Here is a 56927-nt window from a genome sequence, read left to right as displayed (position 1 = left end):
GCCCGCAAAAAAAGGGGGTTTCCCGGGATTGTAGGAAACAGCATTTTGCTGCACTGCACTTGAAAGATCTACAGAACTGTCTAAACTGTAGGCATGACGCTTGACTGCACAAGAATTGTGCGCAAGATAGGTCATGGCAGGCGCGATGAGGCCCTGTGCAGTCAACGAGACCCCTGTGACCGGCTCGGCAGTATCCGGCTCTAAGCCGTTGAAAATAGGCGATATTGACGTCGCCACCCCGGTCTTCCTGGCGCCGATGTCGGGTGTGACTGACTCGCCCGTCCGCCGGCTGGCCGCCGAGCTTGGGGCCGGTCTCGTCGTGTCCGAGATGACCGCGAGCGATGAGCTCGCCAACGGCCACCGGATGTCCCGGTTGCGCTGCGAAGCCACCGGCATCGGCCCTCATGTGGTCCAGCTCGCCGGCTGCGAGACGCACTGGATGGCCGAAGGCGCCCGGATCGCCGAAGCCGAAGGCGCCGATATCATCGACATCAACATGGGCTGTCCCGCCCGCCACGTCACCGGCGGCCAGTCCGGCTCGGCCTTGATGCGCGACCTCGACCATGCCGTCAGCCTGATCGATGCGACGATCGCGGCGGTGAAGGTGCCGGTGACGCTGAAGATGCGGCTCGGCTGGGACGATCGCACACGCAACGCGCCGGAGCTGGCGCGGCGCGCGGAGGTCGCCGGGGTCAAGCTCGTCACCGTTCACGGTCGCACCCGCTGCCAGTTCTACAAGGGCGAGGCCGATTGGGATGCGATCCGCGCCGTGCGCGAGGCCATCGCCATTCCGCTCGTCGTCAACGGCGACATCACGTCCTACGAAAAGGCGCTCGCGGCATTGGAAGCCTCAGGCGCCGACGCAGTGATGATCGGCCGCGGCGCGCAGGGCCAGCCTTGGCTGCCCGGCCAGATCGGCCGCCGCTTGCAGGGCGGGGCTGACGAAGCTGTGCCCTCGCTGGAAACGCAGCTGCATTATGTCCGCACGCTCTATGATGGCGTTTGCGCACTCTATGGTCTGCGCGTCGGACTAAAGCATGCCCGCAAGCATCTGGGCTGGGCGCTTGATGTCGCAGCGCAGGCGAGCCGTGCGCCGGCCGAGAAGCTGAGATCCTGGCGCCAAAAGATACTGGTCTCGGAGGATCCGCGCCTCGTTCACAATTCACTGCAAGACGCCTTCGACGACTTCGCATGGAGCGCTGCTGCATGAGCTCAGCTGCTGAACATCGTCGGCCGCTTCAGTCCGACAGCGACGCGATCCTGGACGCACTTCCCAACCCCGTGCTCATGATCGGGCCGGACGGCAAGATCGTCGCCGCCAATATCGCGACCGAAGCCTTCTTCGAGATCTCGACGCAATTCTTGAAGCGGCAGTCGTTGAAGGAGCTGGTGCCGTTCGGCAGCCCCTTGCTGGCGCTGATCGACCAGGTGCGGTCGTCGAACTCGCCGGTCAACGAATACAAGGTCGATTTGGGCACGCCGCGCATGGGCGGCGACCGCCAGGTCGATCTGCACGTGGCCCCGCTCACGGAGCGCCCCGGCCACATCGTGGTGATGCTGCAGGAGCGCACCATCGCCGACAAGATGGACCGCCAGCTCACCCATCGCAGCGCTGCGCGCTCGGTGATAGCGCTAGCAGCGATGCTCGCGCATGAAATCAAGAATCCGCTTTCGGGCATTCGCGGCGCGGCGCAGCTCTTGGAGCAGCAGGCCTCGTCCGAGGACCGCATGCTGACCCGGCTGATCTGCGACGAGGCCGACCGCATCGTGACGCTGGTCGACCGCATGGAGGTGTTCGGCGACGAGCGTCCCGTGGTGCGCGGCCCTGTCAACATCCACTCCGTGCTCGATCACGTGAAGCGGCTGGCGCAGTCGGGCTTTGCCCGCAACATTCGCTTCATCGAGGATTACGATCCCTCGCTGCCTCCGGTGCTGGCGAACCAGGACCAGCTCATCCAGGTCTTCCTCAACCTCGTGAAGAATGCCGCCGAAGCCCTGATCGACGTGCCCGACGCCGAGATCCAGCTCACTACCGCGTTCCGCCCCGGCGTGCGCCTGTCAGTCCCCGGTCAAAAATCCCGGGTATCCCTGCCGCTCGAATTCTGCGTGAGGGACAACGGACCTGGCGTGCCCGACGATCTCCTGCCCAACCTGTTCGACCCCTTCGTGACCACCAAGCAGACCGGCTCGGGTCTCGGTCTGGCGCTGGTCGCCAAGATCGTCGGCGATCACGGGGGCATCATCGAATGCGAATCTCAGCCGCGCAAGACCACCTTCCGCGTGCTGATGCCGATGTATTCCACATCGGTGAAACATGCCGATCAAAGCAGTCGCGACGGCTCTGCCGGGAAGTCGTCGCCTGCGTCACAGGGGGCAAAATGAGGATCAACGATGCCCGCAGGTAGCATTCTCGTAGCCGATGACGATACCGCCATCCGCACCGTTCTCAATCAGGCTCTGTCCCGCGCCGGTTACGAAGTGCGGCTGACCGGCAATGCCGCAACGCTGTGGCGCTGGGTCAGCCAGGGCGAGGGCGATCTCGTCATCACCGACGTGGTGATGCCGGACGAAAACGCCTTCGACCTGTTGCCGCGGATCAAGAAGATGCGGCCGAATCTGCCCGTCATCGTCATGAGCGCGCAGAACACGTTCATGACGGCGATCCGGGCTTCCGAGCGCGGGGCCTACGAATATCTGCCAAAGCCCTTCGACCTCAAGGAGCTGATCGCCATCGTCGGCCGCGCGCTCGCCGAGCCGAAGGAGCGGACCTCGACGCCGGACGAGGACGCCGAGATGGAGGCGATCCCGCTGGTCGGCCGCTCGCCGGCGATGCAGGAAATCTACCGCGTGCTGGCGCGCCTGATGCAGACCGACCTCACCGTGATGATCACGGGCGAGTCCGGCACCGGCAAGGAGCTCGTGGCGCGCGCGCTGCACGATTACGGCAAGCGTCGCAACGGTCCGTTCGTCGCGGTCAACATGGCGGCGATCCCGCGCGATCTCATCGAGTCCGAATTGTTCGGCCACGAGCGCGGTGCCTTCACCGGTGCCAACACGCGCGCCTCCGGCCGGTTCGAGCAGGCCGAAGGCGGCACGCTGTTCCTGGATGAGATCGGCGACATGCCGATGGAGGCGCAGACCCGCCTGCTGCGCGTCCTTCAGCAGGGCGAATACACCACGGTCGGCGGCCGCACCCCGATCAAGACCGACGTGCGCATCGTCGCGGCCTCGAACAAGGACCTGCGCGTCCTGATCCAGCAGGGCCTGTTCCGCGAAGACCTGTTCTTCCGCCTCAACGTCGTCCCGCTGCGGCTGCCGCCCTTGCGCGAGCGCATCGAGGACCTGCCGGATCTCGTGCGGCACTTCTTCACGCTGGCCGAGAAGGACGGCCTGCCGCCAAAGAAGCTCGACGCGCTGGCGCTGGAGCGGCTGAAGCAGCACCGCTGGCCCGGCAACGTGCGCGAGCTGGAAAATCTCGCCCGGCGCCTCGCCGCGCTTTATCCGCAGGACGTGATCACGTCCTCGGTGATCGACGGCGAGCTTGCGCCACCCTCGGTCAGCCCGGGCGCGGCGGTCCAGCAGGGCGTCGACAATCTCGGCGGCGCCGTGGAAGCGTATCTGTCCTCGCACTTCCAGGGCTTTCCGAACGGCGTGCCGCCGCCCGGCCTCTATCACCGCATCCTCAAGGAGATCGAGGTGCCGCTGCTCACGGCCGCGCTCGCCGCCACCCGCGGCAACCAGATCCGCGCCGCCGACCTGCTCGGTCTCAACCGCAACACGCTGCGGAAGAAGATCCGGGACCTCGACATCCAGGTGTATCGGAGCGGGGGATAATCTCTCGAAGCGGACGGTGGCTCAGCTCCCCCTACCAAGGCAGAGCTGAGCCTGTCCGGATCGCGCTGGCCGTTGTGGCTGACGCGGTGAGCAGAAGTCCTGATAGGACCCAAATGTTCCGCTCGCACATTCAAATTGGTCGTTCGGCCGCAACGCGCGGCATCACATTTATCTGACCAGTCGGCCGGATGCCGGCACCACGCTGGCGAGATTCACCGGGGCCTGCTGAAGAGCGAGGCCGTTGACCAGCAGGTCGGCGGCCACGATCAGCAGAAGAACGGCTGAAACCATCGTCGCGAGAAAGATCCTATCCATGCTGGATCAAGCGGGATGGCGGGAATCCGTTCCCGTCTCACCGGCATGTGCCTGTGGATTGTGCCGCTCCGCCGCGGGCGGCGCGCCGCGGAATTGTCGCAATTCGGCAACAATGTGGTATGAATACATCAGTATCCGCCGTCGCGGACCCGTTTTCAGCACCACCATTGCCGGAATGACCAGCGCAGACACCTCGGCCGCACACTTTGACACGGCCCCAGCGGAAGAGCCCCGGCGTTGGTCGGTGCGGCGCTGGCTGGCACCCTTTGCCGTGGCGCTGGCGCTGCTGTCGGCCTTCCTGACCTTCCTGGTCCTGACTGGTCTCACAAGGATCGAGCCGACGCCTGAGGTGGTCCGCTCGTTCTACCTGATCAACGCGGCCACGATCCTGCTGCTGGTCGGCATCATCGTCCGCGAACTCTGGCAGCTGATCCTGGCGCGGCGGCGGGGCAGGGCGGCGGCGCGTCTCCATGTCCAGATCGTCAGCCTGTTCTCGATCGTGGCGGTGCTGCCGGCGGTGCTGGTCGCCGTCGTCGCCAACGTCACCATCGAGCGCGGCCTCGACCGGCTCTTCTCCGGGCCGACCAAGGAGGTGATCCAGAACTCGCTGACCATCGCGCGAGCCTATATGCAGGACCACGCGCAGCTGATCCGTGGCGACATTATCGGCATGGCCAACGACATCGCCCATGCGCGGCCGCTCTACGACCAGGACCGCCGCTCGTTCCGCGAGATGCTGACGGCGAGCGCCGCGTCCCGCAACCTGCCGGGCGCGATGATCATCGACAAGAACACCAACATCCTGGAGTCGGCCGACACTGGCATGCGGCTCGCTTATTCGCCGCCTGCGCCGGACTTTCTCAGCAACGTCAACGAGAACGAGCCCGAGATCGCGGTGCTGCCCGATGCGAGCTTCGTCGCCGCGGTGATCCGCCTGCGCGCCTTCAACGACACCTTCCTCTATGTCGCCCGTCCGCTCGACCCGAATGTCGTCAATCAGCTCAAGCAGACCGAAGTCAGCGTCGCCGAATACGCCCAGATCGAGTCACGCCGGCTCGGCATCCAGGTCGCCTTCGCGCTGATGTTCGCGGTGATCGCGCTGACCATCTTGATGGCCTCGGTGCTGATCGGCCTCAACTTCGCCAATTCGCTGGTCTCGCCGATCCGGCGGCTGATGAACGCGGCGCACACGGTCTCGACCGGTGACCTCCATGTCCAGGTGCCCGTGCATCAGTCGGAAGGCGATCTCGCCCAGTTGGGCCAGACTTTCAACAAGATGACGCAGGAATTGCGCAGCCAGCGCGACGAGCTCGTCAACGCCAGCGATCTCATCGACAGCCGCCGCCGCTTCATCGAAGCTGTGCTGTCCTCGGCGAGCGCCGGCATCATCGGCGTCGATGCGTCCGGCAGCGTCGGCATCCTGAACCGCTCCGCCGAGAAGCTGATCGGGCACTCCGAAGCAGAGACGCTCGGCCATCCGCTCTCCGACGTGCTGCCCGAACTCGACGAGATGATGAAGGCGGCGCGGGAAGGAACCCAGCGCCTGGTGCAGGGCCAGATCACGATCACCCGCGACGGCACCGAGCGCAATCTGTCGGTCCGCGTCAGCGCCGAGAAGAACCAGCCGCACGACAGCTACATCATCACGCTCGACGACATCACCGAGCTGGTCTCGGCGCAGCGCACCTCGGCCTGGGGCGACGTCGCGCGCCGCATCGCGCACGAGATCAAGAACCCACTGACGCCGATCCAGCTCTCGGCCGAGCGCATCCGCCGCAAGTTCGGCAAAACCATCACCGAGGACAAGGACAAGCAGATCTTCGACCAGTGCACCGACACGATCGTGCGCCAGGTCGATGACATCAGGCGCATGGTCGACGAGTTCTCGCGCTTTGCGCGGATGCCCAAGCCTGTGATGGAAGGCGAGGACGTCGCCGACACCGTGCGGCAGGCGGTGTTCCTGATGAAGGTCGCCCATCCCGAGATAGATATCGAGGCCGAGTTCAAACAGGATCCGCTGCGCGCCCAGTTCGACCGGCGGCTGATCTCGCAGGCGGTCACGAATATCGTCAAGAACGCCACCGAGGCGATCGAGCAGGTCCCGCGGGAGGAGCTCGGCAAAGGCCGTATCGACGTCGTGGTGTCGCGCGAGGGCGACGACGTGCTGATCGACGTCATCGACAACGGCATCGGCCTGCCCAAGGTCGCACGCTCGCGCCTGCTCGAGCCGTACGTGACCACGCGCGCCAAGGGCACCGGGCTGGGCCTGGCTATCGTCGGCCGCGTGCTGGAAGACCATGGCGGGCGGATCGAACTGAAGGACGCCTCCGACTTCCGTGAGGGCCAGCGCGGTGCCTGGATGCGGATGCGCTTTGCCATCTCAGGGCAACCCGCGAAGTCCGAGACGACCGAGCCAACATCCAAGCCCGAGCTCACGCAAACGGATGCGGAATCCGTCAAGAAGCAGGAAACAAAAGAGCCGGTTGCCGGAACCAAAGAGCCGGCTGAAAAGACCAATGATTCAACCAAAATCGAAGCCTCAACAGGCAGCTGACAAGGCAGGCGCGATCCATGGCAAGTGAAATTCTGATTGTCGATGATGAGGCCGATATTCGGGATCTCGTTGCGGGCATTCTCGAGGACGAGGGCTTCGTGACCCGGACCGCACGCGACAGCGATACGGCGCTCGCCGAGATTGCCAATCGGCGGCCGCATCTGGTGTTTCTCGACATCTGGCTGCAGGGCTCCAAGCTCGACGGCCTGCAGCTCCTGGAGCAGGTCAAGAAGGACAATGCCGATCTGCCCGTCGTGATGATCTCCGGCCACGGCAATATCGAGACCGCGGTCGCCGCGATCAAACGCGGCGCCTACGACTTCATCGAGAAGCCGTTCAAGGCCGACCGCCTGATCCTGGTCGCAACCCGAGCGCTGGAAAATTCGCGGCTCAAGCGCGAGGTCAAGGAGCTGAAGCAGCTCGCGCCGAGCGCCAGCCAGCTCGTCGGCCGCTCGCCCAGCATGAACCAGCTGCGCCAAACCATCGAGCGCGCGGCGAAGGCGAACAGCCGCATCCTGATCGTCGGCCCCGCCGGTGCCGGCAAGGAGCTGACCGCACGCACGCTGCATACGGCCTCGGGCCGGGCCGACGGTCCCTTCGTGGTGATCAATGCCGCCGCGATCACTCCCGAACGCATGGAGCACGAACTGTTCGGCGTCGAGCAGTCCAATGGCGAGCAGCCGCGCAAGCCTGGTGCGCTCGAGGAAGCCCATGGCGGCACGCTGTTCATCGACGAGATCGCGGACATGCCGCGCGAGACTCAGAACAAGATCTTGCGCGTGCTGGTGGAGCAGTCCTTCCAGCGCGTCGGCGGCACCGGCAAGGTGCAGGTCGATGTGCGCATCATCTCGTCGACCGCGCGCAACCTGGAAGAGGAGATCGCGGCCGGCCATTTCCGCGAGGACCTCTACCACCGGCTCTCGGTGGTGCCGATCCGCGTGCCCGCGCTCTCGGAGCGGCGCGAGGACATCCCGGAATTGATCGACTATTTCATGGAGCAGATCTCGGCCGGAAGCGGCCTTCCCAAGCGCCAGATCGGGCAGGACGCGATGGCGGTGCTGCAATCGCATGTCTGGCCCGGTAATGTGCGCCAGCTCCGCAATAACGTTGAAAGAGTCATGATTCTGGCGGCCGGCGGGCCAGAGGTGATCATCACCGCCGACATGTTGCCGCAGGACGTCGGCTCGATGGTGCCGGCCATGCCGACCAGCAACAACGGCGAGCACATCATGGGCCTGCCGCTGCGCGAAGCGCGCGAAGTGTTCGAGCGCGACTATTTGATTGCACAGATCAGCCGTTTCTCAGGAAATATTTCTCGTACGGCTGAGTTCGTTGGCATGGAACGGTCGGCACTGCACCGGAAGCTGAAGGCGCTTGGCGTCGGCTGACGCCGCAACGCTGAAGCGGCATCTCGGGAATAGGCGAGGAAAATCATCGATTTCCGTAGTTTTTCGGGGCACTAGGGCGTGGGCTGCCGCGTGAAGCGGCTTGCCTAATAACCCGACCTGTCCTCTAATCGAACCGCTGTTCCTTCCGAGGGGGATCTCATGAGGGACGGCAACCGGAGGAGGCCCCGAACTCGACAAAGAGGGCCGCATCCGGCGCAATAAAAAGAAACTCAAAGCGAGAAAAAAACAATGGCGGCAGACCGCGCACAAAACCTACAGGACACCTTCCTTAATCACGTTCGCAAAACCAAGACGCCACTGACGATCTTTCTGGTCAACGGAGTGAAGCTCCAGGGCATCGTGACCTGGTTCGACAATTTCTGTTTGCTGCTGCGGCGCGACGGTCACTCGCAGCTTGTCTACAAGCATGCGATCTCGACCATCATGCCGGGCGCTCCGATTCAGCTGTTCGAAGGCGGCGAGGACCAGCCGGCTTGAGAGTGATCTGATTGGAACCCCGGAATTTCGACGGGGATGCCGACCGTCCGCGGTCGGCAGGGGCTAAGCAGACGGGGCGGGTGCTTGTCATCGGCCCCTATTTGCGAGCGCGCGCGGGAAGTGCCGACGCGCAATCGGAAGGTCATGTCCAACGTGACGCTGAGGCCCGGCTCGATGAGGCCGCCGGCCTTGCGCGCGCGATCGACCTCGTCATTGCCGATGCGATCATCGCGCCGATCAGCCAGATCCGGCCCGCCACCTACATCGGCAAGGGCAAGGTCGAGGAGATGGCCGCGCTGGCCAAGAGCCTCGACGTCGAGCTCGTGGTGATGGATTGCGCGCTGGCGCCGATCCAGCAGCGCAATCTCGAGAAGGAATTGCACGCCAAGGTGCTCGACCGCACCGGTCTCATCCTGGAAATCTTCGGCCGCCGCGCCAAGACCAGGGAAGGCTCGCTCCAAGTCGAACTCGCGCATCTCAACTACCAGCGCTCGCGCCTGGTTCGTTCGTGGACCCATTTGGAACGCCAGCGCGGCGGTTTCGGTTTCATGGGCGGGCCAGGCGAAACGCAGATCGAGGCCGACCGCCGGCTGATCCAGGAGCGCATCACCAAGCTCGAGAGCGAGCTCAAGAAGGTGCAGGCGACGCGGCGGCTGCATCGCGCCGGCCGCCAGCGCGTGCCGTATCGCGTGGTCGCGCTGGTCGGCTACACCAATGCCGGCAAGTCGACGCTGTTCAACCGCCTGACCCGCGCCGACGTGCAGGCGGCCGACATGCTGTTTGCGACGCTCGATCCGACTCTGCGCGCACTCAACCTGCCGCACGGCGGCAAGGCGATGCTGTCCGACACCGTGGGCTTCATCTCCAACCTGCCGACGCAACTCGTCGCCGCCTTCCGCGCCACGCTGGAGGAGGTGCTGGAAGCCGACGTCATCCTGCACGTGCGCGACATCTCGCATGAGGATGCCGAGGCGCAGCAGAGCGACGTCGACGCCGTGCTGCGCCAGCTCGGCATCAACCCCGATGATTCCGGCCGCATCATCGAGGTCTGGAACAAGATCGACCGTTTCGACCCCGAGCAGCGCGAAGAGCTTCTGAACATCGCCGCACGCCGGCCGGAGGATCATCCAGCGATGCTGGTCTCAGCGGTTTCGGGTGAGGGCATCGACGCACTGCTCACCGCGATCGAGCAGCGCCTGGCCGCCAAGCGCACCACGCTCGATCTCTCCATCGACGCCGCCGATGGTGCCGGCATCTCCTGGCTGCACCGCAATGCCGAGGTGCTGGCCAAGGAGCTGCACGACGGCCGCTTCGACATGACGGTGCGGGTGGATGAGACCAAGCGGGACATCGTGGTGTCGCGGTTTGATGCGGTGCCGCGTCTTCCTGCGTAACAGCTGTCATCTCGGACAAACGCAGCCCTCGTAGGGTGGGCAAAGGCGCGTGAGCGCCGTGCCCACCATTTGCCCGTTGTTGAAAGGCGTGGGCACCGCGCGCGAAGTGCGCACCTTTGCCCACCCTACGAATTGTCCTTCGCCAGGACGACAGCAGAATTAGCGGCTCGCTTCCTTGCGCCGTTCCTGCGCCGATTGCTCATCGCCCTTGGCCGCGTTCCACAGCGCATCCATCTCCTCAAGCGACGCCTGCTCCAGCGTCCGGCCCTGCGCCTCCAGCGCGCGCTCGATGAACGCAAAGCGCCGCTCGAATTTTGTATTCGTCGCACGCAGTGCGGCTTCCGGATCGGCATCGACGTGGCGGGCGAGGTTGACGAGGGCGAACATCAGGTCGCCAGTTTCTTCCGCAATCTCCTGCTTGTCGTTGCGGTCCAATGCCGCCTCGATCTCGTCGATCTCCTCGCGGATCTTTTGCAGGACCGCGCGCGGATCGTTCCAGTCGAAGCCGACGGTGGAGGCCTTGCGCTGCAGCGCCATGGCGCGCGTCAGCGCGGGCTGGCCGGCCTTCACGCCCGACAGCAGCGAAGTGTGCGACGGCGTCTCCTCCGGCGGCCGGCGTGCGGCGCGTTCGGCTTTCTCCTCGGCCTTGATCCGGTCCCAGACCTCCTTGACGTGGGAGGAGGCGAGATTGCCGTCCTTGTCGGCGAAGACATGGGGATGACGCCGGATCATTTTTCGCGTGATGGCCTCGACCACGTCCCCAAAATCGAACGCGTTCTGCTCCGAGGCCATCTGGGCATGGAACACGACCTGGAGCAGGAGGTCGCCGAGCTCCTCTCTGAGATCGTCGAGATCGCCGCGGGTGATGGCGTCGACCACCTCATGGGCTTCCTCGATCGTGTAGGGCGCGATGGTCGCAAAATCCTGCTCGAGGTCCCAGGGGCAGCCGGTCACCGGCGTGCGCAGCGCCGCCATGATCTCGATCAGGCGGGAAATGTCTCGGGAAGGGGTCATCGCGGGGCAGTCTCCTGGGTCCAAAGCCTTATGCCAAAAGCGGGCGGCCGTTCCCAGCGGGGCGCTGCGGAACAGGCCGATTTCCACCGATTGGCGGGCTCGTTCCGCAGTGCTAAAGCGCGGGGCCATGAGTGACGCATTTTCCTCCGAAACCGCGCTGGTGCTGTTTTCCGGCGGCCAGGATTCCACCACCTGCCTCGCCTGGGCACTCAGCCGCTTCGCGCGGGTGGAGACGCTGGGCTTCGACTACGGTCAGCGCCACGCCATCGAGCTTGCCTGCCGCGACCGCCTGTTCGACGGCATCAAGAGCCTGCGCGCCGATTGGGCGGCAAAGCTCGGCGAGAGCCATACGCTGTCGATCCCGACGCTGGCCGCGGTATCCGAGACCGCGCTGACGCGTGACGTCGCGATCGCGATGGGCGCCGATGGCCTGCCGAACACCTTCGTGCCCGGCCGCAACCTGGTGTTCCTGACTTTTGCGGCGGCGCTGGCCTACCGGCGCGGCATCACCCACATCGTCGGCGGCATGTGCGAGACCGACTATTCCGGCTATCCCGATTGCCGCGATGAGACCATCCGCGCGATGCAGGCCGCGCTCTCGCTCGGCATGGCCAAGAAGTTCGAGCTGTATACACCCTTGATGTGGATCGATAAGGCCGCGACCTGGAAGCTGGCGCATGATCTCGGCGGCGAGGATCTGGTCGACCTCATCCGCGAGCAGTCGCATACCTGCTATCTCGGCGAACGCGGCGCGCAGCACGATTGGGGCTATGGCTGCGGCGAGTGCCCGGCATGCAGCCTGCGGGCAAAGGGGTGGCGGGAGTTTGTAGCGGGGAGGTAGCGCGCCTCTCTCCGTCGTCATTGCGAGGAGCTCTTGCGACGAAGCAATCCAGACTGTCGCCGCGGAAAGATTCTGGATTGCTTCGCTACGCTCGCAATGACGAGAGGCAACAGCTACCGAAAATCCTCGTCCCGCAGCTCGATCGGCTTGCCGTGCGGCGTGCGATCCGCGGCTTGGTCCCATGCGTCGCGGTAGCGGTGCAGCGTCTCCATCGAGGCGACGCCCTTTTGCGCGACAAGACCTTCCAGCGTGGCGAGCCAATGCAGATAGTAGGTCTCGCCGGTGTCAGGATCGCCGGCGGCCTGCGCGCGCTTGATCTCGTCGGCGAGGGCTGCGGCCCATTCGGGCCAGGTGAATACACCGCGCTCGTGCAGGGTCAGTGCCATCGCAAACGCATGTGCCTCCCAGGGTGCGCGGAACACCGGGCCGTCTTCATCGCGCGGAATGCTCGGGATCGCCGCCGTTGCTGCGGCAGCGGCGCTGCCACTCATCACACCGGCTCCAGATAGGGCTCGAACGCGTCGATCGAGACCTTCAGGGTGGGATCACCGTCCTCACCCCAGAGATCGCGGCCCTCGAACACCACGGTGTAGAGCCATTGCGGATTCTCGCCGCGCTCCATCGCTGCCGAATCCGGAAACACGTGGCAGCCATGGTTCAGCTCGACGACGCCGACATGGCCGCGCACGTATCGCGGCAGCCGCGTGTGCGTGGCAGGATGAATATTCTTGGCGCGGACGCGATCGCCGATCTTGAATTTCGCCGGAGCCGGGGCAGGGCGGGCGAATTTGCCGCGCACCATGATGCGTTCGACGGAGTCGACATCGAACTTGCCGCGCTTGAGCGCCTTTGCGGGCTGCATCGCATGGCCGGCGGCGACTTCCTCCCGGGTGAGGTAACCCTTGTCGATCAGCATCTCCTCGAGCCCCAGAAACCATTTCTTGTAATAGGAGCTCGAGAGATAGACATGCGGCGGCAAGGTCTCGCGATAGAAGCGCGAGGTGTCGATGTTGAAAGCGCCGGCCGCGCCCATCGCCCGCACCATGGCCAGGACACGCGATTCCCAATCGGCGTGAAACATCGGCTCGTTCGGCTCAGGCTCGACCTTGCCGAATCCGTCCATGCCGCCCATGTCGTGCACGCCGTTCATGACGGCGCTCCCGGCGCTTTCGGGAAACCGGTGCCGATCATGGAATCGCGCGTGACAAGCTCGGCGAGCTGCTCCTCGCTCCAGCCTTCGGTGCCCTGGGGACGCATCGGCAACACCAGGAAGCGCGTCTCGGCCGTGGAATCCCAGACACGGATCTCGATATCCTTGGGCAGCGCGACACCGAAATCGGCGAGCACGCCGCGCGGATCCTTCACCGCGCGCGAGCGGTAGGGCGCGGCCTTGTACCAGACCGGCGGCAGCCCGAGCATTTCCCAAGGGTAGCAGGAGCACAGCGTGCATACGACCATGTTGTGGCGCTCTGGCGTGTTCTCGATCACGACGAGATGATCGCCGACGCGGCTGACATGGCCGAGCGTGCCGATCGCCTTGCTGCCGTCCTCCAGCAGCGCCTTCTTGAAGGCCGGATCGGTCCAGGCCTTGGCGACGACGCGCGCGCCATTGTGCGGGCCGATCTTGGTCTCATAGGCCTGGATGATGGCGTCGAGCGCGGCCGGCTCGACATAGCCTTTTTCAGTCAGGATCGTCTCGAGCGCGCGCACGCGCAGCTCGGTCTCTGACAATTCCGAGTGATCGTGGTGATGGTCGTGATCGTGGCTCATGGCGGCAAAGATAGGCGCAATGGCCCGGGCCTGTCGAGGGTTCGTTGCAGCGCGATCCGGGCACGTATGCGTGACGGCATTTGTGCGCTAGCATCGCCGCAAACCGCGTGGAGATGATGGTGACGAACTACGTGAAGATCGAGAAGGGCCTTGGGCCTGAGGGCCGGATTGCGGTGGTGCGATTCGACCGCGGCGACGGCATCAACGCGCTCTCGCCGGAGGCACTGCGCCAGCTCACGGCGGCGGCGCGCAGCTTCGAGGACGATGCTGCGACCTCCGTCGTGGTGCTGACCGGCAGCACAAGCACGTTCAGCGCCGGCTTCGACCTCAAGGATGCCGAAGGACGTTCGCGCAAGGAGATGGATCTCGGCACGCTGCGGCGTCATCTCAAGCTCGGGCCGCGCCTGACGCACGCCTGGCAGGAGATGGAGCAGATCACGATCGCGGCGATCGAGGGCTTTTGCGTCGGCGGCGGCGTGGCCCTCGCCGTGGCGCTCGACTTCCGTATCATGGGGCGCGATGCGCATCTGCGCGTGCCGGAGATCGGACTCGGCATGAACATGAGCTGGCAAAGCATCCCGCGCATGCTGCATCTGATCGGGCCGGCCCGCACCAAGCAGGCGGTCATTCTGGCCGACCAGCGCATCAGCGCAGACGAGGCCTATGAATGGGGCCTGGTGGAGCAGGTGACCGATCCCGGCCACGCGTTCGATGCCGCCATGGAGCTTGCCCGCAAGGTCGCCGCGCAGCCGCCGCTTTCGGTCGCAATGACCAAGCTGACCGTCAACCGGCTCGCGCACGCGCTGGACGATCTTGCGAGTCACATGGATGTCGATCAGTTCGCGCTCGCGAGCTTCACCGAGGACCACAAGGAGGGTATCGAGGCATTCCTGGCCCGCCGCAAGCCGCGGTTCCGGGGGCGGTAGCCTACGGCGCTGTCGGATATCCTGCAGATGAATTTTCTTAGCCTGGGGGCGATCGGGAAAACTTCGTCCAAGTCTTCGCAAATATCTGAAATTGCAAGAAAGACTGGAAAAGCCGATGCTACGTGCTGCGGTGCAGCGCGTTCCCCAAGGCGGTTTGCTGCTGCTTCAATCCCAGTCGCTGATGCGACCCGACTCTCGTTTGCCCTGTCGGGCTGGCGAGTGAACTATCGTGCATGAAGGCTTGCTCTATGAATGCTCACCAATCGCTTGCCGTCGGACAGCCGATTGCGCCGCCTGAAGCGATTTCCCCTGCCGCAACCGAGCCGGATGCGATGGTCCGCTTCGCCGGCATCTCGAAGACCTATCCCGCCTATCGCGGCAAGCCCGGCGTCAACGCGCTGCAAAACATCGACTTTGCGATTCCGCGCGGTTCCATCACCGGCGTGATCGGCCGCTCCGGCGCTGGCAAGTCGAGCCTGGTGCGGCTGATCAACGGGCTGGAGAAGCCGACCACAGGCCGCGTGGTCGTAGACAACAGAGACATCTCGGCCCTGACTGGCCGCGAGCTGCGGCTGGCGCAGCGCTCGATCGGCATGATCTTCCAGCACTTCAACCTGCTGTCGTCGCGCACGGCGGCCGACAATATTGCGCTGCCGCTGGAAATCGCCGGCTGGACCAAGGCCGACATCAAGGCCCGCGTCACCGAGCTGCTCGCGCTGGTCGGCATCGCCGACAAGCACGACCGCTACCCTTCCGAACTCTCCGGCGGCCAGAAGCAGCGCGTCGGCATCGCGCGGGCGTTGGCGACGCGGCCGAGCGTGCTGCTGTCGGACGAAGCGACCTCGGCGCTCGATCCGCAGACCACGCGCGCGATCCTCGACCTGCTCGCGAACATCAACCGCGAGTTAGGGGTGACCATCGTGCTGATCACCCACGAAATGTCCGTGGTGCGCCAGCTCGCCAAAGAAGTCGTGGTGCTCGATGCCGGCCGCGTCATCGAGCGTGGCCACGTCGCCGACATCTTCACGCATCCAAAACATCCGATCACGCAGTCCTTCCTGGCCGAGGTGATCGGCGACAGCCTGCCGGTGTCGCTGGCGAGCCGGATCGTTTCGGAGCGGCCTGCTGGCGGGCAAGCCGTGATCCGGGTCCAGGTGCGCGGGGCAGGGGCCGGCGACACCGTGGTGGCGCGGCTCGCCCGCGAGCTCGCCCTCGACGTCGCGCTGTTGTCGGCCCGCATCGACGAGATCGGCGGCCAGCACGTGGGCTCGCTGACGCTCGGAATTCCAGGCGGCGAGGACGCGGTGCCGCGGACGCTCGCCTGGATCTCTCAATATCAATTCTCGGCGGAGCGTCTCGGCTATGTCGCCTGAACTCATCAATCTGATCATCCAGGCCACCGGCGAGAGCCTGTACATGGTCGGCATTGCGGCGCTGCTCGGCACCGCCTTCGGCCTGCCGCTCGGCGTCTTCCTCGCCACCAGCCGCAAGGGCGAGCTGTTCGCATCACCCCTCGTCAATCGCGTGCTCGGCATCGTCGTCAATGCGACGCGGTCGACGCCCTTCATCATCCTGGTCGTCGCCATCATCCCGTTCACGCGCCTCGTCGCGGGCACCTCGATCGGCTCGACCGCCGCCATCGTGCCGCTGACCATCGCATCGACGCCGTTCATCGCGCGTCTGGTCGAAGCTGCGATTCGCGAGGTCGACGGCGGGCTGATCGAGACCGCGTCCTCGTTTGGCGCTTCGCCGCTTCAGATCGTGTTCAAGGTCCTGATCCCCGAGGCGCTGCCCGGCCTGCTGCTGGCGCTGACGCTCGCGGTGGTCAGCCTGCTCGGCTACTCCGCCATGGTCGGTGCCGTCGGCGGCGGCGGCCTTGGCGACCTCGGCATCCGCTACGGCTATCAGCGCTTCATGCCGGAGATGATGCTGGCCGTCGTGGTCGTGCTGATCGCGCTGGTGCAGCTCGTGCAGAGCGCCGGCGATTATCTGGCGCGCCGGGTCAACCGACGGCTGCGGCATCGCTGAACCGTTTCCAGATGTTGCGAACAGGCGGATTCTGAATTCTGCCTGTCTGGAAACATTCCAAACTCCGAAGCACGCCTGAGCGCATTCGCCGCAGGTGCTGCGCGCACGTCTGGAGAGATTCTAACGGCGTTCCTATCGCACTCGAAAACCGCTTGAGTTAGGGCGGGGCATCAAAAACGATACCGGCGAAGCCGGCAGTGCGTGGGGCCTCGAAAGACGTGACCGACTTCCAACTTTCTTCGCGTGGCGACACGCGTCGTCGACAGATTCAGGTGCTTTTCCTCGGGGCGGTCAGCACATTCTCCCTCGTCGTTCCCTTCCGTTCCGTGGAGGCGCAGACGCAAATTCCCGCAGTCACCGTCGAAGCGCCGGCGCAGCGCGCCCGTCCGGCGGCGATTGCTTCGTCGCGAAGGGCGGTGGCGACACGCACCGCACGCGCCAATCGTCGCGCTCCGGCGCAGCAGGCTGCGCCAACCCGGTCGGCATCATCGAATGGTGCCACGGGCGAACGCGCCAATGGTCCGGTGCGCGGTTTCGTCGCGACGCGGAGCGGCACCGCCACCAAGACCGATACGCCGCTGATCGAGACGCCGCAGTCGGTGTCCGTCATCACCACCGATCAGATCAGGAACCAGGGCGCGGTCTCGATCGGCGAGGCCCTGCGCTACACCGCCGGGGTCAGCGGCGACGTCAATGGCGGCTCGGACACCCGCTTCGGCGGCCTCCAGATCCGCGGCTTCGACATGACCATGCCGGGTCTCTACGTCGACGGCTTGCGGATTCCGTCCAGCAACTACGTGCATTTCAACGGCCTCGATCCCTATGGTGCCGAGCGCATCGAGGTTCTCAAGGGGCCGTCCTCCGCGATGTATGGCGGCAGCGGCACCGGCGGCATCCTCAACTACGTGACCAAGCTGCCGACGGCGCAGCAGTTCGGCGAGGTGTCGATCTCCGGCGGCAGTTTCAACCGCTATCAGGGCCAGTTCGACATGGGCGGCCCCGCCAACAAGGAAGGCACGGTGCTGTGGCGCCTGACCGGCGTCGTGCGTGACGGCCAGACTCAGGTCGACTTCACCAAGGACAACCGCGTCTTCATCGCGCCCGCCGTCACCTTCAAGCCGAACGAGGACACCACCATCACCTTGCTCGCCAATTATCAGCGCGATCGGGCAGGGTGGGGCCTCCAGTTCCTGCCGGCCTCGGGCACGGTGTGGCCGAACAACGGCCGCACCATTCCGGTCTCGTTCTTCGCCGGCGTGCCGAGCTTCAACGCGTTCAACACCGAGATCGCGACCGCCGGCTACCAGCTCTCGCACAACTTCACTGACAACATCACGTTCCGGCAGAACCTGCGCTACGCCTATCAGCACAACGAGGAAAAAGTGTTCTACGGCGGCGGCTATACTGACGAAGCCGCTGGGCAGCTCGCGCGCTATGGCAGCTACAGCAACTCCTACATCAACTCCTTCGCCGTGGACAATCAGCTCCAGGGCAAGTTCAACACCGGCATCCTCAGCCACACCACGCTGGTTGGCGTCGACTACCGCAACACGTCCTTCCGTGACATCGCCTTCGGCGTCACGACGTCGGCGCCCGAGATCAACGTCTTCAATCCAGTCTACAGCTACGACTGGACCATCGGCGCCATGAGCGACAACACCGGCGTCAAGCAGTCGCAGGTGGGTCTCTATGCGCAGGATCAGATCAAGCTCGGCCGGCTCTCGTTCCAGCTCGGCGGCCGTCAGGATTTCGTGACGACGCAGGTCGACAACGGTATCGCCAACACGACGGTCGCGAAGGACGCTTCGGCCTTCACCGGCCGAGCCGCCGTCATGTACAATTTCGACAACGGCATCGCGCCCTATTTCAGCTACTCGGAATCGTTCCTGCCGGTGCTCGCGACCGGTTTTGGCGGACAGATGCTCAATCCCGAGACCGGCGTCCAGTACGAGGTCGGCGTCAAGTACCAGCCGCTCGGCTGGAACGCGCTGTTCACCTTCGCCGCGTTCGACCTGACGCGCGACAACGTCGTCACCTACGTGCCTGCAGCCACCTATGCCGAACAGACCGGGCAGGTGAAGTCGCGCGGCATCGAGCTCGAAGGCACGATGTCGCTCGCCGACGGCTGGAACCTGCGCGCGGCCTATGCCTATGTCGACGCCATGGTCACGCAGGATCCGGTCAATGTCGGCAAGGCGCCGGTCACCGTGCCGCTCAACCGCGCCTCGCTGTGGAGCGACTATACGCTGCAGAACGGGCCGCTCGCGGGCCTGCAGTTCGGCGGCGGCATCCGCTATGTCGGCGCGACCTGGGGCGATGACGCCAACACCTTCAAGGTGGGCGCCTCGACCGTGCTGGATGCGCTTTTGGCCTACACCCATGACAATTGGCGGCTGTCGCTGAACGTGACAAACCTTGCCGACACGCGCTATGTCGCTGCGTGCTACAGCCTGGCGGGCTGCTTCTATGCCGAGGGACGCAAGGCGATCGGCAAGCTGACCTATCGCTGGTGAGTTCGATGTGAAGATGGTCCGGCGCTGGGGGGCTGGACCCGCTGGATGAGAGTGGAAGACGATGAGAGCGATATTCGGCAGGCTGCATCGCTGGGCGGGACTGCTCACGGCGGGATTCCTGTTCTTCTCCGGCGTCACCGGCGCGATCATCTCCTGGGACCACGAGATCGACGACGTCCTGAACAGCCATCTGTTCGACGTCAGCAGCAAAGGCCCGGCGATTCCCTCGATCGAGCTCGCCAAGATGATCGAGCAGCGCGATCCCCGCGCGCGCGTCGTTTATCTCTTCATGACGCCGGAGCAGGGCCACTCGCTCTGGTTCTTCGTCATGCCGCGGATCGATCCCGCAACCGGCAAGCGTTACCCGCTCGACTACAATCAGGTTTTCCTCGATCCCAATACCGGTGCGGAGCTCGGCCGGCGCTATTGGGGCGCGGTGTGGCCCGTCACGCGCGAGAACTTCGTCTCGTTTCTCTACAAGCTGCACTACACGATGCACATCCCGGAGTTCTGGGGCAGCGACCGCTGGGGCATGCGCGTGCTCGGCATCATCGCCATCATCTGGACCATCGATTGCTTCGTCGGGTTCTATCTGACGCTGCCCTCGCGCCGGCGCGCCAAGGCCGCGCGGGCGCCTGAAGTCGCACGCCAGCTCGAGCGTGGCTTCTGGGCGCGCTGGGCGCCGGCCTGGACCATCAAGACCTCGGGCAGCGCCTACCGGATCAATTTCGACATTCACCGCGCCTTCAGCCTCTGGACCTGGGGCGTGCTGTTCATCATCGCCTTCACGGCGTTCTCGCTGAACCTCTATTTCGAGGTGTTCTCACCGCTGATGAAGATGGTGTCGAATTACACGCCGACGCCCTATGAGCAGCGGCCGTATCGGGATCTCGACGATCCCATCGAGCCCAAGGTGACGTTCGCCGACATCGCGACGCGCGCCGCCGCCGATGGCAAGGCGCGCGGGTGGACCACCCCGGTCGGTTCGATCAATTACGGCCCGGCCCATGGCGTCTATGCCGCCGCCTTCTTCCATCCCGGCGACGACCACGGCGCCGGCGGCGTCGGCCCGGCGCAGCTCTATTACGACAGCGAGGACGGCCGCCCGATCGGCGAGCGGCTGCCCTGGGTCGGCACCGCTGCCGACATCTTCGTGCAGGCGCAATTCCCGCTGCATTCGGGCCGTATCGTCGGACTGTTCGGGCGCATCCTGATCTCGGTGATGGGCCTCGTAGTCGCCGCGCTCTCGGTGACCGGCGTCGTGATCTGGTGGCGCAAGCGCCGCGCCCGTGTTCGCGTGCGCGAGACCGCCGCGATGCGCCTGACCCGGCAGCAACTCACGCCGGCAGAGTAGGGCGCTCGTCCGGTCTTCGGATGAACCTTGCCGCGAAAGCGAGCCTCGGTGTGAATCCGCGGCGCGCGTCCGGAGTCACGCGCCGCGCTGCGATTGCGGTCCCCTGAGGAAATTTAGGAACCAAGAACATTCCGGGACGGTTTTGTGAGTTGCAGGGAAATCCCACTTGCCGAAGGCGGTACCGCCAGGAGGCAACTGATGAGTGATCAATCCAAGCCGGTAAGTGCAAGCGCTTCCTCTCGCAACAAGCCCGATAAAGGTCTATCTCGTCGCGGCTTCATCGCAAAATCGCTCTGCGGCGCAGCGCTTGCGGGCGCGGCTGCGGCTCCGGCGTGGGCCCACGGCACGGCAGGATCCGCCACGGGTGCCTATGCGCGCGCACGCAGGCCTATCCCGAAAGAGGTCGCGCAGTATCAGTATCAACCAAACGGAGCCCAGCGCTGCGGGGTTTGTGCGCATTTCCGGCCCCCCGGCAGCTGCGAGATCGTTGCCGGACCTATCAGCCCGGACGGGTGGTGCCGTTACTTCCGCGGCGCGCGAGGTTCGCGCGGCTCGTCTGGCCCGGGCAGAAGCTATTGAGTGGTACTGCGATTGCTCGCCGTGCGTCGCGCGCGAAGGGCACAGTCTCGTCTCGCCCTGCCACGACACACGGCCTGCGCATGACCCCTTGAGATTGCCCAACGCCATCGCCGCCGGAGTCCAACGACAGCAGCTCGCCTTGCTGCCAGTGCTGCGCCGCGCCTCGGCGGCAGCAGCTCACGCCGGCAGAGTAGGGTGCGGCATCGCAGGCCCTGCACGACGTAATGTAATGGTGCAACGGCTCCCAACGACCGGCCGTCGACCGCCAGCACCGCAGCCCTTACGGAGCGGAAAGAAGGAGCAATTGGTTCCCAGGGCGGGCGCGAGAACGTCGCGCCGAAAGTCGTCTCGGAACGGGTCGGAGGCTCGGCTGTTTCCTCGGAAGGCAGGTAAACGAATGGATCCGCGCAGCGTGATCTCTTTCAAGCTTGGCGCCCTTTGCGGAAAAACCGGCAGTCGGCGTCAAGCTTCGCAAGAGAAAACGCGGAGCTGAGGAGTTTAGTGATGCAAAGCAAGATCGTGAAAAGCAGGTTTCTTCTGACCACGGCTGTGCTGTTGGCCGGCGTTAGCCTGGCTTCCGCCCAAGGCATGCGGGAAGGCGGCGGCGCGGGCGGAGGTGCCGGCCTCGGGGCCGGAACTGGTGGCGGCGAACACGGAATGTCGTCCGGCCCGTCGGCAGGACGCTCCGGCGGCGAAATGCACGGAAGTCCTTCGGGCGCCGGACGCAGTGAAGTGCTGACCGAAGGCCGTGGCCAAGGGCTGCGAGACGGCGGTCGGGCTGAAGGTCAGAGCGAGCGGCAGATGGGGCGTGGCGAAGCCCAGCGCGGACAGAATCTGCAAGGGCAAACGACAGGGCAGGCCCGAGAGAGCGGGCGCGCCGAAGAGCGGAGCGAACGGCAATCCCAGCGCGGTCAGGCCGAGCGAAATCAGACGGTGGGCCAGAGCCCGAGCCGGCAGGAGCGCACAGGCCGCTCTGATAGCCTAAGCAAGCAAGGCCAGCAGGCGCCGCAGAACCGCGCCGGCGCTACAAACCAGACGCAGGGCACCACCACCGGACAGGCCAAGGGGCCGCACGCAACAACCGGCCAGAACACCAAGGCGGGTCAAGGTACCACAGGCACCTCGGCCCAGCAGCAGCCTGGAACAACGCAGGGTCAGTCGACGCAAGGCCAGGCTACTCAGGGCCAACCGATTCAGAGCCAGGCCCAGCAGACTGGTGCAGCCGCTCAAGATCAGCAGAATGCCGCGGTCCAGACTGAGGCCGGGCGCACCGTGACGGCGCAGCAGCAGAGCACGATTCAGCAATCGGTGCTGTCGGCGAACAATGTGCCGCGTGTGAACGTCAACAGCATCAACTTCTCTGTCAGTCCGGGCGTGATCGTGCCGACCGGCGTCGGCTTCGTTTCGGTGTCCGCCTATCCCGCGCTGATCGACGTGTTCCCGTACTATCGCGACGACAGCTTCTTCGTGGTCGACGACGAGATCGTGTTCCTCGATCGCAGCCGCCGCGTGGTCGACATCGTGCCGGTCGGGCCGCGGACGCACTTCGCGCGTCGCTCCAGCAGCAACAGCTTCGCGGCAATGGACCTGAGCCCGCAAGAGATCCGAGAGGTACAGCAGGTGCTGATCGATCGGGGCTTGCTGGTTGGCGCGGCTGACGGCGTGCTGGGGTCCCGTACCCGAGAAGCGCTGATTACGTTCCAGCGTCAGCAAGGCTTCCAGACCAGCGGTAGCATTGATACGCGCACCGTAGCGGCTCTGGGCCTGTCGAACAGAATCGGGCAGGGTGCTGCGCAAGGCTCCACCGTCGGCCAGTCAGGCACGCAGCCTTCGCAGCAGGGCACAACCGGGCAAACGACGGGGCAGACGAACCCGTCGCAGAACCAATCGACAACCGGCCAGACTGATACGCAGCAGCCGTCTGCCCAGCAGCAAACCCCTGCTCAGCAGAACACGACGGGCCAGGCTGCTCCGCAGAACCAGTCCACCGTCGGCCAGAGCAACAGCCAACCGAACGCGACGCAGAACGCGCCGTCCAGTCAGCCGAGCCAGAGTAACAACGCACCATCCTCAAGCTCGGGGCAGGGCGCGCAGACCCCGGCGCAGAATTCCGGTCAGGGTCCGACCACCAAGTAGCACGCGCAGGATGAGCCCCGCTGCAGAGCGGGGCTCATCCTCGTCGGTGGTAGGTTGCTCGCGTGACGCGATCGGGCCAGTTCTTTACGTGGATCGCACCGAATGCTCGTGCACTAAGTTCCGCTTATAAAAATGACTGCAAGCCGTCGCAGCGCGAAACCACAATTCGGATAGTGCCAACCGTCTGGTGCGCCGGATTGCCAAATTATCCCAAATTGGAACTGGCGGCCCGTATGGGTGTTGTTCGCGTTCGACATCGTGATTGTGGAGGCTTCGAGCTACAAGATCGTGGCCGTCCCGCCGTATTCGGGCCGTTAGACTGCGTCAGCGCCATTGCGTACCGAACAGCGCAAGACGACCTTCAGTGACGCGACCGCGAGGTGATCCGCAAGCATGCGAGGGCGCGCCCGGTCGAACGCGAGCAGCGCACCACCGGGAGCACAGTCCGCAGGAGATCCGGACTGGCGAACGGAAGGCGTGGAGATCGACGCATTCCCAGAGGACGTCTATCGGGAGGCGCCGGGTCTGCGGGAGTACCGGTACATCAACCCGGACAGCCGTACCGACATTGTCGAACCGCATGAGCGGCGCATCATAGAATCATCACAGAGGAGGAGAGACAAGATGAAAACTATGGCATTGGGACTTCTGGCAGCCACCGTTGCCGGCTCGGCGGCCCTTGCAGCTCCGATCAGTCCTACAGCCGTCGGCTCGATCGAGGCTTCCGGCATCGAGGAGGTGCGACTGGTTTGTAACGAGTACGGTCGTTGTTTCCGAACCCGCGGTCCCCGCTACGTCCAGCGCTATTACGGCGGCGACGATGGCTATGTGGTGCGTCGCAGCTACGGATACTATGGCGGTCCGCGGTACTATGATCGCGGCTACGGCTACTACGGCGGCGGTCCGAGCATCGGCTTCAGCTTCGGCACCCGGAGCTGGTAAGCGAGAAAAAAGGGCCGCTCTCGAGGCGGCCCTTTCGAAACGATTGGGATCGTGAGATGTCCGCCGTTGCGAAGCTACTCGGCGAGAGGCGACAGCTCCTGGTACGGCTCGAGGCCAATCCAGGGCCGAACGAACGCGCCGAGATCCAGGCGCTGCTCGCCAAGATCGATACCGCGTTGAAGCTGCTCGAGCCCGAGACCTCTTCTGGGCCGAACGACGAATAATCGGCGCAAGCTGGAAGCATGTCTAATCACCAGATCATACGGCGGATTGCGGGGTAGGAATATGATGCGAGCAGTCGCCGGCCTGACGGCAGGCATTCTCGTTCTCGTTGCAGGCCCTGCCTACGTGGAGGCCCGCGCCTATCCGATGCGGGCCTTTGACGGCGCATGGCATTTGACGTTTCAGACCCGGGCAGGTTCATGCGATCCGAACTATGAGTTCGATGTGAATATCTTGAACGGCAACATTACTCATCCGAATCTGGTGAGATTCCATGGAAGGGTTTCGCCGAGCGGCGCAGTACGTGCATCGGTCACGGTACAGGACAAGCACGCCACGGGTAGGGGGCGATTGCAGCCGACGCACGGAGTGGGATCATGGAGCGGCTATTCTGGCTCGGCCAGGTGCAGCGGAACATGGAGCGCCCGCAAAGTTTAACGGACGCTTCTACGGGGTATGCGGAGGGTCCTGCAGCGGCTATCGATTTGTGCTCCCGGACCGGAGCCCCAGCTCGAACGTTGGGAGCCGCGCTGGGCGCGCGCCTGATTGGCGTTCCGTGTAGGAAACGCAATCTGCAAATCCAACGAGGCAACGAAGGTTCTGGTCAGCCCAAGATCCGTGCGAATTCAAAGTTCGCAATCGGAAAACTGACAAATACATTGACTCGTGAGCGAAGCAGGCGGGACGGGATCTTTTGGTACGCGTCTCGCGCCTACGACTGCCATGTCCATGCCCTCGAAACGCGGCAGTGACATCGTTGCTACGGCCGCAGGCGTGCAGCCGATGAACCTTGCGTCGAGGCGCGGACACAAAACCGAGATTACCTCAAGTCTACGGAAATCGCATGAAATCCCGTGCCTTGCTCTGCCTGCTCGTCTTCGGGTCCTGCGCACATGCGGCCACGCCCGAGCAGCACTATCTCGACCTGCGCGACCGCTACATCGTCAAATTCTCGAAGGCCAAGGAGAGCGAAGAGACCTCGAAGCAGCATGACGCGGCGCTCAGGGAGCTCGCCGTCGCGCTGCGCACGCTGGTGGGCCCGGTCGCGATCAAGGGGCTTCCTGCCGACGGCAAGTCGAATGTCGACACGCTGTTCATGGGAGACATCGGCTTCGGTCATCTCGACGGGCTCAGCTTCGCGTCGGAAGGCTACAAGACGCAAGTCGTGGTGACCACGACCGGGCTGTTCAAGCACTGGCTTGCCGAGCACCGCGAGGACGGCATGCCACAGGAGATCGGCGCGGCACTCAGGTCGGACCGCTTCTACTATTACGCCATTCAGGACGCCGCTTTCGCCAGATATGCGGAGCTGCCGATCACCAGGCCCGCCGGCGCGAGCGCCGCGGTCGCTGTGCTCGGCGTGCGTGGCAATGGCGGGCTCAAGGGGCCGCCGGGCGAGATTGGCGTGGTTGCGATCCAGGACGCCAAGGTCTTCTACCTTGCCGCAGCCGACGCGGTGAAGACGGCCGAGATCCCGGTCTGCGAGATGGTCTGGAAGCAGATGATGGCCAGGAAGGTCCCGCAGGACGCCATGGCCCGCGAAGACCAGGCGATGGACGCCTACACCAAGTGCTTTGCCCAGGAGGCGCCAAGCCAGAGCTGGTTCGCGGCTGCCATCAAGAAGGCGCAGAGCCAGCTCGATCTGCTGCCGCTGCGCTAGAGCTTGGGCCGGGCCCGACGGGTGACGTCGGCCAGGTGAAGACCAATTTCACGACGAAATCACGCTCGAACAACTACCAAAGCCCGGTGCTGCCAGATCAGCCAGCGCGGCATCGACGCAGGGCTCCTGCACGCCCTATAATAGAGTCTTTCGCCTCACAACTTTATCGCTAGTTTCTCTAAAGAACAATCGTCCCCGATATTGCAATCGATGGCCGTCGATTTGGGAGCACAAGCGGCGATGACACCACAGATCGAGTACGTTCTCGCCGCCACGGTCCTGTCAATCGCGCTTGGTCTGCTGATCGGCTTCGCTTACGCGCGCGGTTACCGCGGGATGTTGCTCTCGGCCTCGTTCGTTCACGCCTGCGTCGTCATTGTACCGCTGACAGCGTTGGTGATGCACACGATCCGCTCGGCCACGGCGTTCGACAACGCCAACCGGGCCATGGGCGAGGGGTTCGCCTTCGCGTTGATCGGCCTTCTTGGCCTCATCCGATTCCGAACGATCGTCCGCGACACGCGAGAGTTCACCTTCGTCTTCATATCGATCGTGACGGGCGTTGGCATCGGAGGCGGCCAGTTCGTTCTGACCGCAGGCGGATGCGTGTTCGTGCTGATCCTCCTGATCGTCTTGGAGCGCATAAAGTTCGGCACCCCCCGCGCGCCCTCGCTGCGCGTCAAGGCCATGGGCGCCGAAGATGCATTCGCACAGTACGAAACCGCCCTGAGACGCGTTGCCGAACACGTCAATTCCGTGTCTTTGCGGCACACGGCTGATCGCGGCACGACCTACGCGTTTGAGATTGTCGCCGGCGAGGGCCAAGACATCCCGACCATTGCTGCGGCCGTTCGCGCCGTGCCAGGAACGTCGGAGGTCAACGTCGTTCGCCTGCAGCGCGGCAAAGGCCCGGAGGGGGACGGGGATTGATCCTTGCGGAAACGAACGGCAAGTCGATCCAGAGGCGGCCCATCCGGGCAGACTAACAAGCATCGCAGCCGCCGTACTCGGCGTGCGTGGCAATGGCGACCTCAAGGGCCCACCGGATGAAATCGACGTCGTCGCGATCCAGGGCGAGAAGGTCTATTTCCTCGCGGCAAGCGAGGCCGTGACGACGGCCCCGGTCCCGACCTGCGAGAAGGTCTGGACGCAGATGGAAAACACAGATTCAGCTCGACCTATTGCCGCTGCGCTAACGCGCGGAGCAAGCCTGGGCGCCGCATCGCCTATCAAGGCCGCTGGACCTCCTAGCCGTCTGCGCCTCGCCACGCGGCTCGCATGGTCTTGAGATTCCGTGCGAGGGCGCTCACCGATTTGTGGTCGAATAGCGCGCATCATTGCCGTGAATTAACACCACACGGCATTCACTTCTGATCTCCTGCTGCCATGTTTGCTCTCGACTGCAATTCCGGACGCGCGAAGCCGGGAGTGTGAGCGGGGTTCATCGTCGACCCTCAAGGCCAAGAACCATCCAGGAGCGCACGAGGTGGGCCGCACGGGCAACATGCCGCGTGCAATGCGTCAACGCTGATCTGGACAGCCGTGGTGGCCGCAAGCGGCCGCAACGTGGCGAGGAGTGCTCGATGGGTATCGTTCGTTTCGCCTTGCGATTTCCCCACACCTTCTACGTGGTCGCCGCGCTGATCCTGTTCCTCGGCGCAGTCACCTTATTCGCGATGCCGACCGACATCTTTCCGGATATCGACATCCCGGTCGTGACCGTGATCTGGAGTTATACCGGCCTTAGCACGCCGGAAATGGAGCAACGCGTCACCACCTACAGCCAGTACTCGATCAGTTCGAACGTCAACGGCATCAGGAACATCGAGGCACAGACCATGGCTGGCCTGTCGGTGCAGAAGATCTACTTCCAACCCGACGTCAATCTCGACCTCGCCATTTCGCAGATCGTCTCCGCAACCAACGCCATCCGCGCACTGATGCCGCCCGGCATCCAGGCGCCGGTCGTCGTGCAGTTCAACGCCTCGAGCGTGCCCGTGCTCCAGGTCAGTCTGAGCTCCGATACGTTGAGCGAGCAGCAGCTCTACGACTACGGCATCTATCGCATCCGTCAGCAACTGGCGCCCATTCCGGGCATCACGCTGCCGACGCCTTCGGGCGGAAAATACCGCCAGATCATGGTCGATCTCGATCCAGCCAAGCTGGTCGCCAAGGGGCTGACGCCGCTCGACGTCGTCAATGCGGTCAACGCCCAGAACCTGACGCTGCCGGCAGGCACCGCAAAGATGGGTGACAAGCAATATGTCGTCCGGACCAATGCGACGCCGCCATCAATCAAGGACCTCAACAACATCCCGATCAAGGTCGTCAACGGCGCCACAATTTTTGTCAGGGACGTCGGGCAGGTTCATGATGGCTGGCTGGTGCAGCAGAATGTCGTGCGCCAGAACGGCCGCCGTTCGGTGCTGCTCAGCATCATCAAGAACGGCAACGCCTCGACGCTTAGCGTGGTCAACGCGGTTCACAAGGCGCTCGAATCCGCACGCGCCGCCGCACCTCCGGGCATGCGTATCGACGAACTGTTCGATCAGTCGGTGTTCGTCAAGCAATCGGTGGAAGGCGTGCTGCGCGAGGGCGCCATCGCAGCCGCGCTGACAGCGCTGATGATCCTGCTGTTCCTTGGATCATGGCGCTCGACGCTCGTGGTGATGATCTCGATTCCGCTATCGATCCTCACATCGCTGATCGTGCTCCACTTCCTCGGGGAGACCCTCAATACGATGACGCTGGGGGGACTGGCGCTGGCCGTCGGTATCCTGGTCGACGATTCCACGGTCACGATCGAGAACACCCATCGCCTGCTCACGGAGGAGGGACAGCCTCTGTCGCAGGCAACGCTGCACGGCGCGGCCGGCATCGCCATACCCACGCTCGTCTCGACACTGGCGATCAGCTGCGTCTTCACGTCGGTCGTCTTCCTGGAAGGGCCGGCCAAATATCTGTTCACGCCGCTCGGCCTTGCGGTGGTCTTCGCGATGCTGGCGTCATACGGGTTGTCGCGGACATTGACGCCGATCATCATCGGTCTCCTGCTCAAGGGCGAGCACCACGGCGAGACCGATGCTGCGCCGCGCGGTCCGCGCGGTCCCTTCGCGCGCTTTCATGCGGCCTTCGAGCGACATTTCGAGGCGATGCGCCATGCCTATTCGCATACCCTGACTAGGTTGATCGAGCATCGCTTCATCATTCCTGCCGGCATGGTCGCCGTTCTGGCACTCGGCCTCGTGCTGTTCCCCATGGTCGGCCGCGACTTCTTCCCGGTCATCGACGGGGGACAGATCCAGCTCCATGTGCGCGCGCCGGCCGGAAGCCGGATCGAGAACACCGAGGCGATCTTTCAGCAGGTCGAGGACAAGATCCGCGAGATCGTTCCGGAGAAGGATCGGGCCCTCATCGTCGACAATATCGGCCTGCCGGCGCGCTCCTATAACCTGGCGTTCAGCGACGGTTCGACCATCGGCGTCAATGATGGCGTCATCCTGGTTTCGCTGAAGGAAGGCCACCGGCCAACGGCCGACTACGTGCGCAAGCTGCGCGAAGCCCTGCCGGCTGCGTTTCCGGAAGACACTTTTTACTTCCAGGCGGCCGACATCGTCACCCAGATCCTCAATTTCGGGCTGCCGGCCCAGATCGACGTGCGAACCGTGGGCTACGACAAGGCGAACAACCTGAAGGTCGCCAACGAGTTGCGCCGGCGTATCGCCGCGATTCCGGGAATCGCCGACGTCCATCTCCAGCAGGAGGTCAACGCACCGGCCTTTTACGCGAATATCGACCGCACCCGCGCAGCGCAGCTGGGGCTCAATGCCGATACGATCGCGAGCAACCTCAACGTCAGCCTGAGCTCTTCGGAGCAGGTGATGCCGAATTTCTGGACTGACCCCACGTCCGGCATTCCCTATTACTTCGCAGTGCAGACGCCCGAGCGGGAGATATCATCGCTCAACGATCTCGCCAACACCCCGGTATCGACGTCGCTGGCGTCACCGCAGACTGACACGCCCATTCCCGGCCTGCTGAGCAACGTCGCCACGTTCCAGCGCGGCACGATCCCGACCAACGCCAACCAGGCCAATGTGCAGCCGGTATACGAGGTCTATGCCAGCGTCCAGGATCGCGATCTCGGCAGCGTGGCGAGCGACATCACCAAAGTCACGGCCGATGTTCAGAAGCAGCTCAAGCCCGGCAACACGATCCAGGTCACCGGCCAGATCCAGAGCATGAACAGTGCCTTCATCAACCTCGGCACAGGACTGCTGTTCGCCGCCGTGCTCGTCTATCTGCTCATGGTCGTGAATTACCAGAATTTCGGCGATCCCTTTGTCGTCATTCTGGCCTTGCCGGCCACGCTCTGCGGCATCCTGACCATGCTGTTCATTACCGGCACGACACTCAATGTGCCGTCGCTGATGGGCGCGATCATGGCGGTCGGCGTCGCCTCGGCGAACTCGATCCTGCTCGTGACCTTTGCCCGCGAGCAGCAGCTCGCAGGCAAGACCGCCTTTGAAGCCGCGGTCGAGGCCGGCCATACCCGAATCCGGCCGGTTCTGATGACCGCGGCCGCGATGATCGTCGGCATGATCCCGATGGCGATCGGCGCGGCCGGCGAGGAACAGAACGCCGCGCTGGCCCGCGCCGTCATCGGGGGGCTGCTGTTCGCAACGCCGACCACGTTGCTGGTCGTGCCCTACCTGTTCGCGGTTCTTCGCAAGCGCAATGACGGCAGGACACATCACGGGGTATTCGACGAGGTGGTGGAATGAACTTCAACGGACCAATCGAGCCCGAGCGCGTGACCGAACCCGATCGGAACCCGGACATCACGCCTCGACGGCGGGCTCGTCGGGGAGGGCGCCTCGCCGCCTTCAGCCTGATCCTCATTTCCGGCGCGCTGCTGGCGGCGGGCGCTTGGCGCCAACATGCCGAGCACCGCCAGGTACTAGCGACAGCCGAGCAGCAACGAGATTTTGTTCCGCAAGTCCGTGTGGCCGCCGTCGAGCCCGCCGATAATGTCGAGGTCGTCGAGCTGCCGGCGACGACCTCCGCATTTGCGAGCGCCAACATCTTCGCCCGCGCCAGCGGTTATATCGCCATCCGCGCCGTCGATATCGGCGACCACGTCAAGGCAGGGCAGTTGCTCGCCGAGATCGAGGCCCCCGAGCTCGATCACCAGATCGCCCAGGCGCAGGCGACACTCGCCCAGCTCAATTGGTCGTACCAGCAGGCGCAGGCGAACCGGGAGCTCGCCAAGGTCACGTGGGACCGCGATCGGCCGCTGGTCGACAAGGGCTGGCTGACCGCGCAGCAGGGCACCATCGACGAGCAGACTCTGAAGGCCCAGGAGGCCGCGGTATCGGTGGCGCAGGCCAACATCACGGCCGAGGAGGCGCAGTTGCAGGTGCTCCGCCAGCAGAAGCTGTATCAGCGCGTGGCGGCTCCATTCGACGGCGTCATCACCCAGCGCAATGTCGACGTCGGCAGCCTGGTCCAGGCCGATGCCACCTCGGGCACGTTCATGTTCACGCTCCAGCAGGGCAACGTCATCCGTACCCAGGTGTTCGTGCCGCAGGACGCCGCATTCGGCCTCAAGCCTGGCATTGCCGCGGTCGTCCACATACCCGAGATCCCGGACCGGACCTTTCCAGGCACCGTGACCCGGATAGCGGATGCACTCCAGCCCGGCTCGCGGACGCTGCTGACGGAGGTCGACATCCCGAATCCCGATGCGGCGCTCACGTCGGGGATCTACTGCACCGTAGAGCTCCGCATCCCACGCCGGACGCCAAGCTTCCAAATCTCGGCCGATGCAGTGATCTTCAATGCCAAGGGGACGCAAGTCGCCGTGGTCGAGAATGGAGTCGTGCATTTCAGGAGGATCCACGTGCTGCGCGATCTCGGCCGTCAGCTCGAGGTCGACAGCGGGGTCAAGCGCGGCGATCAGATCATTCTCAATCCGTCCGTGGACCTTGCCGACGGAGCCAAGGTCCAAACCCGGACGACGACTGCCGCTTCATAGGCCGCTAGGCCGTAATAGAGATCGATCGATAGAAGGTGAGTAGCGGTTCCAGGCACCGCGGCGGCCGGATAGGTCCGGAGCCCCCAAGGCATATCCACAATTCGCATAAGGTATATTATGGAATATATTTATATACAATCAGATCAATTGTTTAGCTATAATTCCTGCCACCGCATCTTCACTTGAGCCCGCTTTCGGTGCGCGCCTCGACTGTCGTCCCAACTCTTGACGGCTACTGTGCATGGGGTTGTTTTTCAGATTTTGAAATCGCGCCCATCTTTCCAAAAGCCCGTATTGCCGTGATCTTGTCCGGCTGCAATAAGCGAGCCCTCGCGAGATCGCAGATGACCTTCAGGCCGACCGTCCGTATAGGTTTGCATCTCAGAACAACAACAAACCTTCCGAGGAAGCAGACCCATGGTCCTTTCCACGCGCTTTTCCCGACGCACGCTTCTCAAGGCCTCCGCCGCGACCGCGGTCCTGGGCGGCCTTAGTGCGCCCCATGTGGCCCGCGCCCAGAGCGCCGAGTTCACCTACAAATATGCCAATAACCTGCCCGACACCCATCCGCTGAACGTGCGCGCCAAGGAGATGGCGGCGGCGATCAAGAGCGAGACGAACGGCAAGTTCGACCTCCAGATCTTCCCGAATAACCAGCTCGGGTCCGATACCGACATGCTGAGCCAGATCCGCTCCGGCGGCGTCGAGTTCTTCACGCTGTCAGGCCTGATCCTGTCGACCCTGGTGCCGGCGGCGTCCATCAACGGCATCGGCTTCGCGTTCCCGGACTACGACACGGTCTGGAAGGCCATGGACGGCGATCTCGGTGCCCATGTCCGCGGCGAGATCAAGAAGTCCGGTCTCGAGGTCATGGACAAGATCTGGGACAACGGCTTCCGCCAGACCACGTCGTCGACCAAGCCGATCACCGGTCCTGACGACCTCAAGGGCTTCAAGATCCGCGTTCCGGTGTCGCCGCTGTGGACCTCGATGTTCAAGGCGTTCGACGCGGCGCCCGCCTCGATCAATTTCAGCGAGGTCTATTCGGCGCTCCAGACCAAGATCGTCGAGGGCCAGGAGAACCCGCTGGCGATCATCTCGACGGCAAAACTCTACGAGGTGCAGAAGTACTGCTCGCTGACCAACCACATGTGGGACGGTTTCTGGTTCCTGGCCAACCGCAGAGCCTGGGAAAAGCTACCGCAGGACGTGCGCACCATCGTTGCCAAGAACATCAATGCCGCCGCGGTCAACGAGCGCGCCGATACCGCCAAGCTCAATGCCAACCTGCAGCAGGAACTCGCGGCCAAGGGCCTGACCTTCAATCAGCCGGCCGTGGCGCCGTTCCGCGACAAGCTGCGCACCGCCGGCTTCTATGCCGAGTGGAAGGGCAAGTACGGCGACCAGGCCTGGGACCTCCTGGAAAAAGCCGTCGGCAAGCTGTCGTAACGCGTTGGGGCCGTCATGGCTCATGTCGAGGTCGAGGCGATCGAAGTGGCGGGCGAGGTGACGTTGCAGTCCCCTCGCCGACCATCGCTGCTGGCGTCACTTGAACGCGCGCTCGGTCTCCTCGTCGAAATCCCGGCGGCGATCCTGGTCGTCGCCGAGATCGTGATCCTGTTTGCCGGCGTGGTCGCGCGCTACGGCCTGCACCGGCCGTTGATCTGGTCGGACGAGCTCGCCTCGATCCTGTTCCTGTGGCTGGCGATGCTGGGCGCGGCGGTCGCATTCCGCCGCTCCGAGCACATGCGCATGACCGCGGTCGTCGCCAGCGCGAGGCCTGCGATGCGGGCCTATCTCGATCTGGTCGCGACCTCGGCAGCACTGGCGTTTCTGATCCTGATCGTCTGGCCGGCCTGCGACTACGCCTATGAAGAAAGCTACATCACCACCCCGGCGCTGCAGATCTCCAACATGTGGCGCGCCGCCGCGCTGCCGGCCGGCATCGGACTGATGGCGGCCTTTGCCTTGCTGCGGCTGCTGCGCGCGGCCGACTACCGGATGGTCGCCGCCGCCGCGATGTCGATTGCGGTCGTGATCGGCCTGTTCTGGCTGGCGGAGCCGTTGCTGCGGCCACTCGGCAATCTCAACCTCGTCATCTTCTTCGTCGGTGTCGCCGGCTTCTGCGTCTTTGCCGGCGTTCCCATTGCGTTCGGCTTTGGCCTCGCGATCTTCGGCTATCTCGCGCTGACCACGCGGACGCCGGTCATGGTGCTGATCGGGCGGATGGACGAGGGCATGAGCCACCTCATCCTGCTCTCAGTGCCGCTGTTCGTATTCCTCGGGCTCCTGATCGAGATGACCGGCATGGCGCGGGCCATGGTGGCCTTCCTGGCGAGCCTGCTCGGCCATGTCAGGGGCGGCCTGCACTACGTGCTGGTCGGCGCCATGTACCTGGTCTCCGGCATTTCCGGCGCCAAGGCCGCCGACATGGCCGCGGTGGCGCCCGTGCTGTTTCCCGAGATGAAAGAGCGCGGCGCCAAGCCAGGCGATCTCGTCGCGCTTCTGGCGGCGACGGGCGCCCAGACCGAGACCATTCCGCCGAGCCTCGTGCTGATCACGATCGGCTCGGTCACCGGCGTCTCTATCGCGGCGCTGTTCACCGGCGGCCTGCTGCCCGGCGGCGTGCTCGCGATCACGCTGTGCATGCTGGTGTGGTGGCGCTACCGCCGCGAGGACATGAGCCAAATCCGCCGTGCCACGGCATCCGAGATCGGCAAGACCTTCATCGTCGCCCTGCCCGCGCTCGCGCTGCCCTTCGTGATCCGCTACGCCGTGGTCGAGGGCATCGCGACGGCGACCGAGGTCTCCACCATCGGCATCGTCTATGGCGCTCTCGTCGGCCTCCTCGTCTACCGCCGCTTCGACTGGCGGCGGCTGTTTCCGATGCTGGTCGAGACGGCGGCGCTGTCGGGTGCGATCCTCCTGATCATCGGCACGGCGACCGGTATGGCCTGGGGCCTGACCCAATCAGGATTCTCGCGCTCGCTGGCCGCCGCCATGACGGGACTACCCGGGGGCGCGGCGACCTTCATCGCCGTGTCGATCCTGGCCTTCACCATTCTCGGAAGCGTGCTGGAGGGCATCCCGGCCATCGTGCTGTTCGGCCCGCTGCTGTTTCCGATCGCCCGCGCAGTCGGCGTGCACGAGGTTCACTATGCCATGGTGATCATTCTGGCTATGGGTATCGGGCTATTCGCCCCGCCCTTCGGCGTCGGCTATTATGCCGCCTGCGCCATCGGACGCGTCGATCCGGCCGAAGGCATCAGGCCGATCTGGGGCTATCTGCTGGCGCTACTGGTGGGATTGATCATCGTCGCGATCTTCCCCTGGATATCGATCGGATTCCTTTGAGACGCATTTGAGGAGGGTGTCGATGAGTGAGCGGCAGAACCCATACAATATCGGCCTCGACAAGACTCCCGCCAACTACGTGCCCCTGAGCCCGCTGAGCTTCCTCGCGCGCAGCGCTGCGGTCTATCCCGATCACGTCAGCACGGTCTATGAGGGCCGCAGCTTCACCTGGGCACAGACCTACGAGCGCTGCAGGCGCTTTGCGTCGTATCTCGCGGGCAAGGGCATCGGCGTCGGCGACACCGTGGCGGCGATGCTGCCGAACATTCCGGCGATGAACGAGGCGCACTTCGCCGTGCCCATGACCGGCGCCGTGCTCAACGCCCTCAACATCCGTCTCGATGCGCCTTCGATCGCATTTCAGCTCGATCACGGCGGGGCGAAGATCATTCTTGTCGATCCCGAATTTTCCAACGTGATCACCGACGCACTGGCGCAGATGAGCGGGCCAAAGCCATTCGTGATCGATGTCGACGACGCCGCCTTCAAGGGCGGCAAGCGGATCGGCGAGATCGAATATGAGGCCGCCGTTGCCCAAGGCGATCCCGGCTTCGCCGCGATCACGCCGAATGACGAATGGGACGCGATCGCGCTGAGCTACACCTCGGGTACGACGGGAAATCCCAAGGGCGTCGTCACTCATCATCGCGGCGCGTACTTGAACGCGGTCAGCAACATCCTTGCCGGCAATCTCGGCCAGCATCCGGTCTATCTCTGGACGCTGCCGATGTTCCACTGCAACGGCTGGTGCTTCCCGTGGACCATTGCGGCCGCTGCCGGCATCAATGTTTGCCTGCGCAAGGTCGAGCCGACCAGGATCTTCGAGCTGATCAGACAGCACGGCGTCACCCACATGTGCGGCGCGCCGATCGTCTACAACACGCTGATCAACGCGCCGGATGCGCCAAAAGGCGATGCCGCCCGCCGCGTCGTTGGCCTGATCGCCGGCGCTGCGCCGCCGGTCGCCGTGCTCGAAGGCGCCGAAAGCATCGGCATCAAGCTGACGCATGTGTACGGCCTGACCGAGGTCTACGGCCCGGCCTCCGTCTGCGCCGAGCAGCCGGGCTGGGATGACCTGCCCGCCGCCGAGCGCGCACGCATGAAGCGCCGGCAGGGCGTGGCCTACCCGCTCGAGGAAAGCGTCACCGTCATCAACCCGCAAACGATGCAGGAGGTGCCGCGCGATGGCGAAACCATCGGCGAGGTCATGTTCCGCGGCAACATCGTGATGAAGGGCTATCTCAAGAACGAGAAGGCGACCAAGGAAGCCTTCGAAGGCGGCTGGTTTCACACCGGCGATCTCGGGGTGCTCGACGAGCACGGCTACGTCATCATCAAGGACCGCTCCAAGGACATCATCATTTCCGGCGGCGAGAACATCTCCTCCGTCGAAGTCGAGGACATCCTCTACAAGCACCCGGCCGTGCTGTTCGCAGCCGTAGTCGCAAAACCCGATCCGAAATGGGGTGAAGTGCCCTGCGCCTTCGTCGAACTGAAAGACGGCGCCAGCGCGAGCGAGGCCGACATCATCGCCTTCTGCCGTGCGCAGATGAGCGGCTTCAAGACGCCTAAGGCGGTCGTATTCGGGCCGATCCCGAAGACGTCCACGGGCAAGATCCAGAAATTCCTGCTGCGCAACGAAGTCGGATCAGTGAAGGCGATCTCGGCCTGAGAGCAGCCTGGAGAGTCTTCCGCCCGCACGCCCAAGCACGGCGAGCGGAAGACCTCCGTCCTCACATCTTCTTGTAGGCGTCGACGACCGCCTGACCGTCAGCCCCTGCCTTCTTGAGCCAGTCGGCCGTGAGCTGCTCGCCGATCTTCTGGAAGCCGGCCTTGAGTGCCGGGCTCGGCGGCTCGACGGTCATGCCTTTCGCTTTGAGCTGGTCGATGTACCAGGTGCTCTTGTCCTGCCAGGCCTTCCAGCCGCGGGTTTCCGCCGTTGCGGCGGCCTTGAGGATGGCCTCCTGGGTCGGCTTGTCGAGCGCCTCGAACGCAGCCTTGTTGACGAATGTGTAGTCCTTCGGAATCCAGGCCTGCACGTCATAGAAATACTTGAGCGACTCCCAGGCTTTCGCATCATAGCCGGTGCCGCCCGACGACATGAAAGAGTTCACCACGCCCGTCGCCAGCGCCTGCGGCAGCTCGGCCGCCTGGATCGTGACCGATTGCGCGCCGACCAGCTCGCCGATGCGGGCGGTTCCGACATTGTAGGCCCGCCATTTCAGGCCTTTCATGTCCTCGATCGTCGCCAGCGGCTTGTTGACATAGACGCCCTGCGGCGCCCACGGCACGGCGAACAGCAGCTTCAGACCCTGCGCATCGAGCTTCTTGGTGATCGCAGGCTTGGAGGCCTGATACAGCTTCATCGCGTCGGGGAAGCTGGTGGCGAGGAACGGCACGACGTCGATACCGAAGAGCGGGTCCTCGTTCTCGTGAATCGACAGCAGCACCTCACCCATCTGCGCCTGCCCGGTCACCACCGCGCGCTTGATGTCGGGGGCCTTGAACAACGAGGCACCGGGATGAACCGTGATCTGGAGCTTGCCGGACGTGGCGGCTTCGACGTCCTTGGCAAACGCAACCAGGTTTTCGGAGTGCGGATTGTCGGCCGGATACGCTGCCGGCAGATTCCATTTGGTTTGGGCCAAGGCAGGTGTCGCGGCCAGCATGGCGCTGGCAATCAGACCTGCACGAACTAAACGAGACTTCATCGGGCTTCTCCTCACGGTCGAATTGAAAGCGTGGCGTGATCAATCTGGAAAGGCAAGCTTCGGCAGGAACATTACGATCTGCGGATACTCGGTAATGATGAATACGGCGGCCAGCAGCAGGAGAAAGAACGGAAACGCCGCTCGCGCGACCGTAAACGTATCGCGGCCGCTCATGTTCTGGAGCACGAACAGATTGAAGCCGACCGGCGGCGTGATCTGCGCCATCTCGACGTGAATGATGAGATAGACGCCGAACCAGACCAGGTCGAGTCCGGCCTGCTTGACCATGGGCAGCACGATGACGGCTGTCAGGACGATCATCGAGATGCCGTCGATCAGGCAGCCCAGGATGATGTACATGATGCTCAGATACAGCGCGAGCATACCCGGCGTGAGCTGTTGCCCCTGGACCCAGGTGGCGAGCGCGGCCGGAATGCCCGTATAGGCCATCGCAGCCGTGGTGTAAGCCGCACCTGCCAGGATCAGCATGATCATGCAGGTCAGGCGCGTCGCACTCATGATACTCTCGAGGAAGTTCTTGCGCGTGAGCGTGCCGCTCCACCACGCCAGCAGCAGCGCGCCGGACACGCCCCACGCCGCGCATTCCGTCGCGGTCGCGAAGCCCAACACCAGTGAAAGAAACACGGCCAGGATCAGCAGCAGGCAGGGCGCGAGCTTGGCGGACTCGCGGAGCTTCTGCCGGAATGGGATCGGCGGATCGCGCGGCGGAATCTTCTTCGGGTTGAGCAGCGACCAGATGATGATGTAGCCGGAATAGAGCACGATCACGAGCAATCCCGGCAGGAAGCCGCCGAGAAATACTTGAAGCACGGAGACGTTCGCGGTGACAGCATAGACCACCATCGGGATCGACGGTGGGATCAGCAGACCGAGCGTGCCGGAGCCCGCGAGCGAGCCGAGGCTCAGGCCCTTGTCGTAGCCGCGCTTGTCGAGCTCGGGCAGCGCGATCTTGCCGATCGTCGCGCAGGTCGCCGCCGAAGAACCCGAGACCGCGGCGAAGATGCCGCAGCCGATCACGTTCACATGGGTCAGGCGTCCGGGCAGCCACTGCACCCATGGCGACAGGCCGCGGAACATTTCCTCCGACAATTTGGTGCGGAAGAGGATCTCTCCCATCCAGATGAACAATGGCAGCGCCGCCAGCGTCCAGGATGAGCTCGCGCTCCAGGTGGTGGTCGCAAGCACGGTGCCGAGCGGCAGGCTCGTGGTGAGCGCCATCGCCACGAAGCCGACCAGCCCGAGCGAGACCGCGATCCAGACGCCGCTTCCCAGCAGCAGGATCATGACGCCGAGCAGGACGAACGACAGCTCGATCATGCCGAGATTGGCCATGGTCAGCCCCCACCGCCCTGCGAGATGCGCTCGACGAACTCTTCCGGCGTCTCGTCCGGCGAGCCCTTCTCGTAGCTCGGCCGGTTGCCGCCGATGACGTTGACCATCTCGTCGATCAGCGCGATCGAGAGGATCACGAGGCCGCCGGCGAAGCCGAGCTGGGGAATCCAGAGCGGAAGCGCGACGACGCCCTGCGCCACATCGTTGAAGCGCCAGGAATCGTAGGTCATCTGCACCGCATGACGGGTGAAGTAGAGGACGAAGGCAGTGGCGATACCGAGCGCAACGACCTCCGCGATCTGCTTGGTCCGCCCGTGCAGACGTTCCAGCAGCAGACCAACGCGGATCATCTCTCCGCGTTTGAAGGTGTGAGCGAGGCCGAGGAACGCCATCGCGGCCATGCACCAGGACGCAAAGTCGTCGCCGGCAGGAATGTTGAGCGTAAACTGACGCCCGACCGACATGATCATCATGATTGCGAAGATCGCGACCAGGAAGACGCCCGCGGCATAGCCCGCGCCGAGATAAAGGAGGTCCAGAGCGCGTCGCACCAGTCCTCGAGCCGCTACATCGTCCTCTGCCAATGCGATCCTCATCCTCACACGAGGCGATTCGACCGACCCCGCGATTGCGCACCAGGTGCCGGTCCAGCTTGAATACCGCCCTTGCCCAACGCCTGTCTTTCAGACGTTAGATCAACATGATGCGGCCGATGCAAGCAAGGGGTATGCCGGCTGGCGCCGGAATTTCCACGGTAGGTTCAGCGCGTCTCCAGCCGCAGCCCGTCATAGGCGGGCACCACGCCTGCGGGCAGCGATTGCCGGATGACCTCGTAATCGACGTCGGCGGTCATGTTGGTGATGACCGCGCGTTTCGGCTTGAAACGTTCGATCCACGATAGCGCGTCGTTGATGCTGAAATGACTGACATGGCTGGTGTAGCGCAGCCCGTCGACGATCCAGAGGTCGAGATTCTCCAGTGCGCCCCAGCTCTCGCGCGGGATGTCGTTCAGATCAGGCGTGTAGGCGGCATCCCCGATGCGATAGCCGAGCGCGGGAATGGCGCCGTGCTGCACCAGGAAGGCCGTCATCGTCACCGCGCCGCCCTTCCCCAGGATGGTCTGGCTCTCGCCCGCCTCGATCGAATGCCGCGTCAGGATCGGCGGGTAGTCGCTGCCCTCCGGCGAGATAAAGCAATAGGAGAACCGCGCCATGATGTCCTTGGCGGTCGACTGGTTGAAATAGGTCGGGATGCGTCGGCGCATGTGCATGACGACCGAGCGCAGATCGTCCATGCCGTGGGTCTGATCGGCGTGCTCATGCGTCAGAAACACTGCGTCGATGTGCTCGACATTGGTCGAGAGCAATTGCTCGCGCAGGTCCGGCGAGGTGTCGATCACGATGCGTGTCGTGCCGTGCTCGGACGTCCGTTCGACCAGCAGCGAACAGCGGCGACGGCGGTTCTTGGGATTGTTGGGGTCGCAGGCACCCCAGCCGAGCGCCGGGCGCGGCACGCCGGCGGAGGAGCCGCAGCCCAGGATCGTCAGCGTCAACGTCATGTGGTTCCCCGTCTCAAGCTCTCACCTTCGAGAACAGGCGGAAGAAGTTTTCGCTTGTTTGGCGCGAGATCTCGTCAAGCGACACGCCGCGCGTCTCGGCGAGCACTTTGGCGACCTCGACCACATAAGCGGGTTCGTTACGTTTGCCCCGGAACTTGCCCGGCGCAAGGTAGGGCGAGTCCGTTTCAACCAGAATACGGTCGGACGGCAGCTCCGCCGCCAGCGCGCGCAAGGCTTCCGATTTCTTGAAGGTCAGGATTCCCGTGAAACCGATATAGAGCCCGAGCGACACTGCCTTCAGCGCCAGCTCGCGCCCGCCCGTGTAACAATGCAGCACGGCGCGAAACGATCCCTTTGCCGCCTCGTCTTCCAGAATGCGTGCGCAGTCCTCGTCGGCCTCGCGGGTGTGGATCACCAGCGGCAGGCCGGTGGCGCGGGCGGCGGCGATGTGAGCGCGAAAGCCCCTCGCCTGCGCCTCCGGCGAGCCGTTGTCGTAGAAATAGTCGAGCCCGGCCTCACCGAGCGCGACGACCTTGGGGTGCTGCGTCAGCGCGATCAGTTCGTTGGGCGCGATCCCGTCCTCCTCATCCGCGTGATGCGGATGGGTGCCGACCGAGCAATAGACGTCGTCATAGCGTTCGGCGATCGCGAGCAGGTCCTTCAGCCGCCGCACCCGCGTCGAGATCGTGACCATGCGCGCGATGCCGGCCGCTCGCGCCCGCGACACGATCCCGTCGAGATCTTCCGCAAAGTCCGGAAAATCCAGATGACAGTGGCTGTCGACAAGCATCACGCGAACGCCTTCAGGCTGCAGGCTCGACGTAGCGCGGGAACGCCGGTGTCGGTGCCGGCAAGGTCGAGCCGGGTGCGATGCGCTTGGCGCCGCTGAGCATGGCGAAACTGCGCTCGGTTTCGGGGATGCCGAGGCTGTCGAGCAGCTTGCCGGAGGCGGTCGGCATCGCGGGCTGAGCCAGGATCGCGATCTGGCGCACGACTTCGGCGGTGACATAGAGCACCGTCTTCTGCCTGGCAGGATCGGTCTTGGCGAGCGCCCACGGCGCCTCGCCCGCAAAATAGCGGTTGGCCTCCGCGACCACGGCCCAGACGGCGTTGAGCCATTGATGGATCTGCTGCGTCGCTATGGCTTCACGCGACGCTGCGATCATGCCGTCGGCCATTGCCAGGATCGCCTTGTCGCTGTCGCTGAACTCGCCGGGCTGCGGCAGCACGCCGCCGAGCTGCTTTGCGATCATCGACAGCGAGCGCTGCGCGAGGTTGCCCAGATCATTGGCGAGATCGGCATTGATGCGCGCCACGATGGCCTCGTGATTGTAGTTGCCGTCCTGGCCGAACGGCACCTCGCGCAGGAAGAAATAGCGCATCTGGTCGACGCCATACTGGTCGGCGAGGTTGAAGGGATCGACGACGTTGCCGACCGACTTCGACATCTTCTCGCCCCTGTTGAACAGGAAGCCATGGGCATAGACCCGCTTCGGCAACGGGATTCCTGCCGACAGAAGGAAAGCCGGCCAATACACCGCATGGAAGCGGATGATGTCCTTGCCGATGATGTGCACGTCGGCAGGCCAGTAGCGCCAGTTCTTGTCGCTCTCATCGGGGAAGCCGACGCCGGTGATGTAGTTGGTCAGCGCGTCGACCCAGACATACATCACGTGCTCTTCGTCGCCGGGCACTTTCACGCCCCAATCGAAGGTGGTGCGCGAGATCGAGAGATCGCGCAGGCCGCCCTTGACGAAGCTCACCACCTCGTTCTTGCGGGAGTCCGGCCCGATGAAATCAGGGTGATCCGCGTAGAGCTTGAGCAGCTTGTCCTGATAGGCCGACAGGCGGAAGAAATAGCTCTTCTCCTCGACCCATTCGACGGGCGTGCCCTGCGGCCCGAGGCGCACGCCGTCGTCGTTCACGCGCGTCTCGTCCTCGGCGTAATAGGCCTCATCGCGGACCGAGTACCAGCCCGAATAGGTGTCGGCATAGATGTCGCCGTTCGCTTCCATGCGCCGCCAGATCTCCTGGCTGGAGCGGTGATGCTGCGCCTCGGTGGTGCGGATGAAGCGGTCGAACGATACGTTCAGACGCTCGTCCATCTCCTTGAAGCGGCCGGCATTGCGAGCCGCGAGCGCGGAGACGGACATGTTTTCACCGGCCGCGGTCTGAACCATTTTCTGACCGTGCTCGTCGGTCCCGGTCAGGAAGAACACGTCCTTGCCGTCGAGCCGCGCAAAGCGTGCCAGCACGTCGGTCGCGATCGCCTCATAGGCGTGACCGATATGCGGGCTGCCATTGGGATAGGCGATCGCGGTCGTGATGTAGAAGACGTTGTCGCGCGCGGGCGCGACCGTGGGCGCGGCGGCTTGCGGAGCCGCGACGGGATTCGGCGCAGGCAGGCTCTTGGGTTTCGATGCCTTGGGTTTCGATACTTTGGGTTTCGATATCTTGGGCTTCACAGCCTTCGGCGGCGTGACGACAGGAGCCGGTGCGGCGGTCACGGCAGGCGCAGGCGCCTTTTTCGCGACCTTCTTCGCCGGAGCCTTGGCCCGCTTTTCGGCAGCCGATTTCGTCGAAGCCTTCTTGGCGACGACCTGCTTCTTCGCGGCCTTCTTGCCGGCCTTCTTTGCTGTGGCCTTCTTCACGCTCTTCTTGGCGGCAGCCTTCTTGGTCTTCTTGACCTTCTTGGCGGCTCTGCTCGCGCGCGCCTTCACTGCCTTTTTCGCAGCTTTCTTGGCAGCCTGCTTGCCGCTCTTGCGTTTGACGGTCTTCTTAGCTCGCGTTGCCACCACGAATTCCTTTACCGGCTTGTCCGAAAATTTGGAGACGAACCTGCGTTCGGTTATTGTCTTGAGCATGATCCTTCCGGAAAACCGCTGCACACTTTTCCGGATCATGCTCTAGCGCGTTGCGTCCGCCAGCCAGCCGAACACCGAGAAAACCAAGGGCTTTCGCTCCAGATTGTAGGTTTCAGTGTCGCGCGCAGCGCGGACGATCTTTTCCCATACCTCAGCTAGGCGCGCAAGGCGCGGCAGGTTTTGGTTGGCATTGGCCTCGTCCGCATGCAGGCGCACCGCGATCCAGCGGTCGATGCCGTCGATGAAGGCGGCAAGCGCGACGCGATCGCTGCTGCCGAGCGAATCGCCGAGCGTGTGCAATTCGCGCGGATCGACCTGCGGCAGGCGCGCGAGCAGCGCCGCCGTGCGCTGCTGAAGCTTCAGGGCGTCACCGCCGAGCAGCGTCAGCGCCCGTGCGACGCTTCCCTCGGAGGCCTCGGCCGCCTCGCGCAGCACGGGATCGTTCGGGTCGAGGTCGGCTGCTGAAGCCGCGGCTCCGATCACATCGCCCGGCGCGAGCCCGCGCAGGCGCAGCTTGCGGCAACGCGACTGGATCGTGGCGAGCACCCGCGCGGGCGCGTGGCTCACCAGCAGGAACAGCGATTGCTGCGGCGGCTCCTCGAGAATTTTCAGAAGCGCGTTGGCCGCGTTTGGATTGAGCTCGTCGACGGTGTCGACGATGCAGACGCGCCAGCCTTCGGCCGCCGCGGTCGAGCCAAAGAACGCGATCGTCTCGCGCGTCTCGTCCACGGTGATCACGGTGCGCATCACGCCGCGATCGTTGGCGGTACGCTCCAGCGTCAGCAGGCCGCCATGCGATCCGGCCGCCACCTGCCGCGCCACAGCGTCGCCAGGATCGATCGCGAGGTCTTCGGCGCGCTGCACGGCGGGCGCCAGCGGCTGAGAATGGGCGAGCACGAAGCGCGCCATACGATAGGCCAGCGTCGCCTTACCGATCCCTTGCGGCCCGCCGATCAGCCAGGCATGCGGGATTCGCCCACTGCGATAGGCCGCAAGCAACGCGGCCTCGGCCTCGCGATGGCCGAACAGCCGCGATGTCTCGCGCGGATGCGGAATGGCGGTTTCGCGCTCGGCCTGACGCGGGCTCATGCCGACACCACAGATGCAGGCGTCGGGAGCAGACGCTCGCGCAGCGCGGTCCAGACTCGCGCGGCGACCGTGTCCGGATCGGAATTGGCGTCGATCAGCACGCAGCGTGCGGGATCCTCGGCCGCGATCCTGCGATAGGCCTCGCGCAGGCCCTGGTGGAAGCTGAGCTTCTCGGCCTCGAACCTGTCAGGCGCGCCGCTGCCCCGGCGCGCGGCGGCGCGTTGCAGGCCAATCTCGACCGGCAAATCGAGGATGATGGTGAGATCGGGCTTGAGATCGCCGATGGTGACCCTTTGCATGGCGTTGATCAGGCCCTCAGGTACGCGGCCAAGGCTGCCCTGATACGCCCGCGTCGAGTCGGCGAAGCGGTCGCACAGCACCCAGGTGCCCTGGCTCAGCGCAGGCTGGATCACGGTGCGGACATGGTCATCGCGTGCAGCGGCAAACAGCAGCGTCTCCGCCTCGGGGCCGAGCAGCTTGCCCATCCCCGACAGCACCAGATGACGCATGATCTCGGCGCCCGGCGAGCCGCCCGGCTCACGCGTGACCCGGATGCGCAGCTTTGCCGCCTTGAGGCGATCAGCGAGCTTCTTGATCTGGGTCGACTTGCCCGTGCCCTCGCCGCCTTCAAAGGTGATGAAGCGTCCGCGTCCGGACGGCCGCTGTGCCGCGCTCTCACTCATGATCAGAGCTTCTCGGCGCCTGCGCGGAACATGCCGATCACGAGCTCGCCGGCGCCGTCGATCGCGCGGCGCATGGTCGAGCCGGTGCCGATCGCCTCGGCCGCATAGACCGGCGTCTCCACCGCGATGTTGCCGCTGCGCCAGACCCTGACCACGCCGACCTGCTGGCCGGCCTCGACCGGTGCGCGCACCGGCCCGCTATAGACGATGCGCGCAATCAGCTTGTCGCTGCCATTCTTGTGCACCATCACCTTCACCGGCGTCTTGGCCACGAGCTTGACCGAACGGCTCTCCCCGCCAAACACCTTGGCGTAACCGACAGGCTGCTCGGCCGCGATCAGGGTGCGGGTCTCGAAATTGCGAAAGCCCCATTCCAGCATCTTCTTGGCTTCCGTGGCGCGGTCATCGGCATCGTCGAGACCGTTGACGACGACGATCAGCCGCGTGCCGTTCTGCACGGCCGAGCCCACCATGCCATAGCCGCCTTCCTTGGTGTAGCCGGTCTTGAGACCGTCGGCGCCTTCCATCGAATTGAGCAGCGGATTGCGGTTGGGCTGGCGGATCTTGTTCCAGGTGAACTCCTTCTCGCCGAACAGTTTGTAGAATTCGGGGAAGTCGAGAATGATATGCCGGGCCAGGATGCCGAGCTCGCGCACCGTCATCTTGTTGCCGGGGTCGGGCAAGCCGTTGGAATTGGCGAAGCTCGATCGGGTGAGGCCGATCTCGCGCGCGCGCTTGGTCATGAACTCGGCGGCAAAGATGCGCTCATTGCCCGCCATGGCTTCGGCAAGTGCGATGCAGGCGTCATTGCCGCTCTGAATGATCGCGCCGTGAAGGAGATCGTCGACGGAGACCTTGCTGTTGATGGCGGCGAACATGGTCGAGCCGCCCGAGGGCGCTCCGCCCCTGCGCCAGGCATTCTCGCTGATCCGGTACTCGTCGGTCAGCTTGATGTCGCCCTTCTTGATGGCGTTGAAGACGACCTCTGCCGTCATCAGCTTCATCATGCTGGAGGGCGCGCGCAGCTCGTCGGCGTTCTTCTCGAACAGCACGCTGCCTGAGGAGGCTTCGATCAGGATCGCGGTCGGGGCATCGCCATCGAAGCCGGCATCTTCCGCTTTCTTGGCGCCCTGGACGCTCTGGTTGGCGGCATAGAGCGCCCCACCCCAGCCGATACCTACCACCAAGACCGTTGCGATCAGCCCGCGCGCCAGCATTCCGGCGCTGAGCCAGTTGCGACGAAGCAAAGGAAGACGAAATGCCATGGCGAAGCCCTGAGAGAGGCGTTCTAACAGCTGGAACAGATGCGAACAACACGCGGTTCGATGCTTGTCCCTGAGATTGCACGATTCTCGTCGCGCCCCTATCGTGGCACATCATGTTTCTCGACCAAACCCCTGAAACAAGGCAGAAAAGCGAATGTCCTCAACCCGCATGATCAAGGCCAACGGGGTCGAACTGTTCGTCCGCGAAGCCGGCCAGGGTCCGCTGGTGGTGCTGTGCCATGGCTGGCCGGAACTGTCCTACTCGTGGCGCCACCAGATTCCCGCGCTCGCCGAGGCGGGGTTTCACGTCGTCGCCCCCGACATGCGCGGCTACGGCCAGAGCGCGGCGCCGCCTGACGTCGCCGCCTATTCGATCTTCGATACGGTCGGCGACATCGTCGGCCTCGTCCAGGCGCTGGGCGAAACCAAGGCGATGGTGGTCGGCCACGACTGGGGCGCTCCGGTCGCCTGGCACGCGGCGCTGTTCCGCCCCGACATCTTCACCGCAGTCGCTGGCCTGAGCGTCCCGCCGCCATTTCGAGGCCGCGGCCGGCCGCTCGACCTGTTGCGCCAGGGCGGCGTCACCAATTTCTACTGGCAGTATTTTCAGACGCCCGGCGTCGCCGAGGCTGAGCTCGAGCGTGACGTCGCCCGCACCATGCGCATCGTTCTCGGCGGACGGGGCCTCGCCGATCCCACCGCGGCGATGTTCGTGCAGGAGGGCAAGGGCTTTCTCGGCCATGCGGGCGCGGACGAGCCGCTGCCTGCGTGGCTCAGCGAGGCGGACCTCGCCTATTTCACCGAAAGCTTCCGCAAGTCCGGCTTTCGCGGCGGGCTGAACTGGTACCGCAACATCGACCGCAATTGGGAGCTGACCGCGCCCTGGCAGGACGCGCAGATCCACCAGCCTTCCCTCTTCATCGCAGGCTCAAAGGACGCGGTGATCACCGGCCTGATCGGGGCCAAGCGCGTCAACGAGCTCGAGCGGGTGCTGCCCAATCTCAAGGGCAAGCTGATCCTCGACGGCGCCGGCCATTGGGTGCAGCAGGAGCGGCCCGACGAGGTGAACGCGGCGCTGGTGAAATTCCTGACGGCGAGCGCGGCTCAGTAGAGGCCGCGGCCGCTCAGGATGCTGCGGGCCTCGGCGGCGCCATTGGCCGACGAGGGAGCGCTCTCGGTCGCGTAGCGGCCGTCCTCGTCATAGGACACTGCGCGGGCGTTCTGGAGTGCCCGGCTCCGGCCGCGGCTCGATGCCGACATTTCCGAGGTCGCATTGAGCGAGGCCATGTCGGCCGAGCTGTTGCCGAGGTTGTAGGGCCGCCCCTCCGGCATCGGGACCTCGCCACGAATGGCGCCGCGGGTCGAGGACGGCAGCTCCGGCACGAAGGGCTTGGCCGAGGCGACCCGGACCATCGAGGGCGATGGTGCAGGAACGCCGGTGCGCAGGGTCGCCAGAAGCTGACGGTCGTCGGAGCCTTCAAGCGGCGCCCGGCCGACATATTCGACACGCACCTTGGCGACACCATTTCCTTTGAATTCAAGGAGTTCGGCGGCCTTGTTCGAGACGTCGATGAGGCGGTTGCCGTGATAGGGCCCGCGGTCATTGACACGGACGATCAGCGACTTGCCGTTCGAGACGTTGGTGACCCGCGCGTAGGACGGCATCGGCAGGGTCGGATGCGCCGCGGTCAGCGAGGTCATGTCGAACACTTCGCCATTGGCGGTCAGGCGGCCGTGGAAATCATCCCCGTACCAGGACGCCATGCCCTCGGCACGGTAGTTGACGTCCTCCTCCGGCACGTAGGTCTTGCCCGCCACGACATAGGGCTTGCCGACGCGGTAGGTGCCGCCGCCCTTCGGGACCGGATCGCCGAAGGCCACCACCCGGGGGCTCGAGGACACGCCGTATTTCGGATCGACGCGGCTGGCGAACTTGTTCGAGGCGGCGCAATTGGCGAGCACAACGCAAGTCGCGACCGCCGCAACACCGCGCGCGGCCCGCAAAACCGAATCTGACCCTCGGATCCCCATGCGCCCCAAATACCACTTTGCCGGAAGCCTACCCAACCCGCTTTGGCTACGGGGAGCGCTGTCCGGTCCGCTGATTCCGAGACAGCCCACCACCGCGTCGGAAGTGGTAAGGATAACGCAACCCGAACACGGCGGAAATGGGGAGCCCACGGCGATCACGCCGGGATGGTAAACGCGAGGTTCGCTTCTCCCCGTTGATCTACGGAACCCGGCCGCCGCCCTGCTCTGTGCCAAGGCCGGACATTCTGTTGCGCCAAATCCTCACTCCCCCCCATTGTCGCGCCGCTCACCGAAATTCTTTTGACTGTGCAAGGCCGCACGCGTTCTCTCGAATGCAAGGGCGGGATTTGGAATTCAACGATGATCGAGACGGTTTCGGCACTGATGGGTCTGGTAAGCGCGGGGATCTTCCTGGCCCATGCGTTTGAAGGTTACCGCACGAGGGCCTAAGGGCACTCGCGCGGGCGGCAAGCATCACCTCTTTCAAGGCGGCGCGTTCGGACAGTTTTGATCGATCCGATCGAGCATCGAAGACGAGAGCGGCAGGTGTCCCATAGGTGTCCCATGCGCAACCATGACCTCGTATCTGATGGCTTCCTGGCCTTGACGGCCGGCGGCTTGGTGCTGCTCTGCTCGAGTCTGGTAGCTCTTGCGTTTGCCTGAGCCCCACCTCCCCTTCCCCAGCACAGCTTCACCGCGGCGCAGCATGCGCTAATTGTCTCGCTCCCATTTAGTTGATCGAATTTCTGCGTTCGGCGCCTCGACCAATTGCAAGAGGCCATCACCAACGAGGGTGACGCAAATGCTTGCCGAGAAATTTTTCCTGGTCCTGGAATCCCTGATCCGCGGCGACCGCACCTATCCGGATGGAAGTCCCCGGGTCATCAGCACCTCCCCGCACGTGCCGGTCAAGCTGCCGGCGCAGAAATAGCGGGCGCGTCCGCAAGCCGGAAATACGCACCGCTCAGCGCAGACCCAGCAGCGAACGGCGATAGAAGCTGTCGCGGGCCTCGCTCAGGCAGACGAAGCTGCCGTCGAAGCCCTGGCCGTAGCGCTTCTGACCCTTGCGGTAGTAGACGCCTTTCCTGAAATCGAGCCAGACCACCCTGTCGTACGGGCAGTGACGCTGCGCCTGAGCCTCGTAGCGAAACGGCGTCAGCGGCGTCGCCGAGACCTCGGCGCCGCCTGCACCAACCAGCATGACGCCCGCGCATGCGATTGCGCCGGACCACTTGCCAAAGCCGCTCCGAGACACGTCCCACCTCCGGTTGGTTGCCGTCGCGCGACGCTAGCACGAAACAGCACCGCCTCTGGAAGGCGGCAAGCGCGCGTCGCGTCTTCCGCCGGCCATCTTGTCGCGGTACATGACGGCGGGATCGTCTCGAAGCGAGGGTGCTGCCTCAATGTCGGTTGAGCCTGAGACCAGAACTGGCCCCCGCCCGCCTTCGCCGCAGCTCGGCCTGCTGCCGATGATCATCTTTGGCTCGCGCTGGCTGCAGCTGCCGCTCTATCTCGGGCTGATCGTGGCGCAATGCGTCTACATCGCGCTGTTCCTCAAGGAGCTCTGGCACCTCTCCTGGCACGCCCTCGACCTCACCGAGCAGCAGATCATGATGAGCGTGCTGGCGCTGATCGATGTCGTGATGATCTCCAACCTGCTGGTGATGGTGATCGTCGGAGGCTACGAGACGTTCGTCTCGCGGCTCGACCTCCAGGGCCATCCCGACGAACCGGAGTGGCTCGGCCACGTCAATGCGAGCGTCCTGAAGATCAAGCTCGCCATGGCCATCATCGGCATCTCCTCTATCGCGCTGCTTCGCACCTTCATCGAGGCCGGCAATCTCGGCTCCGACCGCGCCGGCTTCACCGAGACCGGCGTGATGTGGCAGGTGCTGATCCACATCACCTTCATCGTCTCGGCGCTCGGCATCGCCTATGTCGACAGGCTCAGCGATTCGGGTATGCGCAGGCACGCCGAATGAAGCGCTGCGGCCGGCCTCATTGCTTGTCAGCTTCGATCTGCGCCAGCGCCTGGTGCAGACACTCTTGAAGCTTCTGAGCGACCTGCTCACGCCTGACGCCCTTGTCGGCGAGATCGCCTGACACCTTGCCGACGACATCGTCGATCGTCCGGCTCTCCAGATGATCCGTCACCAGCGCGGTTGCGTAGCTTGCCGCAGCATCGCCGCTGAGCCCAAGCTGGCCTGCGGCCCACAGCCCGAGCAGCTTGTTGGACCGCGCGGTGGCCTTGAACATGAATTCCTCGTCGCGGGCGAATTTAGCCTCAAAGCCCTGCTCGCGCTTGTCGAACGTGGTCATGGTCAGCTCCATCTGGTTTCGCTGATGAGGATCGGACCTGCTGGGAGCGAACGTCTCCGTGGTTCACGTCAGTTTAGGATCATTTGAAGCTTCCTCCCGGAAGCCGAACGCCGTCAAGCCTGCCGATACATCCCAGGGCGGGGTGCACGGGAGGCACCAGCCCCGCGCCAGTCAATGCGGTTAAGCTCGGCGGTGTTTACTATTCGTTAAGCAGACTCGGCGCCGCATGGCGCGGAGACATCGAGAGCTGACGCATGAACAGAGAGCTACGGGAGTTTCGACGGCTTGAACGGGTCTGCCTGGAGCAGGCCGCCCTCTCCACCCTGGACCTCGCGCGAAGCGGGCTGCTGAAGGTCGCCGACGATTGTCGCATTGCGGCCGAGGCGATCGAGGCACGATCGCCCCGCGGGGCGTTTGCAGAGGCCGTCCAGGCGCTCAAGCTGGCCTTGAGCGCAAAGGGGAGGTCCAAGCGGCACTAGCAGCCGGAACTCCGCCGGGAGCAGCGATTCAAAGATTGGGCGGCGTGCGCGTTCGCTCAGCCCTTGGCCGCCGCCGCCTCACGCGCCAGCCGCTCGGCCTTCAGCCGTTCCTTGTTGGCGTAAAACGCCTTCTGCGCCGCCTCATGATCGCGCATGGCCTTCTCCGCCTCGATCCGGCGTGCCGCATCGCGCGCGTGGCGCTGTTCGGGGGTCAGGGGTTTGCGTCGGAAGGAAAGGTCTTCAGTCATGCCCAATCAACGTAGCGGCGAGGAAAAAGTTCCGCATGGGTAAGCTGAGGGCTAAGCGCTGACACAAAAACTCGCGAAACAACCCCATGCACAGTAGCTAAGTCCCGTTGCGACAACGCCTTTTGCATCAGCGCAAAAGTCGGGTGGCCCCGGGGCGAAACAGTCGCACTGCCGTCTTCGGAGAATCATCAGGAAAGCCGATCGGTCTCGCGAAGATCCTCGTTCGTCAGCAGACAACATCTAAATCTCGATGTCTGCAATCACAGGCAAATGGTCTGAATAGGCCCTTGCCTCTCCATCGGTCCAAACGCTCCCAAACCGGCTGTCGGGCGTCGCATAGATCCTGTCGAGCCGTAAAAGGGGTAAACGCGCCGGGAAGGTTCGCAGCCGCGTACGGTTTGGGCAAACCTGCGCAAGCACGCGCCGCACCGACTTCACCCAGAACCAGTCGTTGAAATCGCCGAGGACGACGGTCCTTCCAGGCTTCACCAGGCTCGCCAGGGCCTGAGCTTGCGCATAGCGCTCGTGGATACTCAGGCCGAGATGAGTGGCCACCACGCGCACATCGCCGGCCGGTGTCAGCAGTCCGGTGGCAATCGCTCTGCGTGGCTCCCGCTCCCGGTACGACACATCGACGATCTCGGGCACGTCGGAGAACGGAAAGCGGCTCAGGAGCATCTGACCGTAGTCGCCGTCCTCAGCGACGATCGACTTGGCGTGAACGCGGTGATCGCCGACGACACTCTCCAGCTTCGCGAACGGATCGTCTGACCGCGATCGCGAATCCACCTCCTGAAGGGCGACGACATCCGGCGACCACTTGCGAATGATGGAGCAAACACCTTCCAGATCGAACTTCGGATTGAGATTGAACGTGCCGTGCACATTCCAAGTCATGAAGCGCATCAGCGCCTCCCGGCGAGCCAAGTCGCGACGAATTGTGCGCCCGCGCAGATTCCGAGCCAGCCCAGAAACGCCAGGGACAATAGCAATATGTTGCTCCAGGAGGCATTCCTGGCCAGATCCGCGATCTGAGCTCCCAGAACGGCCATGGCGAGAATCCCGGGCGTCATGCCCAGCAGCGTTCCGACCAGGAAGTCACGAAGCGGCAGCGTGCTCGCCCCGGCCGCGACATTCACCAACGAGAATGGTGCCACGGGAATCATCCGGATGACGACGACGGCCAGAATGCCCTTGCCTACGACACGTTCCTGAATGCGCCCTGCACGTCGGCCGAGCAACTTCTGGAGGCGTTCTCGGCCAAGTGACCGTCCGATCACAAAAAGGACGAAGGCGCTGAGCAGGACGCCAGCCATGGCGGTGACGAAGCCCAGCCATGGCCCAAGTGCAGCAGCAGTTGCTGCAATGAGCACGAGAACCGGGAACACGACCAGCCCGCCGACGACAAAGGCGGCGATCGCCAAGGGCGGCCCCCAGATAGACTGCGCGTAGGCAGACAATAGCGTCGAAATGCGGCCCTCGTCGGCGAAATCGCTCAAGGACGTGTACGACCAAGCCATGGCCAGTCCAAACAGCGCCACAGCGATCGACGCAATGCCTATCAACGTCTTCGTGCTCCACATGCGCGATGCCGCCCGCTCCAGATGCAGAGGCCGCTCGGGATCGGCCACAGGCTGAACCATCGTGGCCAGAGTGCTGGTCAGGACCGAGGACTCCACTTCCCGCAGCGTCTTCGCCCCATCGGCCCTCATCACGTCGTCCAGCAGAGCGAAAAGACGATCCTCGTTTTGCCCCACGATCTGTTCGTCGAGACCGCAGAAATGGGCGATCAGGCGGCGGCGGACCGACGCGATGAAATCCCGATGCTCCTCGGTTGCGGCTTCAAGAATCAGGTCACATTCGCTGTCGGCACCCATCGACCGATTGTTCAGGTTGGCCGATCCGATCCTCAAGATCCTGTTGTCGACGATCATCAGCTTGCTGTGCACCATCACGGCAGCTTCCGTGTCCCCGCTGCGCGAGACCGGGTAGACGAAGCGGATACGATCGGCGACTCCAGCCGCACTGAAGCAGTCGATGAAGGCGCCGCGGCCGTTTTGCATGGCTTGGGATTCCAGCCACGAGGAATGCAGTTTGGGAGCGACGAGAAGAACCCGAAGCGAAGGCACGCGGAGCATCTGCTCCGCCAGTTCACGCGCGATCTTGGTGGCGCTGGTGAACTGGTTCTCGATGTAAATGAAGCTCGTCGCGGACCGGATCGCTGCAATCAACGAGCGTTCGACCTCGTTGATGCTCGAGCCTGCAGGACAGACCACCTCGGTCCTGGCGATACCCACCGGCATACGCTCGGCCCCGACCGCTACATTCGCCGGCCACCGACTGCTCTTCGGTGCGCGCCGGTCATGGGCCTTTTGACCTGCCGCACGCCAGCGCTCTTCCGCAAGGTCGAATAGCGAGGCCGCAGCCTCCCCGTCGACCATGCATTGAACATCATGAAAGGGCAGGTATGGCTTTCCCTCAGGGTCGCAGCGCAATTCGTGAACGGCGCGATGCTCACTCGTGTCCCAGCGCCTGATCGTCAGATCGAGCCCGCCGACGAACGCCAGTGAACCGTCGATACAGACGATCTTCTGGTGTTGGGCCGACCCAAACGGAAGCGTTGAATCCAGATGAAATCGGACGCGGTCACATGTTTCGGCGGTAAATCTCGCCGCGGAGTTCCATTCCCGTTCGGAGGCATAAAGCGAGACGAAGTTCCAGACCAGAATGTCGATGCGCAAGGTGGGACGGCGATGAACGAGCGCGCGCAGGAATGCGCCGAGTTGTTCCGGCAAGCCGTCCTCCGCTCGTCCGGAAGCGCCGACCAGCCTGGTTTCACTATGGATGTCCCATCCGACGATATAGACGAGATCTTGCGCCTCCAGCAGCGCTTGCCGCAGGGCCGCGAAGTAAATGGCAGCATCGTTCAGAACCGCGACACGCTGCGCTTCACACCGTCGCCAGACGGTGTCGCCGGGCATCGTGATCGATGAACTCTGAAGCAGGTGGACCTCGCAATTCGCGTTTGCGTCTAAACGCGCTGGACACTCAAGGAGTTCCAGGTCTTCAGGGGTGCGGTTCAGTGGTGCGAATGCCGTTACTTGGTACGCACAGTCCTTGCACCGGCGCTCCTCAAGGCATCTGCAATCTTCTCAGGGGCATCGCCGTGAAAATCCACGGAGACCTCGATTACCCCTTCCAGCTTCTGCCGTCCCCCCGGCGCGGGCGCAGCCTTGACATCGGCACCTGCCGGACGCGTCCCCGCCGTGTTGGCGCCGCCGGCGGCTTGAACGAACACATCGCTTCGCGGCACGCCGCATTCCTGCACGACATGCTCAACCGCGAGCTCGGCACCGCGGCGCGTGTCGAATTCTCCGATGATCGTGCTTTCCAAAAGCGCTCTCCATGAGTGGGCGAGAGTGCGAACAACAGGCGAGCCAAGGCCAAGTTCCTGAGGGCTTCGGGAGGTGTTTCTCGATGGTTTGGAGGATCGATTTGGAGCACGCGCAGGCGCTTAGAATCGAATTATCCCGAACAGGAGTAGAAGGGCGACAGTGACCAAGCCGGAGATCAGCAGCGAGCCGAGACATCCCAGCCGGTTCGAGAAGAAGAGGAACATGCGTCCCCCGCTGTGAAGCTTCGTGCTGGGCTAATCTCTCACATTGGAGTGCGTTCCTGACCCGCTTTGGTTCGTCCTTATGGAAGCACGCCGGCGCTTCAAACCACAACGTCATTGAGACAGGTCAATACGAGCAAGCCCGAGCTCTGGAATTCTGACCTCGACAACTCAACGGAGGCGGCCATGTCACAGCAGAGCAGCATGCATTTCTATCTCAACTGGGCCAAGGAGCGGATCGACGAAATGGATGCCGCGTTGGCCTCGTTCGAGGTCAAGGCCGGCCAAGCCAAGGCTGAGTCCAAGGCCAAGACGGACCAGCTCCTGTCCGATCTGACGAAGCGCCGCGACGAGTTTCAGGAGCTGCTCAAGGCCAAGGCGCAGGCGGGTGAAGCCGCCTGGGCGGATGCCAAGGCCGATATGGAAAAGCAATGGAATGGATTCGAAGCCCAGGTGAAGACCTACTTCGAAGGCGCTGGCAAACAGCTCGAGCAACAGCAGGCCACGTTCAGGGATCTTGCGGCTGCACAGGCCAAGGCCTGGCGCGAAGCCGCAGACAAATTCCGCGAAGCCGCGGGCAAGGTGGCCGCAGCCCGCACCGCGGACGTCGATGCCGCGCTCAAACAGATGAAGTCCGATGCCTCCGAAGCAGAAGCACGCCTGCAGAAGCTGAAGCAGGCGGGCAGCGAGTCCTGGTCGGCGATGAGCGCCGCCCTCGCCGAATCCCGCAAGGCGTTCGATCAAGCCAACAAGGCCGCCTGGGACGCGCTGAAGGGGACTGATGCGAAGAGCTGAAGGTCGGCTTCAGTTGCATGCCCGAAGCGACGGGGTGTGGGAGCGCGCGTGGCGACGGCCGCGAGTAGCTCACACCCCTCCTCCTACGGGCCAACGCCACGATCAATGCTCTCGACCAGGACAATAGCCAAGCGGCGCTCTATTGCATTAGCATCTGATCTTTCCGGATGAATTCGAACGCGCGCAGCCAATACGGAGATCATGCTGGCGAGCCGCGGGGGATGAAGATGAGAACTACGTCTACGCTATAGCCCTCCACTAGATGACCTTCCCTGGCGTCCTTCGCCCGCCGTTCACATCACCTCTTGCGAGCCAGGATGAAAGGACGGCCGTCGCTGCCCTTTATTGCGTGACGTTCGGTGGCAAGAATGTCGAAACCTGCGGCACATATGTGCTGACTCAGCTCCGCTGCCCGAAAGACACCTGCATAGGGTGCTTTGCCGATCGCGCGCATCGCGGGCAATAAGGCAAACCCAATAAGCGGGTTCAGATCCCCGACGCAGGGTGTCTTGGAGATGAACAAGCCCTCCGGTGCAAGTAAGGCGTGGATGCGGCGC

50 protein-coding genes and 1 pseudogene (1 of these 51 cut by a window edge) are annotated in these 56927 nt (G+C 64.0%); 29 read left to right on the top strand and 22 right to left on the bottom strand.

Annotated features, from left to right (window positions below; genetic code table 11):
- Positions 1-208 precede the first annotated feature (208 nt).
- From dusB to ntrC, 3 genes are read left to right on the top strand one after another with little or no spacing between them, the layout of a single operon-like run.
- Positions 209-1210 (top strand): tRNA dihydrouridine synthase DusB, encoded by a 1002-nt coding sequence (dusB, locus tag ACVIIV_RS25560; RefSeq protein ID WP_456748824.1) that lies wholly within the window; start codon positions 209-211, stop codon positions 1208-1210.
- Positions 1207-2382, top strand: coding sequence for a two-component system sensor histidine kinase NtrB (locus tag ACVIIV_RS25555; RefSeq protein WP_027573361.1), 1176 nt, complete (start codon positions 1207-1209; stop codon positions 2380-2382). Before dusB ends, ACVIIV_RS25555 begins: the two co-directional genes overlap by 4 nt.
- A gap of 9 nt (positions 2383-2391) precedes the next feature.
- A complete protein-coding gene (gene ntrC / locus ACVIIV_RS25550; protein ID WP_456746607.1) occupies positions 2392-3834 on the top strand; it encodes a nitrogen regulation protein NR(I) in 1443 nt (480 codons plus the stop codon).
- 168 nt (positions 3835-4002) lie between these two features.
- Here ntrC and ACVIIV_RS25545 read toward each other — a convergent pair whose 3' ends face one another.
- The gene (locus tag ACVIIV_RS25545) at positions 4003-4125 is read right to left on the bottom strand and encodes a hypothetical protein (RefSeq protein WP_456746606.1); all 123 of its coding nucleotides are present in this window, start codon (positions 4123-4125) and stop codon (positions 4003-4005) included.
- Positions 4126-4324: 199 nt separating this feature from the next.
- Between ACVIIV_RS25545 and ACVIIV_RS25540 the strand changes: the two genes are divergently transcribed.
- From ACVIIV_RS25540 to hflX, 4 genes are all read left to right on the top strand, one after another.
- Positions 4325-6703: an ATP-binding protein gene (locus tag ACVIIV_RS25540; protein ID WP_456746605.1), complete on the top strand. Its 2379-nt coding sequence runs from the start codon at positions 4325-4327 to the stop codon at positions 6701-6703.
- Between the two features lie 17 nt (positions 6704-6720).
- On the top strand, positions 6721-8091 hold the full coding sequence (gene ntrX / locus ACVIIV_RS25535; RefSeq protein ID WP_247329342.1) for a nitrogen assimilation response regulator NtrX: 1371 nt from the start codon (positions 6721-6723) through the stop codon (positions 8089-8091).
- A 249-nt stretch (positions 8092-8340) separates the two neighbouring features.
- Positions 8341-8589, top strand: a complete 249-nt coding sequence (gene hfq, locus ACVIIV_RS25530) for an RNA chaperone Hfq (protein WP_007591126.1) — start codon at positions 8341-8343, stop codon at positions 8587-8589.
- Between the two features lie 11 nt (positions 8590-8600).
- Positions 8601-9983 carry a GTPase HflX gene (gene hflX / locus ACVIIV_RS25525; RefSeq protein WP_456746604.1) on the top strand — a complete coding sequence of 461 codons (1383 nt, stop codon included), beginning with the start codon at positions 8601-8603 and terminating at the stop codon, positions 9981-9983.
- Positions 9984-10142: 159 nt separating this feature from the next.
- Here the strand turns inward: hflX and mazG are convergent, their stop codons facing one another.
- The gene (gene mazG, locus ACVIIV_RS25520) at positions 10143-10997 is read right to left on the bottom strand and encodes a nucleoside triphosphate pyrophosphohydrolase (RefSeq protein ID WP_456746603.1); all 855 of its coding nucleotides are present in this window, start codon (positions 10995-10997) and stop codon (positions 10143-10145) included.
- Between the two features lie 127 nt (positions 10998-11124).
- On the opposite strand from mazG, the gene queC reads away from it, so the two are divergent.
- Positions 11125-11838: a 7-cyano-7-deazaguanine synthase QueC gene (gene queC, locus ACVIIV_RS25515; protein ID WP_456746602.1), complete on the top strand. Its 714-nt coding sequence runs from the start codon at positions 11125-11127 to the stop codon at positions 11836-11838.
- A 113-nt stretch (positions 11839-11951) separates the two neighbouring features.
- Here queC and ACVIIV_RS25510 read toward each other — a convergent pair whose 3' ends face one another.
- Genes ACVIIV_RS25510 through nthA form a run of 3 tightly spaced genes read right to left on the bottom strand, consistent with a single transcriptional unit; the run spans position 11952 to position 13608 of the window.
- A complete protein-coding gene (locus ACVIIV_RS25510; protein WP_456746601.1) occupies positions 11952-12329 on the bottom strand; it encodes a nitrile hydratase accessory protein in 378 nt (125 codons plus the stop codon).
- A complete protein-coding gene (gene nthB / locus ACVIIV_RS25505; protein WP_456746600.1) occupies positions 12329-12988 on the bottom strand; it encodes a nitrile hydratase subunit beta in 660 nt (219 codons plus the stop codon). Before nthB ends, ACVIIV_RS25510 begins: the two co-directional genes overlap by 1 nt.
- Positions 12985-13608, bottom strand: a complete 624-nt coding sequence (gene nthA, locus ACVIIV_RS25500) for a nitrile hydratase subunit alpha (RefSeq protein WP_456746599.1) — start codon at positions 13606-13608, stop codon at positions 12985-12987. The genes nthB and nthA overlap by 4 nt, the downstream gene beginning before the upstream one ends.
- 119 nt (positions 13609-13727) lie before the next feature.
- On the opposite strand from nthA, the gene ACVIIV_RS25495 reads away from it, so the two are divergent.
- The 16 genes and pseudogenes from ACVIIV_RS25495 (at position 13728) to ACVIIV_RS25420 (ending at position 37031) form a co-directional block, all read left to right on the top strand.
- Positions 13728-14534: an enoyl-CoA hydratase/isomerase family protein gene (locus ACVIIV_RS25495; RefSeq protein ID WP_456746598.1), complete on the top strand. Its 807-nt coding sequence runs from the start codon at positions 13728-13730 to the stop codon at positions 14532-14534.
- 233 nt (positions 14535-14767) lie between these two features.
- Positions 14768-15907, top strand: coding sequence for a methionine ABC transporter ATP-binding protein (locus ACVIIV_RS25490; RefSeq protein ID WP_456746597.1), 1140 nt, complete (start codon positions 14768-14770; stop codon positions 15905-15907).
- The gene (locus ACVIIV_RS25485) at positions 15897-16562 is read left to right on the top strand and encodes a methionine ABC transporter permease (RefSeq protein ID WP_456746596.1); all 666 of its coding nucleotides are present in this window, start codon (positions 15897-15899) and stop codon (positions 16560-16562) included. Before ACVIIV_RS25490 ends, ACVIIV_RS25485 begins: the two co-directional genes overlap by 11 nt.
- Before the next feature lie 524 nt (positions 16563-17086).
- The gene (locus ACVIIV_RS25480) at positions 17087-19075 is read left to right on the top strand and encodes a TonB-dependent siderophore receptor (protein ID WP_456748823.1); all 1989 of its coding nucleotides are present in this window, start codon (positions 17087-17089) and stop codon (positions 19073-19075) included.
- A gap of 61 nt (positions 19076-19136) precedes the next feature.
- Complete coding sequence (gene fsrB / locus ACVIIV_RS25475; protein ID WP_456746595.1) at positions 19137-20429, top strand: siderophore utilization protein FsrB; 1293 nt, start codon at positions 19137-19139, stop codon at positions 20427-20429.
- A gap of 1083 nt (positions 20430-21512) precedes the next feature.
- Positions 21513-23144: a peptidoglycan-binding protein gene (locus tag ACVIIV_RS25470; protein ID WP_456746594.1), complete on the top strand. Its 1632-nt coding sequence runs from the start codon at positions 21513-21515 to the stop codon at positions 23142-23144.
- A gap of 624 nt (positions 23145-23768) precedes the next feature.
- Positions 23769-24086, top strand: a complete 318-nt coding sequence (locus tag ACVIIV_RS25465; protein ID WP_456746593.1) for a hypothetical protein — start codon at positions 23769-23771, stop codon at positions 24084-24086.
- 56 nt (positions 24087-24142) lie between these two features.
- The gene (locus ACVIIV_RS25460; RefSeq protein ID WP_456746592.1) at positions 24143-24310 is read left to right on the top strand and encodes a hypothetical protein; all 168 of its coding nucleotides are present in this window, start codon (positions 24143-24145) and stop codon (positions 24308-24310) included.
- 842 nt (positions 24311-25152) lie between these two features.
- Positions 25153-25968, top strand: a complete 816-nt coding sequence (locus tag ACVIIV_RS25455; protein ID WP_456746591.1) for a hypothetical protein — start codon at positions 25153-25155, stop codon at positions 25966-25968.
- 210 nt (positions 25969-26178) lie between these two features.
- Positions 26179-26898: a DUF4956 domain-containing protein gene (locus ACVIIV_RS25450; RefSeq protein ID WP_456746590.1), complete on the top strand. Its 720-nt coding sequence runs from the start codon at positions 26179-26181 to the stop codon at positions 26896-26898.
- Positions 26899-26956: 58 nt separating this feature from the next.
- Positions 26957-27172 (top strand): annotated as a pseudogene (locus tag ACVIIV_RS25445) (hypothetical protein); the annotation flags it as partial.
- Positions 27173-27551: 379 nt separating this feature from the next.
- Positions 27552-30752: an efflux RND transporter permease subunit gene (locus ACVIIV_RS25440; protein ID WP_456746589.1), complete on the top strand. Its 3201-nt coding sequence runs from the start codon at positions 27552-27554 to the stop codon at positions 30750-30752.
- On the top strand, positions 30749-32005 hold the full coding sequence (locus tag ACVIIV_RS25435) for an efflux RND transporter periplasmic adaptor subunit (protein WP_456746588.1): 1257 nt from the start codon (positions 30749-30751) through the stop codon (positions 32003-32005). The genes ACVIIV_RS25440 and ACVIIV_RS25435 overlap by 4 nt, the downstream gene beginning before the upstream one ends.
- Positions 32006-32422: 417 nt before the next feature.
- Complete coding sequence (locus ACVIIV_RS25430) at positions 32423-33454, top strand: TRAP transporter substrate-binding protein (RefSeq protein ID WP_456746587.1); 1032 nt, start codon at positions 32423-32425, stop codon at positions 33452-33454.
- 15 nt (positions 33455-33469) lie between these two features.
- A complete protein-coding gene (locus ACVIIV_RS25425; RefSeq protein ID WP_456746586.1) occupies positions 33470-35359 on the top strand; it encodes a TRAP transporter large permease in 1890 nt (629 codons plus the stop codon).
- Between the two features lie 22 nt (positions 35360-35381).
- Entirely contained in the window at positions 35382-37031 is a 1650-nt protein-coding gene (locus ACVIIV_RS25420; protein WP_456746585.1) for an acyl-CoA synthetase, read from the top strand.
- Positions 37032-37092: 61 nt separating this feature from the next.
- Here the strand turns inward: ACVIIV_RS25420 and ACVIIV_RS25415 are convergent, their stop codons facing one another.
- From ACVIIV_RS25415 to ACVIIV_RS25375, 9 genes are all read right to left on the bottom strand, one after another.
- Positions 37093-38070 carry a TRAP transporter substrate-binding protein gene (locus ACVIIV_RS25415; protein ID WP_456746584.1) on the bottom strand — a complete coding sequence of 326 codons (978 nt, stop codon included), beginning with the start codon at positions 38068-38070 and terminating at the stop codon, positions 37093-37095.
- 39 nt (positions 38071-38109) lie between these two features.
- Positions 38110-39423, bottom strand: coding sequence for a TRAP transporter large permease (locus tag ACVIIV_RS25410; RefSeq protein WP_456746583.1), 1314 nt, complete (start codon positions 39421-39423; stop codon positions 38110-38112).
- A 2-nt stretch (positions 39424-39425) separates the two neighbouring features.
- Positions 39426-40019 carry a TRAP transporter small permease gene (locus ACVIIV_RS25405; RefSeq protein ID WP_456746582.1) on the bottom strand — a complete coding sequence of 198 codons (594 nt, stop codon included), beginning with the start codon at positions 40017-40019 and terminating at the stop codon, positions 39426-39428.
- Between the two features lie 164 nt (positions 40020-40183).
- Entirely contained in the window at positions 40184-40981 is a 798-nt protein-coding gene (locus ACVIIV_RS25400; protein ID WP_456746581.1) for an MBL fold metallo-hydrolase, read from the bottom strand.
- A gap of 13 nt (positions 40982-40994) precedes the next feature.
- On the bottom strand, positions 40995-41771 hold the full coding sequence (locus ACVIIV_RS25395; RefSeq protein WP_456746580.1) for a TatD family hydrolase: 777 nt from the start codon (positions 41769-41771) through the stop codon (positions 40995-40997).
- A gap of 13 nt (positions 41772-41784) precedes the next feature.
- Positions 41785-43776: a methionine--tRNA ligase gene (gene metG, locus ACVIIV_RS25390; protein WP_456748822.1), complete on the bottom strand. Its 1992-nt coding sequence runs from the start codon at positions 43774-43776 to the stop codon at positions 41785-41787.
- Positions 43777-43887: 111 nt separating this feature from the next.
- The gene (locus ACVIIV_RS25385; protein ID WP_456746579.1) at positions 43888-44934 is read right to left on the bottom strand and encodes a DNA polymerase III subunit delta'; all 1047 of its coding nucleotides are present in this window, start codon (positions 44932-44934) and stop codon (positions 43888-43890) included.
- Positions 44931-45617 carry a dTMP kinase gene (gene tmk, locus ACVIIV_RS25380; RefSeq protein WP_456746578.1) on the bottom strand — a complete coding sequence of 229 codons (687 nt, stop codon included), beginning with the start codon at positions 45615-45617 and terminating at the stop codon, positions 44931-44933. Before tmk ends, ACVIIV_RS25385 begins: the two co-directional genes overlap by 4 nt.
- A gap of 2 nt (positions 45618-45619) precedes the next feature.
- Complete coding sequence (locus ACVIIV_RS25375) at positions 45620-46882, bottom strand: D-alanyl-D-alanine carboxypeptidase family protein (RefSeq protein WP_456746577.1); 1263 nt, start codon at positions 46880-46882, stop codon at positions 45620-45622.
- Positions 46883-47036: 154 nt separating this feature from the next.
- Between ACVIIV_RS25375 and ACVIIV_RS25370 the strand changes: the two genes are divergently transcribed.
- A complete protein-coding gene (locus ACVIIV_RS25370; protein ID WP_456746576.1) occupies positions 47037-47993 on the top strand; it encodes an alpha/beta fold hydrolase in 957 nt (318 codons plus the stop codon).
- Here the strand turns inward: ACVIIV_RS25370 and ACVIIV_RS25365 are convergent.
- Entirely contained in the window at positions 47987-48913 is a 927-nt protein-coding gene (locus tag ACVIIV_RS25365) for a septal ring lytic transglycosylase RlpA family protein (protein WP_456746575.1), read from the bottom strand. The two genes, ACVIIV_RS25370 and ACVIIV_RS25365, sit on opposite strands and share 7 nt — an antisense overlap.
- Before the next feature lie 802 nt (positions 48914-49715).
- Between ACVIIV_RS25365 and ACVIIV_RS25360 the strand changes: the two genes are divergently transcribed.
- Complete coding sequence (locus tag ACVIIV_RS25360; RefSeq protein WP_456746574.1) at positions 49716-49844, top strand: hypothetical protein; 129 nt, start codon at positions 49716-49718, stop codon at positions 49842-49844.
- A 33-nt stretch (positions 49845-49877) separates the two neighbouring features.
- On the opposite strand, the gene ACVIIV_RS25355 is transcribed toward ACVIIV_RS25360, so the two are convergent.
- Entirely contained in the window at positions 49878-50168 is a 291-nt protein-coding gene (locus tag ACVIIV_RS25355; RefSeq protein WP_456746573.1) for a hypothetical protein, read from the bottom strand.
- A 148-nt stretch (positions 50169-50316) separates the two neighbouring features.
- Between ACVIIV_RS25355 and ACVIIV_RS25350 the strand changes: the two genes are divergently transcribed.
- Positions 50317-50895 (top strand): TIGR00645 family protein, encoded by a 579-nt coding sequence (locus ACVIIV_RS25350; RefSeq protein ID WP_456746572.1) that lies wholly within the window; start codon positions 50317-50319, stop codon positions 50893-50895.
- Between the two features lie 16 nt (positions 50896-50911).
- On the opposite strand, the gene ACVIIV_RS25345 is transcribed toward ACVIIV_RS25350, so the two are convergent.
- Positions 50912-51232: a DUF1476 domain-containing protein gene (locus ACVIIV_RS25345; RefSeq protein WP_456746571.1), complete on the bottom strand. Its 321-nt coding sequence runs from the start codon at positions 51230-51232 to the stop codon at positions 50912-50914.
- Between the two features lie 254 nt (positions 51233-51486).
- On the opposite strand from ACVIIV_RS25345, the gene ACVIIV_RS25340 reads away from it, so the two are divergent.
- Complete coding sequence (locus ACVIIV_RS25340; RefSeq protein ID WP_456746570.1) at positions 51487-51711, top strand: hypothetical protein; 225 nt, start codon at positions 51487-51489, stop codon at positions 51709-51711.
- A gap of 56 nt (positions 51712-51767) precedes the next feature.
- Here ACVIIV_RS25340 and ACVIIV_RS25335 read toward each other — a convergent pair whose 3' ends face one another.
- From ACVIIV_RS25335 to ACVIIV_RS25320, 4 genes are all read right to left on the bottom strand, one after another.
- On the bottom strand, positions 51768-51959 hold the full coding sequence (locus ACVIIV_RS25335) for a hypothetical protein (RefSeq protein ID WP_035999201.1): 192 nt from the start codon (positions 51957-51959) through the stop codon (positions 51768-51770).
- Between the two features lie 240 nt (positions 51960-52199).
- A complete protein-coding gene (locus ACVIIV_RS25330; RefSeq protein WP_456746569.1) occupies positions 52200-52865 on the bottom strand; it encodes an endonuclease/exonuclease/phosphatase family protein in 666 nt (221 codons plus the stop codon).
- Complete coding sequence (locus ACVIIV_RS25325) at positions 52865-54940, bottom strand: VTT domain-containing protein (RefSeq protein ID WP_456746568.1); 2076 nt, start codon at positions 54938-54940, stop codon at positions 52865-52867. The genes ACVIIV_RS25330 and ACVIIV_RS25325 overlap by 1 nt, the downstream gene beginning before the upstream one ends.
- Before the next feature lie 116 nt (positions 54941-55056).
- Positions 55057-55353 (bottom strand): hypothetical protein, encoded by a 297-nt coding sequence (locus ACVIIV_RS25320; protein ID WP_456746567.1) that lies wholly within the window; start codon positions 55351-55353, stop codon positions 55057-55059.
- Positions 55354-55761: 408 nt separating this feature from the next.
- Between ACVIIV_RS25320 and ACVIIV_RS25315 the strand changes: the two genes are divergently transcribed.
- Positions 55762-56370 carry a sll1863 family stress response protein gene (locus ACVIIV_RS25315; protein WP_456746566.1) on the top strand — a complete coding sequence of 203 codons (609 nt, stop codon included), beginning with the start codon at positions 55762-55764 and terminating at the stop codon, positions 56368-56370.
- Positions 56371-56668: 298 nt separating this feature from the next.
- Here the strand turns inward: ACVIIV_RS25315 and ACVIIV_RS25310 are convergent, their stop codons facing one another.
- Positions 56669-56927 carry the 3' portion of a class I SAM-dependent methyltransferase gene (locus ACVIIV_RS25310; RefSeq protein WP_456746565.1) on the bottom strand. The gene runs 380 nt beyond the window's last position, so 259 of the gene's 639 nt are visible here — the last part of the coding sequence; its start codon lies off the right edge, out of view — the gene reads right to left on this strand; its stop codon occupies positions 56669-56671.

The sequence above is a fragment of the Bradyrhizobium sp. USDA 4354 genome, assembly GCF_054060315.1.
This window is presented reverse-complemented; position numbering and strand designations above follow the sequence as displayed.

Bases quoted from the DNA above. Each gene is read 5' to 3' on its own strand.
- ACVIIV_RS25555 (WP_027573361.1), top strand. From the start codon at position 1,207: ATGAGCTCAGCTGCTGAACATCGTCGGCCGCTTCAGTCCGACAGCGAC.
- ntrC (WP_456746607.1), top strand. From the start codon at position 2,392: ATGCCCGCAGGTAGCATTCTCGTAGCCGATGACGATACCGCCATCCGC.
- ACVIIV_RS25545 (WP_456746606.1), bottom strand. From the start codon at position 4,125: ATGGTTTCAGCCGTTCTTCTGCTGATCGTGGCCGCCGACCTGCTGGTC.
- ACVIIV_RS25540 (WP_456746605.1), top strand. From the start codon at position 4,325: ATGACCAGCGCAGACACCTCGGCCGCACACTTTGACACGGCCCCAGCG.
- ntrX (WP_247329342.1), top strand. From the start codon at position 6,721: ATGGCAAGTGAAATTCTGATTGTCGATGATGAGGCCGATATTCGGGAT.
- hfq (WP_007591126.1), top strand. From the start codon at position 8,341: ATGGCGGCAGACCGCGCACAAAACCTACAGGACACCTTCCTTAATCAC.
- mazG (WP_456746603.1), bottom strand. From the start codon at position 10,997: ATGACCCCTTCCCGAGACATTTCCCGCCTGATCGAGATCATGGCGGCG.
- queC (WP_456746602.1), top strand. From the start codon at position 11,125: ATGAGTGACGCATTTTCCTCCGAAACCGCGCTGGTGCTGTTTTCCGGC.
- ACVIIV_RS25510 (WP_456746601.1), bottom strand. From the start codon at position 12,329: ATGAGTGGCAGCGCCGCTGCCGCAGCAACGGCGGCGATCCCGAGCATT.
- nthB (WP_456746600.1), bottom strand. From the start codon at position 12,988: ATGAACGGCGTGCACGACATGGGCGGCATGGACGGATTCGGCAAGGTC.
- nthA (WP_456746599.1), bottom strand. From the start codon at position 13,608: ATGAGCCACGATCACGACCATCACCACGATCACTCGGAATTGTCAGAG.
- ACVIIV_RS25490 (WP_456746597.1), top strand. From the start codon at position 14,768: ATGAAGGCTTGCTCTATGAATGCTCACCAATCGCTTGCCGTCGGACAG.
- ACVIIV_RS25485 (WP_456746596.1), top strand. From the start codon at position 15,897: ATGTCGCCTGAACTCATCAATCTGATCATCCAGGCCACCGGCGAGAGC.
- fsrB (WP_456746595.1), top strand. From the start codon at position 19,137: ATGAGAGCGATATTCGGCAGGCTGCATCGCTGGGCGGGACTGCTCACG.
- ACVIIV_RS25470 (WP_456746594.1), top strand. From the start codon at position 21,513: ATGCAAAGCAAGATCGTGAAAAGCAGGTTTCTTCTGACCACGGCTGTG.
- ACVIIV_RS25465 (WP_456746593.1), top strand. From the start codon at position 23,769: ATGAAAACTATGGCATTGGGACTTCTGGCAGCCACCGTTGCCGGCTCG.
- ACVIIV_RS25460 (WP_456746592.1), top strand. From the start codon at position 24,143: ATGTCCGCCGTTGCGAAGCTACTCGGCGAGAGGCGACAGCTCCTGGTA.
- ACVIIV_RS25455 (WP_456746591.1), top strand. From the start codon at position 25,153: ATGAAATCCCGTGCCTTGCTCTGCCTGCTCGTCTTCGGGTCCTGCGCA.
- ACVIIV_RS25450 (WP_456746590.1), top strand. From the start codon at position 26,179: ATGGCCGTCGATTTGGGAGCACAAGCGGCGATGACACCACAGATCGAG.
- ACVIIV_RS25440 (WP_456746589.1), top strand. From the start codon at position 27,552: ATGGGTATCGTTCGTTTCGCCTTGCGATTTCCCCACACCTTCTACGTG.
- ACVIIV_RS25435 (WP_456746588.1), top strand. From the start codon at position 30,749: ATGAACTTCAACGGACCAATCGAGCCCGAGCGCGTGACCGAACCCGAT.
- ACVIIV_RS25430 (WP_456746587.1), top strand. From the start codon at position 32,423: ATGGTCCTTTCCACGCGCTTTTCCCGACGCACGCTTCTCAAGGCCTCC.
- ACVIIV_RS25425 (WP_456746586.1), top strand. From the start codon at position 33,470: ATGGCTCATGTCGAGGTCGAGGCGATCGAAGTGGCGGGCGAGGTGACG.
- ACVIIV_RS25420 (WP_456746585.1), top strand. From the start codon at position 35,382: ATGAGTGAGCGGCAGAACCCATACAATATCGGCCTCGACAAGACTCCC.
- ACVIIV_RS25415 (WP_456746584.1), bottom strand. From the start codon at position 38,070: ATGAAGTCTCGTTTAGTTCGTGCAGGTCTGATTGCCAGCGCCATGCTG.
- ACVIIV_RS25410 (WP_456746583.1), bottom strand. From the start codon at position 39,423: ATGGCCAATCTCGGCATGATCGAGCTGTCGTTCGTCCTGCTCGGCGTC.
- ACVIIV_RS25405 (WP_456746582.1), bottom strand. From the start codon at position 40,019: ATGAGGATCGCATTGGCAGAGGACGATGTAGCGGCTCGAGGACTGGTG.
- ACVIIV_RS25400 (WP_456746581.1), bottom strand. From the start codon at position 40,981: ATGACGTTGACGCTGACGATCCTGGGCTGCGGCTCCTCCGCCGGCGTG.
- ACVIIV_RS25395 (WP_456746580.1), bottom strand. From the start codon at position 41,771: ATGCTTGTCGACAGCCACTGTCATCTGGATTTTCCGGACTTTGCGGAA.
- ACVIIV_RS25385 (WP_456746579.1), bottom strand. From the start codon at position 44,934: ATGAGCCCGCGTCAGGCCGAGCGCGAAACCGCCATTCCGCATCCGCGC.
- tmk (WP_456746578.1), bottom strand. From the start codon at position 45,617: ATGAGTGAGAGCGCGGCACAGCGGCCGTCCGGACGCGGACGCTTCATC.
- ACVIIV_RS25375 (WP_456746577.1), bottom strand. From the start codon at position 46,882: ATGGCATTTCGTCTTCCTTTGCTTCGTCGCAACTGGCTCAGCGCCGGA.
- ACVIIV_RS25370 (WP_456746576.1), top strand. From the start codon at position 47,037: ATGTCCTCAACCCGCATGATCAAGGCCAACGGGGTCGAACTGTTCGTC.
- ACVIIV_RS25365 (WP_456746575.1), bottom strand. From the start codon at position 48,913: ATGGGGATCCGAGGGTCAGATTCGGTTTTGCGGGCCGCGCGCGGTGTT.
- ACVIIV_RS25360 (WP_456746574.1), top strand. From the start codon at position 49,716: ATGCTTGCCGAGAAATTTTTCCTGGTCCTGGAATCCCTGATCCGCGGC.
- ACVIIV_RS25350 (WP_456746572.1), top strand. From the start codon at position 50,317: ATGTCGGTTGAGCCTGAGACCAGAACTGGCCCCCGCCCGCCTTCGCCG.
- ACVIIV_RS25345 (WP_456746571.1), bottom strand. From the start codon at position 51,232: ATGACCACGTTCGACAAGCGCGAGCAGGGCTTTGAGGCTAAATTCGCC.
- ACVIIV_RS25340 (WP_456746570.1), top strand. From the start codon at position 51,487: ATGAACAGAGAGCTACGGGAGTTTCGACGGCTTGAACGGGTCTGCCTG.
- ACVIIV_RS25335 (WP_035999201.1), bottom strand. From the start codon at position 51,959: ATGACTGAAGACCTTTCCTTCCGACGCAAACCCCTGACCCCCGAACAG.
- ACVIIV_RS25330 (WP_456746569.1), bottom strand. From the start codon at position 52,865: ATGCGCTTCATGACTTGGAATGTGCACGGCACGTTCAATCTCAATCCG.
- ACVIIV_RS25325 (WP_456746568.1), bottom strand. From the start codon at position 54,940: ATGCCCGGCGACACCGTCTGGCGACGGTGTGAAGCGCAGCGTGTCGCG.
- ACVIIV_RS25315 (WP_456746566.1), top strand. From the start codon at position 55,762: ATGTCACAGCAGAGCAGCATGCATTTCTATCTCAACTGGGCCAAGGAG.